General features: G+C 64.8%; 58 protein-coding genes and 1 pseudogene (1 of these 59 only partly in view). 32 read left to right on the top strand and 27 right to left on the bottom strand.

From position 1 onward, the window contains the following. The 3 genes in view from FJ425_RS23790 to FJ425_RS32155 are tightly spaced (each overlapping or abutting the next) and all read right to left on the bottom strand, a layout consistent with a single transcriptional unit that may run on beyond the window. Window positions 1-236, bottom strand: partial view of an error-prone DNA polymerase gene (locus FJ425_RS23790; RefSeq protein WP_140726429.1) — the 5' end (the start) only. It extends 3,097 nt beyond the left edge of the window; only the first 236 of its 3,333 coding nucleotides appear in the window; it begins with the start codon at window positions 234-236; its stop codon lies off the left edge, out of view. Continuing rightward, window positions 233-1,723 (bottom strand): DUF6504 family protein, encoded by a 1,491-nt coding sequence (locus FJ425_RS23785; RefSeq protein WP_140726426.1) that lies wholly within the window; start codon window positions 1,721-1,723, stop codon window positions 233-235. Before FJ425_RS23785 ends, FJ425_RS23790 begins: the two co-directional genes overlap by 4 nt. Next, entirely contained in the window at window positions 1,665-2,735 is a 1,071-nt protein-coding gene (locus FJ425_RS32155; protein WP_140726500.1) for a hypothetical protein, read from the bottom strand. The genes FJ425_RS23785 and FJ425_RS32155 overlap by 59 nt, the downstream gene beginning before the upstream one ends. A 184-nt stretch (window positions 2,736-2,919) precedes the next feature. Here FJ425_RS32155 and FJ425_RS23775 point away from each other — a divergent pair, with 184 nt between their 5' ends. After that, window positions 2,920-3,357 carry a metallopeptidase family protein gene (locus FJ425_RS23775; protein WP_095769832.1) on the top strand — a complete coding sequence of 146 codons (438 nt, stop codon included), beginning with the start codon at window positions 2,920-2,922 and terminating at the stop codon, window positions 3,355-3,357. A 264-nt stretch (window positions 3,358-3,621) separates the two neighbouring features. Here FJ425_RS23775 and FJ425_RS23770 read toward each other — a convergent pair whose 3' ends face one another. Further along, window positions 3,622-3,828 (bottom strand): DUF1737 domain-containing protein, encoded by a 207-nt coding sequence (locus FJ425_RS23770; RefSeq protein WP_140544689.1) that lies wholly within the window; start codon window positions 3,826-3,828, stop codon window positions 3,622-3,624. 29 nt (window positions 3,829-3,857) lie between these two features. Further along, complete coding sequence (locus tag FJ425_RS23765; RefSeq protein WP_140636628.1) at window positions 3,858-4,736, bottom strand: CoA ester lyase; 879 nt, start codon at window positions 4,734-4,736, stop codon at window positions 3,858-3,860. A 687-nt stretch (window positions 4,737-5,423) separates the two neighbouring features. Between FJ425_RS23765 and FJ425_RS23755 the strand changes: the two genes are divergently transcribed. From FJ425_RS23755 to FJ425_RS23745, 3 genes are all read left to right on the top strand, one after another. After that, window positions 5,424-6,122 (top strand): response regulator transcription factor, encoded by a 699-nt coding sequence (locus FJ425_RS23755; protein ID WP_140636630.1) that lies wholly within the window; start codon window positions 5,424-5,426, stop codon window positions 6,120-6,122. Further along, a complete protein-coding gene (locus FJ425_RS23750; RefSeq protein WP_140636632.1) occupies window positions 6,110-7,681 on the top strand; it encodes a HAMP domain-containing sensor histidine kinase in 1,572 nt (523 codons plus the stop codon). Before FJ425_RS23755 ends, FJ425_RS23750 begins: the two co-directional genes overlap by 13 nt. A 75-nt stretch (window positions 7,682-7,756) precedes the next feature. After that, a complete protein-coding gene (locus FJ425_RS23745) occupies window positions 7,757-8,923 on the top strand; it encodes an FAD-binding oxidoreductase (protein ID WP_140636634.1) in 1,167 nt (388 codons plus the stop codon). 157 nt (window positions 8,924-9,080) lie between these two features. Here the strand turns inward: FJ425_RS23745 and FJ425_RS23740 are convergent, their stop codons facing one another. The 4 genes from FJ425_RS23740 to FJ425_RS23725 form a co-directional block, all read right to left on the bottom strand. Continuing rightward, window positions 9,081-9,569: an SRPBCC domain-containing protein gene (locus FJ425_RS23740; protein WP_140636636.1), complete on the bottom strand. Its 489-nt coding sequence runs from the start codon at window positions 9,567-9,569 to the stop codon at window positions 9,081-9,083. Between the two features lie 45 nt (window positions 9,570-9,614). After that, window positions 9,615-10,064 carry an SRPBCC family protein gene (locus tag FJ425_RS23735; protein ID WP_140636638.1) on the bottom strand — a complete coding sequence of 150 codons (450 nt, stop codon included), beginning with the start codon at window positions 10,062-10,064 and terminating at the stop codon, window positions 9,615-9,617. Then, entirely contained in the window at window positions 10,061-10,381 is a 321-nt protein-coding gene (locus tag FJ425_RS23730; protein WP_095770025.1) for a metalloregulator ArsR/SmtB family transcription factor, read from the bottom strand. Before FJ425_RS23730 ends, FJ425_RS23735 begins: the two co-directional genes overlap by 4 nt. Window positions 10,382-10,637: 256 nt before the next feature. Further along, complete coding sequence (locus FJ425_RS23725) at window positions 10,638-11,063, bottom strand: GNAT family N-acetyltransferase (RefSeq protein ID WP_140636639.1); 426 nt, start codon at window positions 11,061-11,063, stop codon at window positions 10,638-10,640. A 155-nt stretch (window positions 11,064-11,218) separates the two neighbouring features. Between FJ425_RS23725 and leuD the strand changes: the two genes are divergently transcribed. The 6 genes from leuD (at window position 11,219) to FJ425_RS23690 (ending at window position 15,832) form a co-directional block, all read left to right on the top strand. Further along, entirely contained in the window at window positions 11,219-11,824 is a 606-nt protein-coding gene (gene leuD, locus FJ425_RS23720; protein ID WP_040987979.1) for a 3-isopropylmalate dehydratase small subunit, read from the top strand. 71 nt (window positions 11,825-11,895) lie between these two features. Next, window positions 11,896-12,822, top strand: coding sequence for a hypothetical protein (locus FJ425_RS23715; protein WP_140636640.1), 927 nt, complete (start codon window positions 11,896-11,898; stop codon window positions 12,820-12,822). A 337-nt stretch (window positions 12,823-13,159) separates the two neighbouring features. After that, window positions 13,160-13,543: a RidA family protein gene (locus FJ425_RS23710; protein WP_140636641.1), complete on the top strand. Its 384-nt coding sequence runs from the start codon at window positions 13,160-13,162 to the stop codon at window positions 13,541-13,543. Window positions 13,544-13,586: 43 nt separating this feature from the next. Next, window positions 13,587-13,937 (top strand): VOC family protein, encoded by a 351-nt coding sequence (locus FJ425_RS23705; protein WP_140544732.1) that lies wholly within the window; start codon window positions 13,587-13,589, stop codon window positions 13,935-13,937. Window positions 13,938-14,237: 300 nt separating this feature from the next. Continuing rightward, the gene (gene leuB, locus FJ425_RS23695) at window positions 14,238-15,341 is read left to right on the top strand and encodes a 3-isopropylmalate dehydrogenase (protein ID WP_140636642.1); all 1,104 of its coding nucleotides are present in this window, start codon (window positions 14,238-14,240) and stop codon (window positions 15,339-15,341) included. 5 nt (window positions 15,342-15,346) lie between these two features. Then, window positions 15,347-15,832, top strand: a complete 486-nt coding sequence (locus FJ425_RS23690) for a GNAT family N-acetyltransferase (RefSeq protein ID WP_140636644.1) — start codon at window positions 15,347-15,349, stop codon at window positions 15,830-15,832. Between the two features lie 647 nt (window positions 15,833-16,479). Here FJ425_RS23690 and FJ425_RS23685 read toward each other — a convergent pair. Beyond that, the gene (locus FJ425_RS23685; protein ID WP_140634959.1) at window positions 16,480-18,366 is read right to left on the bottom strand and encodes a DEAD/DEAH box helicase; all 1,887 of its coding nucleotides are present in this window, start codon (window positions 18,364-18,366) and stop codon (window positions 16,480-16,482) included. A gap of 681 nt (window positions 18,367-19,047) precedes the next feature. On the opposite strand from FJ425_RS23685, the gene FJ425_RS23680 reads away from it, so the two are divergent. Next, window positions 19,048-20,082: an aspartate-semialdehyde dehydrogenase gene (locus FJ425_RS23680; protein WP_095770019.1), complete on the top strand. Its 1,035-nt coding sequence runs from the start codon at window positions 19,048-19,050 to the stop codon at window positions 20,080-20,082. Window positions 20,083-20,396: 314 nt separating this feature from the next. Further along, window positions 20,397-20,645, top strand: a pseudogene (locus tag FJ425_RS32490) (GNAT family N-acetyltransferase); the annotation flags it as partial. Window positions 20,646-20,843: 198 nt separating this feature from the next. On the opposite strand, the gene FJ425_RS23665 reads toward FJ425_RS32490, so the two are convergent. After that, on the bottom strand, window positions 20,844-21,263 hold the full coding sequence (locus tag FJ425_RS23665; protein WP_140634955.1) for an ACT domain-containing protein: 420 nt from the start codon (window positions 21,261-21,263) through the stop codon (window positions 20,844-20,846). 137 nt (window positions 21,264-21,400) lie between these two features. On the opposite strand from FJ425_RS23665, the gene FJ425_RS23660 reads away from it, so the two are divergent. The 3 genes from FJ425_RS23660 to FJ425_RS23650 all read left to right on the top strand — a co-directional run bounded on the left by FJ425_RS23660 (window position 21,401) and on the right by FJ425_RS23650 (window position 22,762). Beyond that, entirely contained in the window at window positions 21,401-21,811 is a 411-nt protein-coding gene (locus FJ425_RS23660) for a DoxX family protein (protein WP_140634953.1), read from the top strand. A gap of 13 nt (window positions 21,812-21,824) precedes the next feature. After that, window positions 21,825-22,352 (top strand): SRPBCC family protein, encoded by a 528-nt coding sequence (locus FJ425_RS23655; RefSeq protein ID WP_140634951.1) that lies wholly within the window; start codon window positions 21,825-21,827, stop codon window positions 22,350-22,352. Window positions 22,353-22,498: 146 nt separating this feature from the next. Then, a complete protein-coding gene (locus FJ425_RS23650; RefSeq protein ID WP_140547045.1) occupies window positions 22,499-22,762 on the top strand; it encodes a YMGG-like glycine zipper-containing protein in 264 nt (87 codons plus the stop codon). Window positions 22,763-22,841: 79 nt separating this feature from the next. On the opposite strand, the gene rpsP is transcribed toward FJ425_RS23650, so the two are convergent. From rpsP to FJ425_RS23625, 5 genes are all read right to left on the bottom strand, one after another. Continuing rightward, window positions 22,842-23,243, bottom strand: a complete 402-nt coding sequence (rpsP, locus tag FJ425_RS23645; protein ID WP_140634949.1) for a 30S ribosomal protein S16 — start codon at window positions 23,241-23,243, stop codon at window positions 22,842-22,844. A gap of 50 nt (window positions 23,244-23,293) precedes the next feature. Beyond that, complete coding sequence (locus FJ425_RS23640; RefSeq protein WP_095770012.1) at window positions 23,294-23,620, bottom strand: chorismate mutase; 327 nt, start codon at window positions 23,618-23,620, stop codon at window positions 23,294-23,296. A gap of 7 nt (window positions 23,621-23,627) precedes the next feature. Further along, window positions 23,628-25,208 carry a signal recognition particle protein gene (gene ffh / locus FJ425_RS23635; protein WP_140634947.1) on the bottom strand — a complete coding sequence of 527 codons (1,581 nt, stop codon included), beginning with the start codon at window positions 25,206-25,208 and terminating at the stop codon, window positions 23,628-23,630. Window positions 25,209-25,549: 341 nt separating this feature from the next. After that, window positions 25,550-26,500 (bottom strand): CPBP family intramembrane glutamic endopeptidase, encoded by a 951-nt coding sequence (locus tag FJ425_RS23630; protein ID WP_140634945.1) that lies wholly within the window; start codon window positions 26,498-26,500, stop codon window positions 25,550-25,552. A gap of 482 nt (window positions 26,501-26,982) precedes the next feature. Next, a complete protein-coding gene (locus FJ425_RS23625; RefSeq protein WP_140546505.1) occupies window positions 26,983-27,588 on the bottom strand; it encodes a DUF1236 domain-containing protein in 606 nt (201 codons plus the stop codon). A gap of 363 nt (window positions 27,589-27,951) precedes the next feature. On the opposite strand from FJ425_RS23625, the gene FJ425_RS23620 reads away from it, so the two are divergent. Both FJ425_RS23620 and FJ425_RS23615 read left to right on the top strand, forming a co-directional pair. Continuing rightward, entirely contained in the window at window positions 27,952-28,755 is an 804-nt protein-coding gene (locus FJ425_RS23620) for a lytic transglycosylase domain-containing protein (RefSeq protein WP_140634943.1), read from the top strand. A 290-nt stretch (window positions 28,756-29,045) separates the two neighbouring features. Beyond that, window positions 29,046-29,330: a GIY-YIG nuclease family protein gene (locus tag FJ425_RS23615; protein WP_140634941.1), complete on the top strand. Its 285-nt coding sequence runs from the start codon at window positions 29,046-29,048 to the stop codon at window positions 29,328-29,330. Between the two features lie 166 nt (window positions 29,331-29,496). On the opposite strand, the gene FJ425_RS23610 is transcribed toward FJ425_RS23615, so the two are convergent. Then, window positions 29,497-30,717, bottom strand: a complete 1,221-nt coding sequence (locus FJ425_RS23610) for an argininosuccinate synthase (protein WP_140726423.1) — start codon at window positions 30,715-30,717, stop codon at window positions 29,497-29,499. 433 nt (window positions 30,718-31,150) lie between these two features. On the opposite strand from FJ425_RS23610, the gene FJ425_RS23605 reads away from it, so the two are divergent. From FJ425_RS23605 to FJ425_RS23595, 3 genes are all read left to right on the top strand, one after another. Beyond that, window positions 31,151-31,792 carry a LysE family translocator gene (locus tag FJ425_RS23605; RefSeq protein ID WP_140634937.1) on the top strand — a complete coding sequence of 214 codons (642 nt, stop codon included), beginning with the start codon at window positions 31,151-31,153 and terminating at the stop codon, window positions 31,790-31,792. Between the two features lie 101 nt (window positions 31,793-31,893). Further along, entirely contained in the window at window positions 31,894-32,250 is a 357-nt protein-coding gene (locus FJ425_RS23600) for a MerR family transcriptional regulator (protein ID WP_140546501.1), read from the top strand. Further along, on the top strand, window positions 32,247-32,846 hold the full coding sequence (locus tag FJ425_RS23595) for a short chain dehydrogenase (RefSeq protein WP_140634935.1): 600 nt from the start codon (window positions 32,247-32,249) through the stop codon (window positions 32,844-32,846). Before FJ425_RS23600 ends, FJ425_RS23595 begins: the two co-directional genes overlap by 4 nt. A gap of 57 nt (window positions 32,847-32,903) precedes the next feature. On the opposite strand, the gene FJ425_RS23590 is transcribed toward FJ425_RS23595, so the two are convergent. Next, window positions 32,904-33,371, bottom strand: coding sequence for a hypothetical protein (locus FJ425_RS23590; RefSeq protein WP_140726420.1), 468 nt, complete (start codon window positions 33,369-33,371; stop codon window positions 32,904-32,906). Next, window positions 33,368-34,600 carry a 23S rRNA (adenine(2503)-C(2))-methyltransferase RlmN gene (rlmN, locus tag FJ425_RS23585; protein ID WP_140726417.1) on the bottom strand — a complete coding sequence of 411 codons (1,233 nt, stop codon included), beginning with the start codon at window positions 34,598-34,600 and terminating at the stop codon, window positions 33,368-33,370. Before rlmN ends, FJ425_RS23590 begins: the two co-directional genes overlap by 4 nt. 246 nt (window positions 34,601-34,846) lie before the next feature. Here rlmN and FJ425_RS23580 point away from each other — a divergent pair, with 246 nt between their 5' ends. After that, window positions 34,847-35,146: a hypothetical protein gene (locus tag FJ425_RS23580; RefSeq protein ID WP_140634929.1), complete on the top strand. Its 300-nt coding sequence runs from the start codon at window positions 34,847-34,849 to the stop codon at window positions 35,144-35,146. A 190-nt stretch (window positions 35,147-35,336) separates the two neighbouring features. Then, a complete protein-coding gene (locus tag FJ425_RS23575) occupies window positions 35,337-36,683 on the top strand; it encodes a chloride channel protein (RefSeq protein WP_140726414.1) in 1,347 nt (448 codons plus the stop codon). A 67-nt stretch (window positions 36,684-36,750) separates the two neighbouring features. Here FJ425_RS23575 and FJ425_RS23570 read toward each other — a convergent pair whose 3' ends face one another. The 3 genes from FJ425_RS23570 to FJ425_RS23560 all read right to left on the bottom strand — a co-directional run bounded on the left by FJ425_RS23570 (window position 36,751) and on the right by FJ425_RS23560 (window position 38,653). After that, entirely contained in the window at window positions 36,751-37,254 is a 504-nt protein-coding gene (locus FJ425_RS23570; RefSeq protein WP_140726411.1) for an invasion associated locus B family protein, read from the bottom strand. A gap of 256 nt (window positions 37,255-37,510) precedes the next feature. Then, the gene (locus FJ425_RS23565; protein ID WP_140726408.1) at window positions 37,511-37,873 is read right to left on the bottom strand and encodes a YkvA family protein; all 363 of its coding nucleotides are present in this window, start codon (window positions 37,871-37,873) and stop codon (window positions 37,511-37,513) included. Window positions 37,874-38,359: 486 nt separating this feature from the next. Continuing rightward, a complete protein-coding gene (locus FJ425_RS23560) occupies window positions 38,360-38,653 on the bottom strand; it encodes a 4a-hydroxytetrahydrobiopterin dehydratase (RefSeq protein WP_095769998.1) in 294 nt (97 codons plus the stop codon). A 302-nt stretch (window positions 38,654-38,955) separates the two neighbouring features. Here FJ425_RS23560 and FJ425_RS23550 point away from each other — a divergent pair, with 302 nt between their 5' ends. Beyond that, the gene (locus FJ425_RS23550; protein ID WP_348643164.1) at window positions 38,956-39,321 is read left to right on the top strand and encodes a low molecular weight phosphotyrosine protein phosphatase; all 366 of its coding nucleotides are present in this window, start codon (window positions 38,956-38,958) and stop codon (window positions 39,319-39,321) included. Here the strand turns inward: FJ425_RS23550 and thpR are convergent. Both thpR and FJ425_RS23540 read right to left on the bottom strand, forming a co-directional pair. Next, window positions 39,228-39,821, bottom strand: a complete 594-nt coding sequence (gene thpR / locus FJ425_RS23545; protein ID WP_140546940.1) for an RNA 2',3'-cyclic phosphodiesterase — start codon at window positions 39,819-39,821, stop codon at window positions 39,228-39,230. The two genes, FJ425_RS23550 and thpR, sit on opposite strands and share 94 nt — an antisense overlap. 119 nt (window positions 39,822-39,940) lie before the next feature. Continuing rightward, on the bottom strand, window positions 39,941-40,585 hold the full coding sequence (locus FJ425_RS23540; protein ID WP_140546941.1) for an arylesterase: 645 nt from the start codon (window positions 40,583-40,585) through the stop codon (window positions 39,941-39,943). An 82-nt stretch (window positions 40,586-40,667) separates the two neighbouring features. Between FJ425_RS23540 and FJ425_RS23535 the strand changes: the two genes are divergently transcribed. The 4 genes from FJ425_RS23535 (at window position 40,668) to FJ425_RS23520 (ending at window position 45,700) form a co-directional block, all read left to right on the top strand. Further along, window positions 40,668-41,363, top strand: a complete 696-nt coding sequence (locus FJ425_RS23535; protein ID WP_140546942.1) for an ABC transporter ATP-binding protein — start codon at window positions 40,668-40,670, stop codon at window positions 41,361-41,363. Window positions 41,364-41,367: 4 nt separating this feature from the next. Continuing rightward, window positions 41,368-43,923 carry an ABC transporter permease gene (locus tag FJ425_RS23530; RefSeq protein WP_140726405.1) on the top strand — a complete coding sequence of 852 codons (2,556 nt, stop codon included), beginning with the start codon at window positions 41,368-41,370 and terminating at the stop codon, window positions 43,921-43,923. 246 nt (window positions 43,924-44,169) lie between these two features. Then, entirely contained in the window at window positions 44,170-44,910 is a 741-nt protein-coding gene (locus FJ425_RS23525; RefSeq protein ID WP_140546944.1) for a Bax inhibitor-1/YccA family protein, read from the top strand. Window positions 44,911-45,127: 217 nt separating this feature from the next. Beyond that, complete coding sequence (locus FJ425_RS23520) at window positions 45,128-45,700, top strand: GNAT family N-acetyltransferase (protein WP_140634968.1); 573 nt, start codon at window positions 45,128-45,130, stop codon at window positions 45,698-45,700. A gap of 118 nt (window positions 45,701-45,818) precedes the next feature. Here FJ425_RS23520 and FJ425_RS23515 read toward each other — a convergent pair whose 3' ends face one another. Next, window positions 45,819-46,205 (bottom strand): DUF2794 domain-containing protein, encoded by a 387-nt coding sequence (locus FJ425_RS23515; protein WP_140546946.1) that lies wholly within the window; start codon window positions 46,203-46,205, stop codon window positions 45,819-45,821. Between the two features lie 557 nt (window positions 46,206-46,762). Then, window positions 46,763-47,557: a thioredoxin family protein gene (locus tag FJ425_RS23510; RefSeq protein WP_140726402.1), complete on the bottom strand. Its 795-nt coding sequence runs from the start codon at window positions 47,555-47,557 to the stop codon at window positions 46,763-46,765. 184 nt (window positions 47,558-47,741) lie between these two features. On the opposite strand from FJ425_RS23510, the gene FJ425_RS23505 reads away from it, so the two are divergent. Beyond that, window positions 47,742-48,407 carry a ceramidase domain-containing protein gene (locus FJ425_RS23505; protein ID WP_140726399.1) on the top strand — a complete coding sequence of 222 codons (666 nt, stop codon included), beginning with the start codon at window positions 47,742-47,744 and terminating at the stop codon, window positions 48,405-48,407. 85 nt (window positions 48,408-48,492) lie between these two features. On the opposite strand, the gene acnA is transcribed toward FJ425_RS23505, so the two are convergent. Next, window positions 48,493-51,183, bottom strand: a complete 2,691-nt coding sequence (gene acnA, locus FJ425_RS23500) for an aconitate hydratase AcnA (RefSeq protein ID WP_140726397.1) — start codon at window positions 51,181-51,183, stop codon at window positions 48,493-48,495. A gap of 283 nt (window positions 51,184-51,466) precedes the next feature. Here acnA and ccmA point away from each other — a divergent pair, with 283 nt between their 5' ends. From ccmA to FJ425_RS23475, 4 genes are all read left to right on the top strand, one after another. Continuing rightward, entirely contained in the window at window positions 51,467-52,075 is a 609-nt protein-coding gene (gene ccmA / locus FJ425_RS23495; RefSeq protein WP_140726394.1) for a heme ABC exporter ATP-binding protein CcmA, read from the top strand. Window positions 52,076-52,268: 193 nt separating this feature from the next. Continuing rightward, the gene (ccmB, locus tag FJ425_RS23485) at window positions 52,269-52,934 is read left to right on the top strand and encodes a heme exporter protein CcmB (RefSeq protein WP_140726388.1); all 666 of its coding nucleotides are present in this window, start codon (window positions 52,269-52,271) and stop codon (window positions 52,932-52,934) included. 117 nt (window positions 52,935-53,051) lie between these two features. Further along, the gene (gene ccmD, locus FJ425_RS23480) at window positions 53,052-53,219 is read left to right on the top strand and encodes a heme exporter protein CcmD (RefSeq protein ID WP_140700683.1); all 168 of its coding nucleotides are present in this window, start codon (window positions 53,052-53,054) and stop codon (window positions 53,217-53,219) included. Beyond that, entirely contained in the window at window positions 53,216-53,794 is a 579-nt protein-coding gene (locus tag FJ425_RS23475) for a DsbE family thiol:disulfide interchange protein (RefSeq protein WP_140726385.1), read from the top strand. The genes ccmD and FJ425_RS23475 overlap by 4 nt, the downstream gene beginning before the upstream one ends. Window positions 53,795-53,901 lie beyond the last annotated feature (107 nt).

Genomic DNA, 53,901 nt, shown 5'->3' with positions numbered 1-53,901 from the left:
GTGCCGTCGCCAAACACCAGGCGGCAGCCCGGATGGTAGGCGAGCTTTTCCACCCTGGCCTGTTGCCAGGCGCGCACGACGCCGGCGACCGTGTTGCGATCGGCAAGGCCGATCGAGGCAAAACCGTAGAACTTCGCCGTCACCACCAGCTCCTCGGGTTTCGAAGCGCCGCGCAGGAAGGAGAAATTCGAGCTTATGCCGAACTCGGCATAGGGGATGACGGTCAGCGCATTCATGCGAACACCCCATGCATGAACCAGCGCGGCGGCGCGGCCTGCGGCGCGCTGCTGTAGAGGCCCTGGCGGTAGAGCCAGTAGCGGCGCCCCTCGCTGTCCTCGATGCGGTAATAGTCGCGGGTCGGCGCCTCTTCCTCGCCGGGCAGCTGGCGCCACCATTCGGCGGCGATGCGCTCCGGCCCTTCGGCGCGGGCGACACGGTAGAGCGCGCGCCGCCAGCGGAAATTCATCGGCGGTCCCTCCGGGATCTCGGTCGCCGGCACCTCGATCGGCTCGGGCGAGCGGAACAGGCGCACCGGCCGCTCCGGCGGGTAAACGGTCATCGGTGGCGCTGTTCGGGGCGGCGCCGTCCGTCCGGCCGCCGGCGCGCGTCCTTGCGGCGCTTCGGCGAAAGGCACGGTTTTGACGGCGCGTTCCGGCAGATGGCTTTCGACGACCACCGGCTTCAGCACGGCGGCTTCGCCGAGACGGGCGCGGACGCGGTCGGCAAAGAGCGCGATGTCGGCGTCGTCGTCGTCGGTCTCGCCGGTGAGGTCGCCCTGAACCAAGTCGAAGGCCGCGACCGACAGCACGGACAGCCGCACGAGGTCGAAGCCGAAGCCGGCGTCGATGCTCTGCTCCAGCGCGGTGAGCCGTTCGTGGAACAGTCTTTGGATCAGCCGTGGCTCGCGCATCGGGCGCGAGGTGCCGACGGCGATGCGGTTGACGGCGCCGTCGACGCGGAAGAGAAGCAGCGCCAGCGTCCTTGCGCCCTCGCCGCGACGTTCGAGATCGGTCTTCAAGGCGATCGCCAGCCGGCTCACGAGCCGCTCGATGTCGTCGGTGAGCACGACCGGCTCGGCAAGATGGCGCTCGACCGAGAGCGGCGCGACGGGGAGGCGCGGCGACACGGCCTCATCGAGGCGGCCGAGCGCCTGGTCGAGGCGCAGAAGCAAGGTAGCGCCGAAGCGGCGGGCGAGCGGTGCGCGGGGGGCTGCCATCACCGCGCCGGCGGTGCGCAGGCCCACACTTTCCAGGCTGGCGCGGGTCTCCGGCGCGATGCGCAGCGCCGACAAGGGCAGCGGCGAAAGCAGCGCCTCTTCCTCGCCGCCGGCCACGATGCGATCGCCATGGAAGCGCGCCGCCGCCCAGGCGGCGCCCGGCGTCGAGGCCAGCCCGGCGCGGACATCGAAGCCCTGCTGGAAGAAGCGGGCGAGGACCTCGTCCTGCATGGCGCGCTCGCCGCCGAACAGATGCGTGCAGCCGGTGACGTCGAGGAACAGACCGTCCTCGCCGTCGATCGCCACCAGCGGCGTGTAGCGGTCGCACCAGTCGGCAAGGCCTTCGAGCAGGCGGCGGTCGGCTTCCGGGTCTGCCTCGACCACATCGATCGAGGGATGCATGGCGCGCGCATCGGCGATGCCCATGCCGCGCTTCAATCTGAGCGCCTCAGCCCGCTCGTCGAGGGCTGCGATGCGCTGGGTGTTGTTGTCGCGATGGCTGATCACCAGCGGCGGCTGAGGCGACGGCAGGCGATGCGAGGGCCGGGAACGCCAGGACCGCCCCAGACGCTGGCGCAGGATCCGCTCCGCGGCCAGATGCGGGAACCACAGCGACAGAATTCTCTGTTCTTTCTGCAAAAGCGTGCTCATTGGGGTTCCACTCCAGTGTGAACTGTCCAGGCAGGGCCGTGCGGCTCTTGCCGATATCGACTTTGAAGGCGGGGCGGCCGATCGAGCCGGCGAGCGGCCCGGCGAGGGTCTCGCGGCTTGCCGCGGGCGCCGCCGAAACGATGAGGCGCACCGGAGCGGCGGTGGGATCGGCCTCGCCGGCCTGGCGCAGCAACAGCAGCGGGCGGCCGGCGCTCCGGGCCCGCGCATGCAGCCGGCGCGTGGCGGTGAGGTCGAGAAGCCGCGGACTGCCGCGGATCTCGAGGATGACCGCGGCAAAGGCCGTCATGCGGGCGGCCTCCTCGGCGATCCACAGCGCGTCGAGCAGCTTCGGCGCCTCGGAAAACAGCAATTGCCCCGGCTCGACGCCGAACAGGGCATGAAGGCCACTGGCATAGGGCATGCCGGCCTCGTGGAAGATTTCCGTCGTGCCGACCCAGAGGATCGGCAGACCCTGCTTTTCTCTGAGGACCAGACTTACGAGCGACAGCGCGAAGCCGGCAACGGCGCCGGCATCGCGGGTCTCCAGACCATGGATTTCGCTGAGCGCCGCCTTGGGCAGGCCGCCGCCGAGCGCGGCGTCGAGGCGATCGATGCCGGTGTGGAGGAAGGCGTCCGCCGAAGCCACGGCAAGGCCGCGCCGGACAATTGTCATGTCCGGCCCGGCGGCATCGTTGGATGTCTGGTTTTGCGCAATTCCGGACGGAAAACTGCTCCGCACTTTTCCTGGAATTGCTCCGGGCGCGCACCCCGAGGGCGCCTGCAGGCGCTCGGGCAGCGTTCCCTCGATCTTCGCGATCTGGCGGCGCAGGGCAAAAACAGTGTCCCGCGCCACGGCGCTCATCGCCATGACGTTCACTTCCAGCAGCAATTGTTCCTGTTATGTTCCTATAGATTCCAGAGGGGCCCGGAAGAGTCAAGCAGAGTCATAAGGAATTTATTCCTTCGTCTTTTACCCTGAAAGCGAACACCCCAGCCGGTCCATTTGCCTCAATCGGCGTGAAAGCCTATATGCCGGGATTAAAGGACATTTCATGGCCCGCATCTACAAGACCCGCACCTGGCATGACCAGCTCTCGCCGTCGATGGACGAGATGGAGCTTCTGGCGCTGGAGGCCTATGCTCATCTGCCGGACGAGTTCCGCAAGCTCACCGGCGAGATCATCATCCAGATCGCCGAGTTCCCGACCGACGAGATCATGGACGATCTGTCGCTGGAGACGCCCTTCGACCTGCTCGGCCTGTTCGAGGGGCGCGGCATCGCCGAGCGCTGGAATCCGCAGACCGGCGAAGGTCCCAACCGCATCACGCTCTACCGCCGCGCCATCCTCGACTACTGGGCCGAGAATGAAGAGACGATGGGCGACATCGTCACCCATGTGCTGATCCATGAGATCGGCCACCATTTCGGCCTGTCGGACGACGACATGGAGCGGATCGAGGAGGCGGCGGAGCAGGCGGCGGCGGGGTGAGAGCCACATCGCCATCCCAGGCACTCGTCATCCTAGGGCGGAGCAAGGAGCGAAGCGACGCGCGTAGACCCTAGGATACATGCCGTGACATGTGAACGTTGCAGCGGTTCAGACGTTGTTTTACCTTACGAGAGCATCCCAGAACGGGTTTTTATTCTCGATCGCAGCACTCTTCGGCAGACGTAACGGCATGGATCCTAGGGTCTGCGCTCCGCTTCGCGTCGCTCCGCCCTAGGATGACGAAGTCGGAGGGGCGCCGCCCTTTTACCAGTCGCTGAGCTTGGTGTCCGGGCCGTAGTCCTGGCCTTCGACATCCTTCACCACGGCCTGGCCGCAGCGCATCGACTTGGTTTTTTTGTCAAAGGCATAGGTCGGCGAGCCGAACAGGTGCCAGCCCTTGTTCAGGGCTGCCGTCACCTTGTGGCAGAAAGTCGAATCGTCCGGACCGGACAGAAAGCGGTAGAGTTTCATTTATCGAGCCTATCTTGAATACCGGTGCATCATGCGCCGATGATCGTGGCCTTCGCCAGAAGTTTCTCGGCTTCCGCCAGATGCAGCCGTTCGACCATGCGGCCGTCCATCGCAATCACGCCCTTGCCGGCATTCTCGGGCCGCGCGAACGCATCCTTGATCGCACGGGCCGCAGCCAGCCTCTCGGGCGACGGCGAAAAGGCGCGGTTCGCCGGCTCGATCTGGGCGGGGTGGATCAGAGACTTGCCGTCAAAGCCCATGGCGGCCCCGTCGGCGCATTCGCCGGCAAAAGCGTCGAGATCGCGAAAATCATTGGCGACGCCGTCGATGACGTCGAGGCCGCCGGCCCGCGCCGCGAGCACCAGCTGCATCAGCCACGGCATCAGATAGCGCCGATCGGGTGTCGCCAGGATGCCGGTCGCCTTCATCAGGTCATTCGTTCCGGTTACGAAACAAGCCAGCCTCGAAGCCGGATCGCGGCCGAGTTCGGCAATGGCGCCGATGTTGAGCAGCGCCCTGGGCGTCTCGACCATCGCCCATAGTTTCACGCTGTCCGGCGCGAAATTGTCGTCGAGCAGGTCGCCGGCCTCGAGGATATCGCGCGGCGTGGCGATCTTGGGCAGAAGAATGCCGTCGGGCTCGGCTTTGGCCACTGCCAGGAGGTCATGGGTGCCCCATTCGCTGGCCAAAGGATTGATGCGCACCACCATCTCGCAGCGTCGTTCGCGCCCGGCGAGAATGCCGGCGACCTTGTCGCGCGCGGCTTTTTTGCCGGCGGGCAGGACGGCATCCTCGAGATCGATGATGACGGCGTCGCAGGCCAAGGAGCCGATCTTGGCGAGCGCCTTGTCGTTCGAGGCGGGAATGTAGAGCACCGAACGGCGCGGGCGGTAGGGTTCTTGAGCCATGGCCGATCTATGCCGGGTGAGTTCAAGCGAAGCAAGTACGCAGGCTATCTGCCGAAATACCTGCGCTGCCCCTCATCGCCCTGCCGGGCACTTCTCCCCGTATAGTGACGGGAGAAGGGGCTGGCCGCAGCCTCGCCGCTCTCCTTGCAACGTTGACGATTGGCGAAATCGGCGGCGGGAGTGTTCCCCTCTCCCCGTCACTATACGGGGAGAGGATGCCGGCAGGCAGGTGAGGAGCAGCGCCAATATCTGGCGATTGCCTCTGCACCAAATCTGCAAATTCTTGCTGAAAAGCTCCGGGATTCCGCCGCGCGCTTTCCGCATGGGCCGGCGAAACCGGCGGCATGCGAACGCCTCATAAATCCCGCTGGTCGCTGCCGCGCCGGCTCCGCAACGAAGGCTGGTGGCTCGTCGAGCCGCAAAGGCCATGCCATGAGGCAGGCATCCTGCTTTTCGCCCCGAGGTCGCTCCGCATGGTGGGAGCGGACGTTCCGAGGACGGCCCGGCGATGACGCTCTTTGCCAGCTTGCCATGGGCTCTGCCCAGGCATGCGCAAATGCCCCGAAGCCTTTGTCGATTCATCTCCTTGTCCCGATGCAGCTCCGGACCGAAAACAATTTCGCACTTTTGCCTGGAATTGCTCTAATCCTGCCGTCATCCAACCTTACGCGCTGGGCCGCTGACTTCATGCCGCACAACATCCTTGTCGCCGACGACGACCCGCATATCCGCGAGATCATCTGCTTCGCGCTGGAAAAGGCCGGCATGAAGACGGCCGCCGTCGCCGACGGCGCAGCGGCGCTGCAAGCGGTCGAGCGCCGCGCGCCCGACCTCATCGTGCTCGATATCGGCATGCCGGAGATGGACGGGCTGGAGGTCTGCCGCAGGCTGCGGCAAAAGTCCGATGTACCGGTGCTGTTTTTGTCCGCGCGCGATGAGGAGATCGACCGGGTGCTCGGGCTGGAGATGGGCGGCGACGATTATGTGACGAAACCGTTCAGCCCGCGCGAGCTGGTCGCCCGCGTCAACGTCATCCTGCGGCGCGCGCGTCCGGCGCCGGTCGAAGAAGAAGCCGACGACCGTCAATTCGTGCATGGCAAGCTCATGCTCGTCCCGTCAAGCCATGAAGCGAGCTTCGAAGGCAAGCCGCTCACCTTGACGGCGATCGAATTCGCGATCCTGAAAGGCTTCCTCGCCCGCCCGCAGCATGTGCTTGGCCGCGAGGCGGTGATGGCCAATGCCTATGCCTCGAACATCCATGTCTCGGAGCGCACGGTCGACAGCCATATCCGCAATGTGCGGGCCAAGCTGGCGGCGGTCGGCTGTCTCGATGCGATAGCCACGGTGCACGGCGTTGGTTTCCGGCTCGGCCGATGCGGTGGTTGAGCAAGGAGAAGTGGCGGCCCAGGCTTGCCACCGTCGTTGTCGTCATCCTCATCCTGGTGATGGCGCTGCCGCTGGTCGGGCTGTTCTTCTTCCGGCTCTATGAGAACCAGCTGATCCGCCAGACCGAGGGCGAGCTGATCGCGCAAGGCGCGGTCGCCGCCGCCGTCTATGCCCGGGAGGTGCGTGCTGCCGGCATTCCCCAGGAAAAACTGGGGTCGCCGATCTCGGCCGATCCGGCAAGGGACAACAACTATCCCTATGATCCGATCGAGCCGCGCCTCGACCTTGCCTCGGACGATGTCATGCCGACGCGCCCGGCGGCGCTTCCCGCCACCGCCGATCCGACCTTCGCGGCAATAGGCGCGCGGCTCGACGGCATCCTCGACGAGACGCAGAAAACGACGCTTGCCGGCTTCCGCCTGCTCGACCCGCGCGGCGTGGTGATCGCCGGCGGCGACGAGGTCGGCCAGTCGCTCGGCAAAATCGAAGAGGTGCGGACCGCGCTTTCAGGCGCCTATGCTAGCGCGCTCAGGCTGCGCATTCCCGACCAGCCGCCGCCGCCGCTCTACTCGGTGAGCCGCGGCACCAGGGTGCGCGTCTTCGTCGCCCTGCCGGTCGAGCTCGACGGCCGGGTCGCGGGCGTGGTCTATCTGTCGCGAACGCCGAACAACATCGTCAAGCACCTCTATGGCGAGCGCGGCAAGGTGACGTTGGCGGCGATCGCCATCCTCGGCGGCACGCTGTTGATCGCGCTGGTGTTCATCCGCACCGTCAGCCGGCCGATCTACGCGCTGATCGAGCGGACGAAGCGCATCGCCGCCGGCGACCGCGAGGCGATCCGGCCGCTCGCCCATCACGGCACGCGCGAGATGGCAGCGCTCTCGGCGGCGTTCCTCGACATGGCGCAAAAACTGCAGGCGCGCTCCGACAGCATCCAGACCTTCGCCACCCATGTCTCGCATGAGCTGAAATCGCCGCTGACGGCGATCCAGGGCGCGGCGGAGCTGCTTCGCGATTCCGGCGGCGCGATGGACGAGGCCGAGCGCAAGCGTTTCTCCAACAACATCGTCACCGACGCCGGGCGGCTCAATCTCCTGGTGCGCCGGCTGCTTGACCTGGCGCGCGCTGAAAATCTGGAACCGAGCGGCGAAAACACGACGCTTCATGCCGCGTTGGCATCCTTGCCGGTCGACACAAGGCTGGAAGCGCGGCTTGACGGCGGCGGCGATATCAGGCTCGGCATCTCGGCCGAGAATCTCGGCATCGTGCTCGCCAATCTCATCGACAATTCGGCACGACATGGCGCCCGACAGGTGGCGATCCATGCTTCAGCCGATAGCGAGCGCGCGTCGGTCCAGATCGGCGACGACGGCGACGGGATCTCGGCCGCCAACCGCGCCAGGATCTTCGAGCCCTTCTTCACCACGAGGCGCGAGACCGGCGGCACCGGCATGGGGCTCGGCATCGTGCTGGCCCTCCTGAAAGCGCATGATGGCACGATCAGGCTGGTTGACTCCGAGCGCGGCACGCGCTTCGAGATCGATTTGCCGGTCGTTTGAATTCGAGCGTGATCCTGTCCGAAGAACCGGTGCCTGCGTCGCAGGATCATGCCCTGGAACTGGAGAGCCGAAAGCGTGCGCTACGATATCGTCATCATCGGCGGAGCCATCGTCGGGTCCTCGGTCGCCTATTATTTGCGCGAGGAGGGCTTTGCCGGGTCCATCGCGCTGATCGAACGCGATCCGCAATTCTCGCATGCGGCGACGACCTTGTCCTGCGCCTCGATCCGCCAGCAATTCTCGATCCCTGAAAACATCCGCCTGTCGCAGTTCACGCTGAAACTGTTCCGGCGGCTGAAGGAAACCTTCGGCGCCGACGCCGATATCGGCTTTCGCGAGGGCGGCTATCTCATCCTCGCCGGCGAGGCCGGGCTGCCGATCCTCAAGGCCAATCACGAGACGCAGGTCGCCGAGGGCGCCGACATCCTGCTGGAGGATGCCGGGCAGCTGACGCAGCGTTTCGCGTGGCTGTCGACCGAAGGTATTTCCGCCGGCGCCTTTGGCCGCAGCGGCGAGGGCTGGTTCGACGCGCATGCGATGCTGACGCTGTTCCGCAAGGCGCTGCGCGACAAGAAGATCGATCTCATCACCGCCTCCGTCACCGCCATCGCGCGTGACGGCAACCGCGTCACCAGCGTAAGCCTCGACAATGGCGAGACGCTGGAAACCGGCATCGTCGTCAACGCGGCCGGGCCGAACGCGGGCAAGGTGGCGGCTTTTGCCGGGCTGGCGCTGCCGGTCGAGCCGCGCAAGCGCAACGTCTTCGTCTTCGAGGCGCGCGACAAATTCGCCGACATGCCGCTGCTGGTCGATCCGTCCGGCATCTATGTGCGGCCCGAAGGCTCGGTCTACATCACCGGCGGCGCCGAGCCGGAGGAAGGCGATCATGCGCCCGATCCGACGGATTTCGAGGTCGAGTGGCCGCTGTTCGAAGAGGTGATCTGGCCGGTCCTAGCCACCCGCATCCCGGTCTTCGAGGCGATCAAGCCGACGCGCGCCTGGGTCGGGCATTACGACTACAACACGCTCGACCAGAACGCGGTGATCGGCCCGCATCCGGAGGTCGAAAACTTCCTGTTCGCCAACGGCTTCTCCGGCCATGGCCTGCAGCAGGCGCCGGCGGCGGGGAAGTCGATCGCCGAGCTCATCGTGCATGGCGGGTATCGGACGGTGGATTGCAGGGCATTCGGGTATGAGCGGGTGGCTGAGGGACGGGCGTTCAGGGAGCTGAATGTGATCTGAGGGCTCCCCCTTCCCCCCTTGTGGGGGAAGGTGTCGCCGAAGGCGACGGATGAGGGGTGTTCCAGGGAAAGCCAACGTCTCACTCCGCTGGAACACCCCTCATCCGTCTCGGCGCTGCGCGCCGATCCACCTTCTCCCACAAGGGGAGAAGGTGGCGCTAAGCCGCCTGCCGTCCGTCACTAAAATATGTTTGCAGCCACCCAAGCACCCGCGCCCATCCCTCGGCATGTTCCGCCGCGGCGTCCGGGAAACCTGCGAAGCCGCCATGGCAGATGATGAGCCGCGTGCCGCCAGCGATCGGCTCCAGCAGATAGGCGAGGGTCGTTTCGCGCCGGCCGAGCGTCGGATGATCCCAGTCGTAGCGCCGCGTCTGCACGATCCGGCGCGGCATCTCGATTTCGAGAAACTCTCCGCCGGCGGGCAGGTGCCTGCCGTCGGCGGTTCGCACCGTGACACGCCAGCTTCCGCCGACGCGCAGATCGGCGTTCCAGCCGGTCATGCGGTAAGTTTCGGGCGAACCCCACCAGCGCTCGACCTCGCTGGTTATCAGCGCGGCGCCAACCTGGTCCGGCGAGGCGGGAAGCTCGGCCGAGGCCATGACCGTGTCCGCATTCGCCATGGCCTGCGGCAAGGATAATTGAAGCATCGAATCCACCTCTGCCGACAATTGTCTCGTATCCGAAACGAACCTTTAGTCTTTCGACGGCGGGCGCTCGAAACCCTTGCCGGTCTCGAGCAGGCTCTTAAGGCTCGCCAGCACCAGCGGCCAGCCCTTGGAGACGTTCTGGATCAGCCTGTGCGGGCCGTCGGCCTCGTGGGTGACGGCGAGCTTCATCAATTCGCCGTCGGGCTCGATGGTGAAAGTGCAGCGCGTGTAGCCGTCCTCCTTCACCTCGGGCATCCATTCGTTGCGCCATTTGATCACCAGACGCCGCGGCGGGTCGATCTCGAGGATCTCGCCGGAATCGGCGATGCGGCCGTCGGGGAAGACCAGCTTCCAGCTCGAGCCGACCTTCCAGTCGCTCTCCTGATGGGAGCTGAGGAAGAACCGCCGGTTGAATTCCGGATCGGTCAGCGCCTGCCAGAGTTTTTCAGGCGTGGTGCGGATGTAGGTAACATAGACAAAACTGTTCTCGCTCACGGCTCTTCCCTTTCAAGGCGTTGCTTCAGGTCGCTGAGAGCGGCAAGCCGCCCCCGCTCGAACTTGCCGATCCAGCGCTCGGCGATCTCGTTGATCGGAACGGGGTTGAGGTAGTGCTCCTTCTCGCGGCCCCGGCGCATGGTGGTGACGAGGTTCGCCTCCTCGAGGATCGCCAGATGCTTGGTCACCGCCTGGCGCGTCATCTCCATGTGCTCGCACAGCGCGTTCAGCGTCTGCCCGTTCCGGGCATGGAGACTGTCCAGCAATTGCCGGCGGGTCGGGTCGGCCAAAGCGCGAAAGACGGCATCCATGCTCATGGCTTTAATATGCAACCATTTGGTTGCCTGTCAAGCGGTGGCAAAAATATTCTGCCGCCTGATGACTGCTCGCCTAAGTTTCTTGCCGGATTGTGCCTTGAGGTGGCTTCGCTTTTTGAGCAGCGCCTTCCCCCACCCCGTCGCTGCTTCGCAGCGCCACCTCTCCCCCCTCCGGAGGGAGAGGAAGGGAGCCAGGGTCGATCTGGCTCGCCGGTTCCAGGCAGAAGTCGGCTCCCGATATCGGTGGCGGTTCAGGTCAGCGCTTGCGGGAGAACCAGAAAGCGTCGGTCATGCGCGTCATGCCGATGCGTTCGTAGAAGCCGACGGCGTCGGGCACCGAGATCAGGCCGATAGCGACCGATGGCCCGAGCTGGCGGCGGGCCTCATCCATCAAGCCCCTGCCGACGCCGAGACGCTGTCCCGTGGCGGATACGGCGAGCTCGGAGATGTAGCAAACCCAGGAAAAATCGGTGATGCCGCGCGCGACGCCGATCAGCGGCTTGCCCTCGATATCGAGCCGCGCTGTCAGCACCAGATTGGCGTTGCCGAGCATTGTCTTCAGGCGCGCTTCGTCATCGACGGGTCGTGTTTCACCAAGGCCGGATTCGACCAGCACACGGCGGAATTCAGCGACGTCGAGAGCGGGCTCGCTGGCGTACAGGATTTCGGTGGGCTCAACCATCCCCGCCAAATTGCCTCAGCCAGCCGCGTTTTGAAAGCCAATGGTCCCGATCTTGTGTTCAATGGCCCGAACCCAACTGCCAATACCTGACTTTCATTTGCCCGGCGCTTTGTGTAAACCGTGCCCCTGCCACCAAGGAAAGACGGGCAAGGATCATGGATAAATTCACCAAGCTCACCGGCGTCGCCGCGCCCATGCCGATCGTCAATGTCGACACCGACATGATCATCCCCAAGGATTATCTCAAGACGATCAAGCGCACCGGGCTCGGCACCGGCCTGTTCGCCGAGATGCGCTACAATGAGGACGGTTCGGAGAACCCGGATTTCGTGCTCAACAAGCCGGCCTACCGCAAGGCGCAGATCCTGGTCGCCGGCGACAATTTCGGCTGCGGCTCGAGCCGCGAGCACGCGCCCTGGGCGCTGCTCGATTTCGGCATACGCTGCGTGATCTCGACCTCGTTCGCCGATATCTTCTACAACAACTGCTTCAAGAACGGCATCCTGCCGATCACGGTCAGCCCGGAAGACCTCGACAAGCTGATGGACGACGCATCGCGCGGCTCCAACGCGACGCTGTCGATCGACCTCGAGGCCAAGGAAATCCGTGGGCCGGATGGCGGCGTGGTCAAATTCGACCTCGACGATTTCAAGCGCCACTGCCTCTTGAATGGCCTGGACGATATCGGGCTGACCATGGAGAAGGCCGGCGCCATCGCGTCCTTCGAGAAGAGGAATGCCGAGCAGCGCCCCTGGGCCTGAGCACCTAAGCTATACCGATAGGCTCCGGCCATGGCAGGCCGGGTTCGTGGCGGCTGAATGGAGGGACAGTCATGACACGCTCGCTTCTGGCTGCTTCGGTGGCAATCCTTCTCGCCACGATCGGCGCCAATGCGCAGACCACCGCGCCGGCCACGCAGCCGGCGCCGGCCGCGTCCGACCAGCCGGCTGCCGATCAAGGCGCGGCCGACCAGGGCAGTGACCAGGCTGCGTCGGATGACGACAAGCAGGCGCCGATCCCGTTCGAGGGCGGCCAGCTCACCATCACGCAGCCGGAGCAGGATGGCGAGAAGGTGCTGTCCTATGACGGCAAGCAGCTGGCCAGCAATTACGACGTCTTTTTCGACAAGATCGTCAAGATCGGCGACGTCAACGTGGCGCTGGTCGATGTCGGCGACGGCGGCAACCAGTGCGGGCCGGCCAAGGTTATCGTCTGGAAGAAGGACGGCGAGATTCAGACCGCCACGGTCGAGCAGGACGAATGCGGCGCGCCGCCGGCCGCAGTTTCCGACAGCGCCATCTATTTCGTGCCTTATCTGCTGCCGGGAGAGACACGGCCGGCGCTGCAATGGTCGCCCACGGAAGGGCTGACGACCTTGGGCAATCTAACTTACACGCCCGAACCCGGCACCGGCTGGAAGGATGTCGACCCGTCGAAATTGGACAACATCATCGACGCATTCCACAACGAGGCGGTCTACAAGGCCGGGCAGGCGTTGCTGGGCAACGACATGCCCGAAATGGCGACCAGCCTTCTGGTCGGCGGCGGCACCGAAAAGACGGCGTCGGGCGCCTTCTACGCCACCGGCTGCGTGCCGCACGACTGCGGCGGCAATGACGGCTTCATGGCGCTCGACCCCGCCAAGCAGAAAGTCTATTTCGCCCGCCGCGGCGACAATGGCGAGCCGCAGGCCTGGCCGCCGCTGAAGGACTGGCCGGACGATATCAAGAAGGCCTATGACGACGCGCAGGGGAATTAGGGTTCGTATCGCAACGACCATCCGCGGCTTCGTCATTCTAGGGCGGAGCGAAGCGAAGCGGAGCGCAGACCCTAGAATCCATGCCGTGACCGTTGCCGTAGGGTGCGAGTGCCCAGAATTCTGCACGGTTGGCGGCGCTTCGGCGTAACGGCATGGATTCCAGGGTCTGCGCGCGTCGCTTCGCTCCTTGCTCCGCCCTGGAATGACGACGGGAGGACGGCTATCGCTAATCTCCAAGGTTGGCGCTTGCTTCGTGACGATGCTTCGCATTCGTTGGCTCACGACCAGCCGCACCCCTTTTGCTAGATGCAGGTCGAAACAATCCGCGAGGCACCCCATGCGCAAGCTCATCTCCACCGGCTCCCCCTTCGAGAAAACCGCCGGCTATTCGCGCGCGGTGGTGCAGGGCGACTGGTGTTTTGTCTCCGGCACGACCGGCTATGACTATGCCACCATGACCATGCCCGACACGGTCGAGGCGCAGACGCGCAATTGCCTTGCCAGCATCGCCAAGGCGCTCGCCGAGGGCGGCTTCGACATGGCCGATGTGGTGCGGGCGCATTACTACGTCACCGACCAGGCCTATGTTGACGTGGTCTTCCCGATCCTCGGCGAGGCGTTCGGCGACATCCGCCCGGCGGCGACGATGATCGTGTGCCAGCTCAACAAGCCGGAGATGAAGATCGAGATCGAGGTGACGGCGCTGAGGCGCACGGCATAGGCTGCCGGCACGGGAAAGCGCGCAAAGCAGGGGTCAGCCTATGGTGAAGGTCGAGCGCATCGTCGCCAACATCGCCACATCCGACATTGCCGCGGCCAAGCGCTTTTACCAGGGCGTGCTCGGCCTCGATCTGCTCATGGATATGGGTTGGATCGCCACCTACGGGTCCGAGGAACGGATGCAGGCGCAGGTGAGCTTCATGGCGCAAGGCGGATCCGGCACGCCCGTGCCGGACCTGTCGATCGAGGTCGACGATGTGGATGCGGCGCTTGCGGGTATGAAGAAGGCAGGCTTCGCCATCGAATACGGCCCGGCCGACGAGCCCTGGGGCGTGCGTCGCTTCTATGTGCGCGATCCGTTCGGCAGGCTGGTGAATATCCTGTCGCATCGGTAGCGTCACGGTTTCTTGCGAGACGCTGGCGGGACAGCGCCCCCCTCTGCCCTGCCGGGCATCTCCCCCTCTAGGGGGGAGATCAGCTGTCATTCCGGCTTTCGCCAATCTTCAACGTTGCAGGAGTGAGCGCGGCGCCGAAGCTGCCAATCTCCCCCCAAGAGGGGGAGATGGCCGGCAGGCCAGAGGGGGGCGCGACGGATCGCGGCGATTGGTGTTTCGCAGCAGTCATCCCCTTGCGCCGCAATCACTTGGCGTTTAGCAAGGCCGCGGTTTCTCCAGATACTATTGGGACGGTTCTCCATGGCTTCGAAAAATCTCTTCCTGCTCGCCGGCGACGGCATCGGGCCTGAGGCCATGGCCGAGGTGAAGAAGCTGATCAAGGCCATGAACGACAGGCTGGGCAGCGGCTTTGCCACCGACGAGGGGCTGGTCGGCGGCTGCGCCTATGACGCGCATGGCGCCGCGATCTCGGATGCCGACATGGCCAAGGCGATGGCAGCGGACGCGGTGCTGTTCGGCGCCGTCGGCGGGCCGAAATGGGATACCGTGCCTTACGAGGTGCGCCCCGAGGCCGGCCTGCTGCGGTTGCGCAAGGACATGGAGCTGTTCGCCAACCTCCGGCCGGCGATCTGCTACCCGGCTCTCGCCGCTTCCTCCTCGCTCAAGCAGGAAGTGGTCGAGGGCCTGGATATCCTTATCGTGCGCGAGCTGACCGGTGGCGTCTATTTCGGCGAGCCGAAGCAGATCATCGATCTCGGCAACGGCCAGAAGCGCGGCATCGACACCCAGGTCTACGACACGTTCGAGATCGAGCGCATTTCGGGCGTCGCCTTCGAGCTGGCGCGCACACGCAAGAACCACGTCACCTCGATGGAAAAGCGCAATGTCATGAAGTCGGGCGTGCTGTGGAACGAGGTCGTCTCGCAGACCCACAAGGCGCGCTATTCCGACGTCAAGCTCGACCATATGCTGGCCGATGCCGGCGGCATGCAGCTGGTGCGCTGGCCAAAACAGTTCGACGTCATCGTCACCGACAATCTGTTCGGCGATATGCTCTCCGACATCGCCGCCATGCTCACCGGCTCGATCGGCATGTTGCCGTCCGCATCGCTCGGCGCGCCGGATGCCAGGACCAAGAAGCGCAAGGCGCTCTACGAGCCGGTGCACGGCTCGGCGCCCGACATCGCCGGCAAAGGCATCGCCAACCCGATCGCCATGATCGCCTCCTTCGCCATGTGCCTGCGCTATTCCTTCGGCATGGTCGCCGAGGCCGACAAGCTCGAAGCGTCGATCGCCGCCGTGCTCGACGACGGCTTGCGCACCAAGGACATTTTCTCGGCCGGCATGAAGGAAGTCGGCACCACCGATATGGGCGACGCCATCATCGCCAAGTTCCTGGGATGAACCGTATGACCGTCGACATTCGCTGGGCGAGGGTCGACGATGCCGAAGCGCTCGCCACCGTGCTTTGCGCGATGGCGGCGCATTACCGGCAAGCGCCGCTCGACCACGCTCGCGCCGCGGCCACGGCGCGGCAATGGCTCGAGGACGAAAGCCCGGCCTATCCGCATTTTGCTTTGGCCTTTGCGGATGGCGAGGTGGCCGGCCTCGCCTCGGTGGCCATCGCGCACCCAGGCATTGATCTCGAACGGCTGATGTTCTTGAAGGATCTGTTCGTGCGCGACAGCGCCCGAGACAAGGGCGTCGGCCGCGCGCTGGTCGGCTTTCTCGCCGGCTATTGCGTCGGCAAAGGCATCGGCCGCATTGATCTGACCACGGAAGACTGGAACGAAGGCGCGCTGCGTTTCTACGACCGACTCGGCGCAGAACGCCACGGCCGGAAGGTTTTTCTCAGGGTGTCGGGCGACGCGCTGAACAGAGTCGCTAAAACCTGACGCCGGCCGGTAGTGGCGCCAACCGGGCGCAGCAATGTAAGGCAAGCCAGCCGCCCGACGTCGCGGGAGCCGGCAGCCACCCCGCCTTCGTCATTCTATGGCGGAGCAAGGAGCGAAGCGACGCAGCGCAGACCATAGAATCCATTCCGTGACCCATGAGCGTCGCAGCGGTGCAGAAAAAGCCTCGTTCTGCACCGCATCTACCCTTCGTGCGAGGTCGCGGAATGGATCCTCGGGTCTGCGCGTCCGCTTCGCTCCCGCTCCGCCCGTGGATGACGAAGTTCGGACGCTTCGGCCAATCTCGAAGGTGGGCGTTTTACCAGGCGCTCGCAGCGAGCCGGCAGCACCACGCCTTCGTCATTCTATGGCGGAGCAAGGAGCGAAGCGACGCAGCGCAGACCATAGAATCCATTCCGTGACCTACGAGCGTCGCAGCGGTTCAGAAAAAGCCCTCGTTCTGCATCGCCTCTACCCTTCGCGCGAGGTCACGGAATGGATTCTCGGGTCTGCGCGTCCGCTTCGCTCCCGCTCCGCCCGTGGATGACGAAGTTTGGAATGCTTCGGCCAATCTCGAATGGTTGCGATTTGCCGCCGAAAGAGAGCGCCGAGCATTCGCCGAGGGCCTGCCTCCGCCTTCCGTCGCGACCCTACGCTGGCCGCTTCTTCTGCTTCTTTCGCTTTGCCGGCTGGTCGGATTTCGGCCCGTCGAACTTTGGCTTGTCGAATTTCGCCTTGCCGGGTTTCTTCGCCCAGGTGTCCAGCGCCCCGGCATGCTGTCGTTCGCCCGGCGCTCGCTTCTCGAATCCGGGCGCGCCCTGGTCGAAAGAACGCTTGCCGCGATGCGGCTTTTTCTCCGGCCTCTGTGGCTGATAGCCGGCGCGCGACAAGTCCGGCGTGCCGTCGATGCGCCTGACCGCGATGTTGCCCTGCAGCTTGCGGTCGGGACCGATCGCGGCGACGAACCGGTCGGCCCAGTCGGCGGCGATCTGCACGAAGGTTTCCTCCGGCTGCATCTTGATTGCGCCGATCTCGCGCTTGGACATGCCGGCGGTGCGGCACAGCATCGGGATCAGCCAGCGCGGCTCGGCATTCTGCCGGCGGCCGACCGACAGCGAGAACCAGACGCTGTCGCCGAAATCGTCGCGGCGGCCCGATGTTTCTTCCCCGCGGCCCGATATTTCTTCCCGGCGCGCGAACTTCTCCTTTGATGGGGCGAAGGGCGCGACATCGATCAGGTCCTCAGGCGCCGAGCGGCTTGCCCGGCAAAGCCGCACGAAAGCGGCGGCCACCAGTTCGGCGCCATGCCGCTCCAGAAGCGCCGTGGCGAAGTCGCGCTCTTCCTCCTTCACCGGCTCGCCGAAGGAAGGATCGGCCAGGATGCGCTCGTCGTCGCGCCGCAGCACCTCGTCGGCCGAGGGCGGGCTCGCCCAGGCCGCGGTCAGGCCGGCATTGGCGAGCAGCCGCTCGGTGCGCCGGCGCGCATTGCCCGGCACGATCAGCGCGCTGACGCCCTTGCGGCCCGCGCGCCCGGTGCGGCCGCTGCGATGCAGCAGCGTCTCCGGATTGCTCGGCAGGTCGGCGTGGATGACGAGATCGAGATTGGGCAGGTCGATGCCGCGCGCGGCGACGTCGGTGGCGATGCAGACTTTGGCACGGCCGTCGCGCATCGCCTGCAGGGCGTGGCTGCGCTCGTTCTGGCTGAGCTCGCCGGACAGCGCCACCACCGCAAAATTGCGGTTGTTGAAACGCGCTGTGAGATGGTTGACCGCGGCGCGGGTGTTGCAGAACACCATCGCGTTGCCCGCCTCGTAGAAGCGCAGCACGTTGATGATGGCGTTCTCGCGATCGGCGGGCGCGACGGAAAGCGCCCGGTACTCGATGTCGAGATGCTGCTTTTCCCCGCCGCCGGCCGAGATGCGCACGGCGTCGCGCTGGTAACTCTTCGCCAGCGTGGCGATGGAGCGCGGCACGGTGGCGGAGAACATCAGCGTGCGGCGCCCGGCGGGCGCTGCGTCGAGGATGAATTCGAGGTCCTCGCGGAAGCCGAGGTCGAGCATCTCGTCGGCCTCGTCCAGCACGACCGCCTTCAGCGCCGACATGTCGAGCGCGCCGCGCGTGATGTGGTCGCGCAGCCGGCCGGGCGTGCCGACGACGATATGGGCGCCGCGCTCCAGCGCGCGCCGCTCGGTGCGCATGTCCATGCCGCCGACGCAGGAGGCGATCTCAGCGCCAGTCAGCTCGTAGAGCCATTCCAGCTCGCGCCGCACCTGCAGCGCCAGCTCGCGCGTCGGCGCCACGACCAGGCCGAGCGGCGCGGCGGCCTCGGCAAACCGCTCAGCGTCGCCAAGCAGGGTCGGCGCCACGGCAAGGCCGAAGGCGACGGTCTTGCCGGAGCCGGTCTGCGCCGACACCAGCGCGTCGGCCTCGCCGAGCTCCGGCCCAAGCACCGCCTTCTGCACCGGCGTCAGCGCGACATAGCCGCGTTTTTCCAGCGCTTGCGCCAGCGCAGGAACAATCGTTTCGAAACTGGACATTTTCTTCTTTCGGAATTCGGGGTTCTGCGCTCGTCATGGAGCACAAGGCCGGCACTGCGCCAGCCAACGGTATTTGGGCCGTTCGTACTTCCTGCAGCCGCCATTGTACAGAGCAGGCGGCACCGCCTCTCCCTTCTCCCCTTGTGGGAGAAGGTGGCCGCGAAGCGGCCGGATGAGGGGTGCTCCAGGGAAAGCCAACGTCTCACTCCGCTGGAATACCCCTCATCCGTCTCGGCGCTGCGCGCCGATCCACCACCCGGCCCTTCGCAGGCTCAGGGCGTTCGAAGCTCGAAAAGCCAAGCAATTGGCTTTTCGTCCGCTAACGCGGACCGCTTCTCACCCCACAAGGGGAGAAGGAGAAGCGCTGCGCCGATTGACTCTTCTGCCAAACCGCGTAAAAGCCCGCTTCGAACGGGATCATCCTCGATGCGCGGCCTTTCGATGGCTCTTCTTGCATTCGATACCCCCAGCCACGATGTGAACCATTGGGCCGGGCGTTCAGACGCGTCCGTCCGTTCCAGCAAAACCCCATTCTTGGCCAAGAAAACCGGCAAAACCAGCACCAAAACGGTGTGATTCCCTTGGCCTAACCACCCTCTCCCGGGTCCGGCCCGGGGGACGGAACCCGCATGAGGCCGGCGGGTTTCTCCAACAACCAAGCGGAGAGGGACAGGAGATCTTATGAGTTTCAAGGTTGCGGTAGTCGGCGCCACGGGCAATGTGGGCCGCGAGATGCTCAACATTCTGGACGAGCGCGGCTTCCCGGTGAGCGAAGTGGTGGCGTTGGCGTCGCGGCGCAGCCAGGGCACCGAAGTGTCCTTCGGCGACCGCACGCTGAAGGTCAAGGCGCTCGACCAGTATGATTTTTCCGACACCGACATCTGCGTCATGTCGGCGGGCGGCAATGTGTCGAAGGAATGGTCGCCCAAAATCGGCAAGCAGGGCTGCGTCGTCATCGATAACTCGTCGGCCTTCCGCTACGATCAGGACGTGCCGCTGATCGTGCCGGAAGTGAACCCGGACGCGATCTCGCTGTTCACGCGCAAGAACATCATCGCCAACCCGAACTGCTCGACCGCGCAACTGGTCGTGGCGCTGAAGCCGCTGCATGACGTCGCCACCATCAAGCGCGTCGTCGTCGCCACCTACCAATCGGTGTCGGGCGCCGGCAAGGAAGGCATGGACGAGCTGTTTACCCAGACCCGCGCGGTGTTCGTCGCCGACCAGGTCGACGTCAAGAAGTTCACCAAGCGCATCGCCTTCAACGTCATCCCGCATATCGATGTCTTCCTCGACGACGGTTTTACCAAGGAAGAGTGGAAGATGGTGGCCGAGACCAAGAAGATGCTCGACCCCAAGATCAAGCTGACGGCGACCTGCGTGCGCGTGCCGGTGTTCATCGGCCATTCGGAAGCCGTCAACATCGAGTTCGAGAAGCCGATCACGGCGGATGAGGCGCGCGAGATCCTGCGCGAGGCGCCTGGATGCCAGGTGCTCGATAAGCGCGAGAACGGCGGCTATATCACGCCGCTCGAATCGGCCGGCGAGGACGCCACCTTCATCTCGCGCATCCGCGAGGATTCGACCGTCGACAACGGCCTGTCGATGTGGGTCGTTTCCGACAATCTGCGCAAGGGCGCGGCGCTCAACGCCGTGCAGATCGCCGAGCTCCTGGTCGAGCGCGGCCTGATCCAGCCGAAGAAGAAGGCGGCCTGACGGCGGTTTGTTTTCGCTCACGGGCCGCACCGCCGCTGCCGCGGCTGGCCCTGCGCGGGCGCGCCGGACGGCCGGCGGCCCGCAGTGGCGGGCTCGGCCTTCGGCCGTGGCGCTTCCCCCTTCTCCCCTTGTGGGAGAAGGTGGATCGGCGCGAAGCGCAGAGACGGATGAGGGGTGTTCCAGCGGAGTGAGACGCTGGCGACCTCTACCGTCGCACTCAATGCCGGCTTAAGTCCGTGTCAAGCTGGAACACCTCTCATCCGTCGCCTTCGGCGACACCTTCTCCCACAAGGGGAGAAGGGGAAACCGCCCTCATGATCGGTCCAGAGCCCTCAGATATCCTCCTGCGCCCGGCCATCGCTTCCGACGCCCCCGCCATCGCGACCATGATGCGCGCGTCGCTCGATGCCTTCGACTGGATGCCGTTGCTGCACACACCGGAGGAGGACCTGTTCTTCATCCGCGACATCGTCCTGCCCAAGCAGCAGGTGACGGTCGCCGAGGCCGACGGCCGCATCGTCGGCTTCATCGCTGTCAATGAGAGTTGGGTCGAACAGCTCTATCTCGATCCGGCCTGGACAGGACAAGGCATCGGCAGCCGGCTGCTTGCCCAAGCCACCGCCGGCATGCTCTGGTCAAGCTCCATTGCTTCCAGGCCAATGCCGGCGCGCGCCGCTTCTACGAACGCCACGGTTTTCGCGCCGAAGCCTTCGGCGACGGCTCGACCAATGAGGAAGGGCTGCCGGATATTCTTTATGTCCTCAGGCGTTGAGTTCAGGCGCATTTTCGGCCGCCAGGCCGCGCAACATAGCCAGCGCCTCCTCCGCCCGCTCCGCCGGCACGAACAGATGGTCGTGATAGAAGGCCGAGACGGGATTGACCCCCATGCCGGCTGCGGCCAGCCGCTTGGTGATGGCGGCGAGGAAGCCGACGGCTTCCAGCGAGGAGTGGATGTCGAGCGTGATCATCCGGTTGCGGAACGTGCCGGCAAGGCCGGCAGCCTTGGCTTCATCTTCGGTCACGATCAGGGTCAGGCCTTCGCGCTCGCGGAACTGCATGACGGGATCGAGCCCATGCGGCACCGGTGTGTTAGGCGCCAGCGTCGTGAAGACATAGACGTCGGCAAGCAGTCGCGGCGTCATCGACGCCAACAGCCTGCGCAGGTCGGTCTCACCGGTCATCTTGTCTCCTCCGTTCCATTCACTGAACCACGCTTTTGAAAAAAACGCACCCGACCCGTAGGATCGCCGCGTGGTTCTCCGTCCTTGGTTCGAAGCTGGCAGAGAGCCAGCCCTTGAACCATCAGGAGGGAACATCCGTGAGCATTTCCGAAGCCGCGCCTGTCTCGAACGGCGCCTTGTGGACCGGGCGCGTGCTTAGCGCCGCCGTCGTCCTGTTCATGATTTTCGACGGTGTCATCAAGCTGCCGCCGCTGGATGTCGTCAGCCAGACGATGACCGAACTCGGTTGGCCGGCCGACGCCAATGTCGCGCGCCTGATCGGGATTATCGGGCTGATCTCGACCGCGCTCTATGCGTTGCCGCGCACATCAGTGCTCGGCGCCATCCTGCTCACCGCCTATATGGGCGGCGCGATTTCAACCCATGTGCGGATCGGCAATCCGCTCTTCTCGCACACCTTGTTCGGCGTCTATATCGGCATCATCCTGTGGGGCGGGCTCTACCTGCGCGACCAGAGGGTGCGCGCGCTGATCCCGGTCTCGCGATAGAGGAGCAAAAGAGATGTTTGCCACCATCCTCATTATCTTGGTCGTCATCATCGCCGCGATGCTGATCTATGCCGCGACCCGGCCGAACGATTTCGTCGTCACGCGTTCGGCCAGCATCAAGGCGCCGGCCGAGACGATCTTCCCGCTGATCAACGATTTCCGGCGCTGGCCCGAATGGTCGCCCTACGAAAAGCTCGACCCCGGCATGAGGCGCACGCTGTCCGGCGCCGAAAGCGGCAAGGGCGCGGCCTATGCCTGGGAAGGCAACTCCAAGGCCGGCAAGGGCCGCATGGAGATCACGAATTCGGTGCCGTCGTCGCTGGTGTCGCTCAAGCTCGACTTCGAAAAGCCGTTCAGGGCCAACAACAGTGTCGACTTCACGCTTTCGCCGTCCGGCGAGGGCACGACCGTCACCTGGGCGATGCGCGGGGCAAGGCCCTTCATCGCCAAGCTGATGGGCCTGTTCATGAATTTCGACACGCTGGTCGGCAAGGATTTCGAGGCCGGGCTCGGCAATCTGAAGCGCCTCACGGAGCGCTGAAAACCACGAAGTTTCAACAAGTTGGCGTTCAGTGCTGTAAATCCGGCTGGGCGTAGCCGGCCAATCTTCATCATTGTCGGGATCAATTTAGCTGTTTGTGAGTTTAGGGCATGGCGGCGAGGACGGCGCTTGAGAGAGGAATAGCGATGAAGAAAGCAATTACCATCCTGGTGCTGACCATGGCCTTGGGCGCCTGCTCGCAAACGGAAAAGGGTGCTGCGATCGGCGGGTTGGGCGGTGCGGCTGTAGGCGCTGCTGTGGCCAACAACCCGACCCAAGGGGCCATTGTCGGCGGCGCTGTCGGCGCGGTGGCCGGCGCGCTGATCGGCCATGCCAGCGAAAGCGGCCAGTGCCGCTATCGCGACCGCTACGGCCGCGTCTACGTAGCGCGCTGCCCGTCCGGCTATTGAAGCATCGGATCGGACAAATCGAACAAAGAAAAACGGCGGGCCGATGCCCGCCGTTTTCATAAGCGACGAAGAACCGTGATTACTCGGCGCTGGCCGCTTCAACCTCGGCCGGCGCGGCGCTCGCCGCGGCAGCCGCAGCTGCGGCGTCTTCCTGGGCCTTCTTCAACAGGGTAGCGCGTTCCTGCGCCTTCTTGCCGGGCAGCGCCTTGTTCGGGTTCGAGCGGGCCTCGCGCTTGGCAATGCCGGCCTCGTCGAGGAAGCGCAGCACGCGGTCGGTCGGCTGGGCGCCATGCGACAGCCAGTGCTTGACGCGGCCGGCGTCGACCTTGACGCGCTCGCCGTCCTTCGGCAGCAGCGGGTTCCACGAGCCGAGCGACTCGATGAAACGGCCGTCGCGCGGCGAACGGGCGTCGGCGACGACGACGTGGTAGTAAGGACGCTTCTTCGAGCCCGCACGGGCCAGTCTGATCTTCAGTGCCATTTCTTTGTCTCCTAAAAGCTCTGATTTCGTTGATGAGTTTTCGGCTGGTTTCAGCCGGTTTTCGTCACGCCGTTGGCAGCGGCGATCTGTTCGTGGTGCCGGATCACTTCGCGGACGACGAAGTTGAGGAATTTCTCTGCGAAATCCGGGTCGAGATGCGCATCCTTCGCCAGCTGGCGAAGGCGGGCGATCTGCTGCTGCTCGCGCGCGGGGTCGGCGGGCGGCAGGCCATGCTCGGCCTTCAGAACGCCGACCGCCTTGGTGCAGCGGAAGCGTTCGGCCAGCATATGGATGAGGGCGGCGTCGATATTGTCGATCGAAGCGCGGTAGCCGGCCAGGATGGCGCGTGCATCGGCCATGTCTTTCTCCTCGTTCATCGCCCCTTCACTTCTTCTTGCCCAAACCGGGCAGCCCGCCGCCGCCCAGGCCCGGCAGACCCGGAAGCTTCATGCCGCCAGGCAGGCCCGGCAGTCCGCCGCCACCGGGAAGCCCGCCAGGCAGGCCCTTGCCGAGGCCGGCGGCCTGCGCCTGCTTCTGCAGGGCCTCGAGCTGCTTGGGATCCATCTTGGAAAGATCGGGCATGCCACCGCCGGGCATCATGCCGCCCAGCCCCATTTTCGAGGCGAGGCCGCCCATCATGCCGCGCATGAGGCCGCCGCCTTTGCCCTTGCCGCCCATCGCCTTCATCATGTCGGCCATGCCGCGATGCATCTTCAAGAGCTTGTTGATCTCGGCCGCGTCGGTGCCGGAGCCGGCGGCGATGCGCTTCTTGCGCGAGTGCTTGAGGATATCGGGATTGGCGCGCTCGGCCTTGGTCATCGAGGAGATGATGGCGAGCTGGCGGCCGAACATCTTGTCGTCGAGGCCGGCGGCGGCCAACTGGTCCTTCATCTTGCCCATGCCGGGCATCATGCCCATGATGCCGCCCATGCCGCCCATCTTCGACATCTGCTGAAGCTGCTGAGCGAGATCGTTCAGGTCGAACTTGCCCGACTGCATCTTCTTCGCCATCGCCGCCGCCTGCTCGGCGTCGATGGTCTCGGCAGCCTTCTCGACGAGCGAGACGATGTCGCCCATGCCGAGGATTCGGTCGGCGATGCGCTTGGGGTGGAATTCCTCCAGCCCGTCCATCTTTTCGCCGGTGCCGATGAGCTTGATCGGCTTGCCGGTGACGGCGCGCATCGACAGCGCAGCGCCGCCGCGGCCGTCGCCGTCCATGCGGGTCAGCACCAGGCCGGTGATGCCGACGCGTTCGTCGAAGCTTTTCGCCAGATTGACGGCGTCCTGACCGGTGAGCGAGTCGGCGACGAGCAGGATCTCGTGCGGGCTCGACACCTTCTTGATGTCGGCCATCTCGACCATCAGCGGCTCGTCGATATGGGTGCGGCCGGCGGTGTCGAGGATGACGACGTCATGGCCGCCGAGCCTGGCGGCCTGCACGGCGCGCTTGGCGATATCGACCGGGCTCTGGCCGGCGATGATCGGCAGCGTCGCGACCTTGGTCTGCTCGCCGAGCTGGCGCAGCTGCTCCTGCGCGGCGGGCCGCCGCGTGTCGAGCGAGGCCATCAGGACCTTCTTGTTCTGCCGCTCGGTCAGCCGCTTGGCGATCTTGGCCGAGGTCGTCGTCTTGCCGGAACCCTGCAGGCCGACCATCATGACGACGACGGGCGCCGGCGCGTTGAGGTCGACGGCCACGCCCTCGGCGCCGAGCATCTCGACCAGCTCGTCATGGACGATCTTGACGACCATCTGTCCGGGCTTGATCGACTTCAGCACCGCGGCGCCGACCGCCTTCTCGCGCACCTTGTCGGTGAAGGAGCGAACCACTTCCAGCGCGACGTCGGCCTCGAGCAGCGCGCGGCGCACCTCGCGCAAAGCCGCCGAGACATCCGCCTCGGACAGCGCGCCGCGACCAGTCAGGCCGTTCAGGATGGAGCCAAGACGCTCCTGGAGGGATTCAAACATCTGCGGTCCTTGATCTCGGTGGGGTTCGACCGAGAGGTAGTGCGTTCGCGCCGGGTCGCCAAGCAAAAGCGCAAAGCCAAAAAGCACCCGGGGGCGCATCGCGCTGCCGGGTGTTGGCCTCCAGGATCTCTTTACAGCAGCCGCCTCAAAGAGGCTTCGGCGTCCTGGTCGGCTTTCGCGAAAGAAAACTCGTCGCGGAATTCAGCGGCTCTAGACAGGAAATCGGCCGCGGAGTCAAGGCCAACGCATGTCGCGCAAGAGTGCGCAGCGGTTTTGCGGCGACGACATGCGTCAAGAAACTATGCTGGAATCCCGGCCAAAACGCCGCGATTGACGGCAGCTCAGCCCAGGCTCTGCTTGTTCGTGCCGACCCGCAGCGGCGAGCGCCGGTGCAAAAGCAGCAGCATCGTCAAAAGCGTGCTGACGACGCCGATCGCAGCGATGAGAACGGCGTCCAGATGGGTCCAGCCGGGACCTTCGAGGGGCTTGGCATTGAGCAGCGCGAAGGAATTGTAGGCCTCCTGGTGCGAGATCAGCAGGAAGCCGGTCAGGTTGTTGCCGAGATGGGCGCCGAAGCCGGCGCCGAGATTGCCGGTGACATAGACCAGGAGCGTCAGCAGCAGGGCGAATGTGCCGATCGAGATGAAGACACTGGCATTGATGGCCAGCGTCGAGGCCGTGTTCCAGTGCAGCGACGTGAACAGCAGGCCCGGCAGCGCCGCCCAGACCAGCGGGCTCCTGAAACGATGAGCGAGGGCGCGAAGCAGATAGCCGCGAAACAGCATTTCCTCCGACGAGGTCTGCAGGAAGGCGAGCAGCGCGATCGGCGCCAGGAAGAGCAGCCAGGACGAGAGGGCGATCGGTCCGCGCGCGATCTCCGGCTGCAGCCAATAGAGCAGCACCTCGGAAAACAGCGAGGTGATCAGCACCGCGACCAGGCCCTTGAGAAAATCGCCGCCCGCGATGCGGCGGCCGACGCCAAAGAGAGCCGACAGCGGCTCGCCATGCACCAAGCGCATCGCCACCCACAGGCCGATCCAGATGCCGGCAAAGGAGGTCAGCGCGCTGAGGATGCCGACGGGCGATGCCAGGAAGTCCTGCATATACTGCCCGGTCGAGGGGCCGGGCAGGCGCCAGACGAGGTAGACATAGGTGCCGGCAAACAGCACGACGGCCGTCGCCGCCATCCAGAAGGCAATGACGATTGCCGTGCCGAAGAACAGCCGCAGCAAAGTGGTCTTTTCGTTCGGCGAGCGGCGATAGCGCTCGAAGGCGGCATTTTCGATCGTCACGCGGCTCCTCTGCCGAAGGCTTAGGCTGTATTGTGTAGGAGGTCGGTGGTTAGCGCGCGATTACCTTGCTTTGAGCCGGGCCTGACTGGATCGCGTTGAGGGCACGAAACTCGAATTCGTACCACGGAACACTAACGCGCGATCACGACGGTGGGAGATTGGCTGGAACGCTATCTCGTCATCCACGGGCGGAGCAAGGAGCGAAGCGACGCAGCGCAGACCCGAGGATCCATTTCGTTACTTCCGAGCGTTGCCACAGTGCAGAATTCTGCTCCGCTGCGCTCTTCGGCCAAGGTAACGGCATGGATCCTCGGGTCTCCGCGTCCGCTTCGCTCCCGCTCCGCCCGTGGATGACGAAGTTCGGACGGTTCGGCCAATCCCCAACGTGTGCGGCTATGCGGGATTGCACCGACGCAACCGTGAGCGCCCAGCACGCAAGCAAACGGCCGCCATCCCGGCGGCCGTTTGTCTCTTGGCCACAATCAGCGCATCACATAGACGATGCGCCGCGTGCCGGGGTCGACCAGCGCCGGCTGGTTGTTCACATAGACATAACGATACCGGTAATCGGGAATCTCGCGCAGCTCGACCGTGTCGGGCAGCGTGGCTCCGGTCACCACCTCGCCCTCGAGATAGACCGGATCGACCCGGTGCGTGGTGACATAGGTGCCGACCTCGGCCGGCGGTCTGCCGATCGACTCGATGGTGTCGTCGCCGGGAACGATGGCGCCGGTGTAGCTGTCCGTGGTGTAGATGTTATCGGTCGGCGGCGACACGACGGCGATGCCGGCATTGGCCGGCCGGCGTGTCAGCACGACCCGGCTGCCGCCGAAATCGCCCGTCACATAGTCGGAATAGACCCAGCCATTGCCGCCCGCTTCGGCGATCGTGCACCATTTGCTGTTCTCGATGCAGCCGGTGAGCGTTGCCGACTGGCCGGCGGCCAGCACGCCAATCACGGGATATTGCGGGCCGGGGCCGGCGCGCACATTGAGATCGGCCACCGCCGAGACGGCAGTGTCGGCCAAGGCCGCGCCCGACATGGCGAACAGCGCGCCGGCAAGCGCCGGAAACAGTACGCGTTTCATGGTTTCACTCCGTTTTTCCACTCTCCCTCGCGGTCGGAAACGAAACCAAGGCTTAATGCGTTCCGGCTAAAGCGCCTTTCCGCCGCTCACGATTTGTTCCACGATTTCTCGGGGTTCCGGTCAAAACGGCGTGAGCGGGCGCAAGGCGCTTTAGCCGCGGCAAGTCCCGTCGGACCGGCGGCAACAACCACGATATCGACGTCTTCATGAGGCAAGTCCGCCACACCTGATGGCCGATCGCGGGCAAATTGCCCTTCTTTCGCCAGTGTCGGGTGTCACGTCCCCAGCGAGGGCGGTGACAACCGGGCGTTTCGCTGGCAAATTCGCCACCGGGACGTGATTCAAGGCAACCAGGAGAAGGACATGGCATTTTTTGCCAAAAGAAGGATTTTCGCGGGCGCCGCGGCGGTGGTGGCGATGCTTGGGCTGGCGACAGGCGCTGAAGCCGCGGCCAGCTGTGGCAAGAATGGCGCCGGCTTCGACGCCTGGAAGCAGGATTTTGCCGCCGAGGCCAGAGCCGAAGGCGTCGGCCAAAGGGGGCTTTCGGCGCTGGAGGGGGCGACCTACGCGACAAGGACGATTTCGGCCGATCGCGCCATCCACAAGGCTTTCAGCGGCTCGGTGGAGGCTTTCATGAAACGCCGCGGGGCGTCCGCGATCATCTCGAGAGGCCGCGCGCTGAAGAAGGCCAACGCGGCGATGTTCGCGAATATCGAGCGGACCTATGGCGTGCCGCCGGGCGTGCTGCTCGCCATCTGGGGCATGGAAACCGGCTTCGGCGCCTCGATGGGCAACCAGAACACGGTGTCGGCCATTCTGACGCTCGCCTATGACTGCCGCCGCCCGGACTATTTTACCCCGCATGCCATCGCGGCGCTGAAGCTCGTCGATCGCGGCGCGCTGAGCGCCTCCTCGGTCGGCGCCATGCATGGCGAGATCGGCCACACCCAGTTCCTGCCCGGAAATGTGCTGAAATATGGCGTCGGCAGCGGAAACCTGCGCGACCGCAACACGGCGCTGGCTTCCACCGCCAATTATCTCAAGGCGCATGGCTGGCATGCCGGCGCGAGCTATGAGGCCAATATGGGCGCGATCGCGGGCTGGAACTCGGCAAGCGTCTACCAGCAGGCCATCGCCCAAATAGCCGAGGCGATTGACGCGAACTGATCGAGATCGTCATTCCACGGAAAAGCTCGGCCACGCGCCGGGCTTTTTTGGCTTGGAGATTGGCGAAAACCGGGAAGTGGGAATCACTTCCCTCGGGGCCCTGGCGGAGATGTCGCCGCAGGCGACAGAGGGGTTCTTGCGCGTGAAGTGGCGACCTAACCTTCGTCATTCTAGGGCGGAGCAAGGAGCGAAGCGACGCGCGAAGACCCTAGAATCCATGCCGTGACATTGGCCGTAGACTGCTGCCGTCCAGAATAGCCGTTGGCGACAGCACCAGCTAAGATCGCAACATGACAGGCTATGTCTACATGACAGCAAGCCAGAAAGGCGGCACGATCTATATCGGTGTCACCAACGACCTCGCGCGTCGGATCCCGAGCACAAGACCGGCCAGGCTCGGCTTCGCCAGCCGTTACGGCGTGCAGCGTCTCGTCTGGTACAAGGAATTTTTCGACATCGCTGATGCCATCCAGCGTGAGACGCCATTGAAACGTTGGCCACGCCGATGGAAGGTTGAACTGATCGAGAAGAGCAATCCGGAGTGGTTCGAGCTCTTTCGCGGAATTGGCTGGTGAGCGTTCTGCACCGTGGCGGCGCTCAGGCGTCACGGCATGGATTCTAGGGTCTGCGCGCGTCGCTTCGCTCCTTGCTCCGCCCTAGAATGACGAAGAATCGGTGGGCGGGACAGCACCCCCTCTGCCCTGCCGGGCATCTCCCCCGCAAGGGGGGAGATCAGCAGCGTCAGCGACGGTTCCTTGCCGCCAGCGTCCTCAGCCTCAATCCATTCAGTCGGATAAACCCTTCGGCATCCTTCTGGTCGTAGGCGCCGCGGTCATCCTCGAAGGTGACCAGCGCATCGGAATAGAGCGTCTTCTTCGACTTGCGGCCGGTGACGATGACATTGCCCTTGTAGAGCTTCAGCCGCACCGTGCCTTCGACGTCGTCCTGGCTCTTGTCGATCATCGCCTGCAGCATCACGCGCTCGGGCGAGAACCAGAAGCCGTTATAGATGAGCTCGGCATAGCGCGGCATGAGCTCGTCCTTGAGGTGGGCAGCACCCCGGTCGAGCGTGATCGATTCGATCGCCCGGTGGGCGGCGATCAGGATGGTGCCGCCGGGCGTCTCGTAGACGCCGCGCGACTTCATGCCGACAAAACGGTTCTCGACCAGGTCGAGGCGGCCGATGCCGTTGTCGCGGCCAAGGTCGTTGAGCGCCGCCAGCATGGTGGCCGGCGACAGCTTCTTGCCGTTGAGCGCGACCGGATCGCCCTTGAGGAACTCGATCTCGATCTCGGTGACGACATCGGGCGCGTCCATCGGCGAGACGGTGCGCTGATGCACGAATTCCGGCGGCTCGCTCCACGGATCCTCCAGCACCTTGCCTTCGGAGGAGGAGTGCAGGAGGTTGGCGTCGACCGAGAAGGGCGCGTCGCCGCGCTTGTCCTTCGGCACCGGGATCTGGTGCTGCTCGGCGAAGTTGAGAAGGTCGGTGCGCGACTTGAACGACCAGTCGCGCCACGGCGCGATGACCTTGATGTCGGGGTTGAGCGCGTAAGCCGAAAGCTCGAAGCGGACCTGGTCGTTGCCCTTGCCGGTGGCGCCATGGGCAATGGCGTCGGCGCCGGTCTCCCTGGCGATCTCGACCAGATGCTTGGAGATCAGCGGCCGGGCGATCGAGGTGCCGAGCAGATAGGTGCCTTCATAGACGGTGTTGGCGCGGAACATCGGGAAGACGAAGTCGGCGACGAATTCCTCGCGCACGTCGACGATGCGGATGTCGTTGATGCCCATCATCTCGGCCTTGCGGCGCGCCGGCTCGAGCTCACCACCCTGGCCGAGATCGGCGGTGAAGGTGACGACTTCGGCGCCGAGCTCGGTCTGCAGCCATTTCAGGATGATCGAGGTGTCGAGGCCGCCGGAATAGGCGAGCACGACTTTCTTGACGTTCTTGGTTTTGGACATTTTTGGCGGTTCCGCGGGAAAATAACTTCGCGGGCGAGGTATCACGGCCTTTCCGGGCGGCGCAAGAGACGAACGGCCGCGTGCTATGGCTCAGAGGCTGCAGTTAGAAATCTTTGGACGTTTGCGCCGCCCCTCATCTGGCTGCCGCCATCTTCTCCCCGTGAACGGGGAGAAGGGGGCTGTCATCGTCGCTTTCGCCAATCTCCAACGTTGCAGGGATGCGCCAAGGTTGCGGCCGGCCTCTTTCTTCCCGTAAACGGGGAGAAATGCCCGGCACGGCAATGAGGGGCGGCGCCGACATCAACGATTGCCTGAAGAAAGCGTCCTGGAGGCTGGTTGTTGCCAATGCTGGACCAGAGGCTGCGCCGACCAGTCGCTGGCATCGGCAAGGCAGCTGCGTTATAGAAACCAGTCTTCCCGCAGGGGCTTCCCCATGTCCTTCATTCCCGACACTTCGACGCTGATCCAGTTCGCCATTGCCACGGTGATCCTGGCGATCACGCCGGGGCCGGACATGACGCTGTTCGTGTCGCGCACGCTGAGCCAGGGCCGCGCCACCGGCTTTGCCTCCATGGTCGGCGCGCTCTGCGGCACACTGATCCACACCACCCTGGTGGTCGTCGGCATCTCGGCGCTGATCGTCGCTTCGCCGATGGCCTTCTTCATCTTGAAGATTTTTGGCGCCGGCTATCTGGTGTTCCTGGCTTTTCAGGCGATCGCCAAGGGCTCGGCTTTTTCGCCGGTGAAGAAAACCGGACCGCAGGTCTCGTTGTTCCGCAGCTGGGCGGCCGGGCTCGGGGTCAACCTGCTCAACCCCAAGATCATCCTGTTCTTCATGACCTTTCTGCCGCAATTCGTCTCCGCGCACGATCCGAATGCGTCCGGAAAGTTGTTCTTCCTCGGCGTGATGTTCATCGTGCTGTCGATCCCGGTGACGGCGCCGATGGTGCTGGCGGCGGAGAAGTTCTCGGCGGCGATGAAGGCAAGCCCGCGGGTGACGCGTGTGGTCGACTACCTGTTCGGCGGCGTGTTCTCGGCCTTCGCGCTCAAGATCCTGACCGCGCAGGCGAAGTAGGCTTCCATCGCCCCTCCGGCGCTGTTTCAGAGAAAAGTCCTTGACCTGGAGTTACTCCAGGACGGTAGCCTGGTCTGCACAGTGTAAACCAAGGGCAAGGCATGCGGATTTCAGAGGCTGCGTCCACCAGCGGACTCAGTATCGATACCATCCGATACTATGAAAAGGCGGGGCTGCTTCCGCCGGTCGAACGCGGAAGAGATGGCAAGCGTCGCTTTTCGGCGGTGGACGTCGATTGGCTCGTCCTGCTGTCGTCCCTGCGCGACACCGGCATGCGGATGGAAACGATGCGGTACTTTGCGTGCCTCTACCAAAGGGGCAACGAAACGATCCCAGAGCGAAGGCGAATTCTTCTGGGCCACTCCGAACAGCTCGACAAGCAACGCGTGGTCCTGGACCGTTGTGCCGAAATCCTTGCGCACAAGCTGAAGCGGTATGACGAGATCGCGGCGTCGTGAGGATTGTCGTTGTCGGTGCCGAGGGCGACATCGGCAAAGCCGTGTGCGCCGAGCTGGAAAGTCGCCACGAGATCATCAGGGCAGGGCGCTCCAGCGGCGATATCCGGGTCGACATGGCGAACCGCGCATCGGTCGATGCCATGTATGCAAGTTGCGGCAAAGTGGATGCCGTCGTTTCGACAGCAGGCGACGTTCATTTCAGCCCGTTGCACGATTATACGGAAGAGAGTTTCATGCTCGGCCTCAGGAACAAGGTGCTGGGGCAGGTCAATCTGGTCCTGGCGGGACTTGATATCGTCAACGAGGCGGGATCCTTCACCTTGACGAGCGGCGTGCTGGACCGCGATCCAATCCGAACGGGGGCGGCGGCTGCGACGGCGAATGGCGCTCTTGGCGGCTTCGTCGTCGGCGCGGCAATCGAAATGCCGCGTGGTCTGCGCATCAACGTGGTGAGCCCGGGGCTTCTGGACGTTTCCGCGCCGCGCTATGGAGAATGGTTTCCCGGCCACGAACCCGTTTCTTCGAAACGGGTCGGTCTTGCCTACGCGAAGAGCGTCGAGGGAGCCATCACCGGAAAGGTGATCGTTATCGGATAGGCTGCTCCGGCATGCGCCAGTGAGTGTTCCGGCGGGCTGGCCGGCACGTTCCCACGCTTAAGCCAGCGGATCAAGCAACGGCTCGCGCCGCCAGCTTCCGGCCCAGCGGCCGGCGGAGATCCAGTAGAAGATGCCACCGACCATGCCGGCGCCGATCACGGCGAATCTGGCGTTGGTTTCGGTGACGTCGAAATTGGCGTCGCCCACATTAGGCACGAAGCCGAGGAAAACGACGGCGATGACGGCGCCGCCGAGCGCGTAGAACAGCCAGTCGCGCCGGCCGAGCACCTCGGCGATCAAAATGACGACCGCCGCCGGCATGAAGGCGAAATAGGCGACGAACAGCGCCACGAAAGGCACCGAGAAATAGAGCGACGCGGTGGCCGTCGGCTGCGGATCGGCCGGGGTGTAGCCCAGATGCGCCAGGACCAGGATGTTGAGGAAGGCGCTCGCCGCCAGCGAGCCGACGACATAGCCGATCAGGATGACGGCGAAGCGAATGATGTAGGCGACGAGGCGCCTCACGCCTCGCCGTGCCCTGCGATCATCATGGCTTCGAGCGCCAGCCGGTCGACCTTGCGCATGCGCTCGGATTCCGACTTCAGCTGGCCGCAGGCGGCGAGGATGTCGCGGCCGCGCGGGGTGCGGATCGGCGAAGCATAGCCGGCATTGTTTATGTAGTCGGCAAACTTCTCGATCGTCTCCCAGTCCGAGCACTGGTAGTTGGTGCCGGGCCAGGGATTGAACGGGATCAGGTTGATCTTGGCAGGAATGCCCTTCAAGAGCTTCACCAGCGCCTTGGCGTCGTCGAGGGAATCGTTGACATCCTTCAGCATCACATATTCGAAGGTGATGCGCTTGGCGTTGGAGAGGCCGGGATAGGCCTTGCAGGCGGCGATCAGCTCCTTCAACGGGAACTTCTTGTTGATCGGCACCAGCAGGTCACGCAGATCGTCATTGGTGGCGTGCAGCGAGATCGCCAACATCACGCCGATCTCCTCGCCGGTGCGGAAGATTTCCGGCACCACGCCGGAGGTAGACAGCGTGATCCGCCGCTTCGACAGCGAAAGCCCGTCGCCATCGGAGGCGATCAGCAGCGCCTTCTTCACCGCCTCGAAATTGTAGAGCGGCTCGCCCATGCCCATCATGACGATGTTGGACACCTTGCGGCCCTCGGCCGGCACGATGGCGCCGTCCGGCGTGTCGCGGTCGGGGAAATCGCCGAGGCGGTCGCGCGCGGTGAGCAATTGCGCCAGGATCTCCTCGGCGGTGAGGTTGCGCACCAGCTTCTGCGTGCCGGTGTGGCAGAAGGAGCAGGTCAGCGTGCAGCCGACCTGCGAGGAGATGCAGAGCGTGCCGCGGCCTTCCTCGGGAATGTAGACCGTCTCGATCTCGACCGGACGGCCGGCGCCGCGCGGCGGAAAGCGGAACAGCCATTTGCGCGTGCCGTCGGCAGAGATCTGCTCCTCGACGATCTCGGGCCGGGCGACGGTGAAATGCTTGTCGAGCGCGGCGCGCAGGTCCTTGGAGATGTTGAACATATGCGCGAAGTCGGAAACGCCGCGCACATACATCCAGTGCCAGAGCTGCTGGGCGCGCATTTTTGCCTGGCGCTCGGGCACGATGCCGGCGTCGACAAGCGCCTCGCCGAGCTCGGCGCGGGTCAGGCCGATCAGCGACGGCTTCTCGGCCGGTGCTGCGCGGCGCAAGGCATCACGGGCGCCTTCGGCGGTAAGATCAAGCGAAACGGTCATGGTGGCGCCAATATAAGCGATTTGCGGCCGATTTCAGCATCGGCCGCCAGGAAGCGCGGCGCATAGCACAGCTCGGCGCCGGAGTCATGCGCCCCGCTTTCCTTCTCCCGCTAGCGGGAGAAGGAGGGGCCGCGACTGGCGATGGCCCTCAAAAACCGATCACATCTTCGTGTTGGCGTAATCAATCGAAACGCGTGCGCGAACCTGAAAGGGGCGACCATGCCCCTCTACAATGGGAGTTGTTCAATGCACTCGATCAAGTTCGCGCTCATTGCCGGCCTCGCCGGTCTTTGCGCCTCGCAAGCCTTTGCCGAGGACACGATGGGCGCCATGACGATGATGAAGGGAGGGCAGGTCACCGCGATCATGCCGGACGGCCACATGGGCACCATGATGCCGGACGCCAAGATGAGCGCCGACATGATGAAGATGGCCAAACCGATCAAGCATTGCATGATGATGATCACCGACGCCAAGGGCAAGGCCTACATGGTCGACACGTCGACCAAGAAGGCCCAGGCCGAATGTGAAAAAATGGCGATGTGACCTCGCCGATCCCGCGTGCCGACGTCCCCGCCGGCCGGTCGCCGGCGGGGCTATCCGTCATCCGGCAAGCCTTGTGCCGCGACCCATGAGCACCGTTCCTTGACCTGCATGGCATAGCCCCGGCCCTGCCCGCGCGGGGTTGATCGGCCGGGCGAGTATGCTAGGGCGGGTGACCATCAAGAGGACGGTCATGGCCGGCATATCGCGAAAATCCCGCATGCTGCGGCGTTCCCACGCCATGTGGATGTCGCGGCGCGTCTGGCAGCCGCGCCTCGTCTTCTGGGCCGGCGCCATCTCGATCGGCCTGATCAGCGTCCTGTTCGCTCTGCTCGCCGACCGGGCGCAAGCCCTGTTCCATGTCATGACGGGCAATGACGGCGGCTGGCGCTTCTACCTGCCGCTCGTCGTGACGCCGCTCGGTTTCGTCTTTTGCGCCTGGCTTGCGCATTCCTTCTTTCCGGGATCGCAAGGCAGCGGCATTCCGCAGGCGATCGCGGCGCGGCATCTGCGCGACGAGGACGATCGCAGCCATATCCTGTCGCTCAGGCTGGTGGTGGGCAAGATCGCGCTGACCATCGTCGGCCTCGCCTGCGGCGCCTCGATCGGGCGCGAGGGCCCGACAGTGCAGGTCGGCGCTTCGCTGATGCTGCAGGCGGCGCGCTGGGGCGGCATGGCGCAGGCGCGCGGCCTGATCCTGGCAGGCTCCGCCGCCGGCATCGCCGCCGCCTTCAATACGCCGCTTGCCGGCATCGTCTTCGCCATCGAGGAAATGGGCCGGGCCTACGAGGCGCGCACCAACGGGCTGGTGCTGACGGCGGTGATCCTGGCCGGCCTCGCCTCGCTCGGGCTGCTCGGCAACTACACCTATTTCGGCGTCGCCAGGGACACGGTCGCCTTCGCCACGGACTGGCCGCTGGTGCTCGCCTGCGGCATCATCGGCGGCGGTGTCGGCGCGCTGTTCTCGCTCTTGGCGCTGAAAGTCATGCGCCGCATCCGGCGCTGGAATGCGCTGCAGCCGCTGCCGCGCGCGCTGGTCGTGGCGGCTGTCTGCGGCCTGGCCGTCGCCGCGATCGGCATCGCCTCCGGGGGATCGACCTTCGGCACGGGCTACACGCAGGCGCGCGGCGCGATCGAAGGCACGCCGCTGCCGGCCTTCTTCTTCGTCGAGAAATTCGCCGCCGGCCTGCTGTCGATGGTATCGGGCATTCCCGGCGGCCTCTTCGCACCGTCGCTGGCGGTCGGAGCCGGCCTTGGCAGCACGCTCGGCCTGGTCTTCGGCACGGCCACGGGAACCGCGGCGCTGCTCGGCATGGCCGGCTATTTCGCCGGCGTCGTGCAGGCGCCGATGACGGCCTTCGTCATCATCCTGGAAATGACCGGCAACCACGACAATGTGATCGCGCTGATGTGCGCGTCGATGCTCGGCTACGGCACGGCGAGGCTGATCTCCAACGAACCGCTCTACCACGCGCTGTCGCGCGTCTTCATCGCCGAGGCGATCCGGCGGCGACGGGCGGAGATTCCGGCACAGGGCTGAGCGCCATCCCAAACAACAGGCCGGGCATGATGTCCGGCCTTGCGTCAGGTTCGAACGCGGTTCCCGCTTATTTGCACTTGGCGATCGAGGCCAGCGCGGCCGAGATGCCCTTCAGCGAGAAGACGTAGGAAGTGGGGTTGCCGCGGCCGGACTTGGCCTGCACCTTCATGTCGGAGCCCGTCTTCATGGCGGCAATAAGCACCGGCTCTTCCGCGGCGTTCTCGACCCAGGCCGACTTGCCGCGGGTGAACATCGAGAAGCTCTTCTTGTCGATGGTGACCGTGGCCTTCGAGCCTTCCTGGAAGTTGTAGCCGGCGATGAATTGAGGCTCGTAGGAGACCTGCTGTCCGGGCCGCTGGCTGACGAAGAAGAACATGTCGCCATGGTCGAGCGACGGGGGCTGCTTGTCGGTGGGCACGGTCAGCACATAGCAGACCTTGCCGGCGGCCGACTGATAGCTGTAGGTGCCCCAGGCGTTGTGCTGGCCGATCTTGGTTGCCTGCTGCGCCAACGCCGGCATCGCCGAGGCCGCCAGGACCAGGCTGGAAACTATAGCAATCAATCCGCGCATCGTTCTTCCCGTATTCCAAATGGTGCGGAGGCGGGCCGCGTGGCGTCCTGCCGTCGCTTCATTTTGATTTAATCAGGGTTACCAAACGGTGAATTGTCCTCGAAGAAAAGGAACCCACCCCAGGAAACCGCCACCATCCGCGCCGCCACTGTGGATTGATGCCGGCGCGACGTCCCGGCGCGGAGTTGGATGCCACGAAAACGGCAAGAGTTTGTCTTTTCGCCCGCGCCGATTGCGGGCCTGAAGCGAGCCGGGATCAGCTCTTGTCCGCCAGCGCCTTTTTGGCCGCCTGCCTGTGCGCAGGCGTGATGTGGGCGCTGACGGCCGTGATCGCCGCCGTCAGCACGGCAAGGTCGTCGGTGAAGCCGAGGCCGAAGATGAAGTCGGGGATGAAATCCACCGGCAGGACGAAATAGCCCAGCGCGGCGAGCAGGATACCCTTGGCGCGCAGCGGCGTGTCCCTGTCCATGGCGCAATAATAGGCGGCGACAACCTCGTCCATGAACGGAATCTGCCGCGCCGCCTTCTTGGCGGTGCGCCAGAATTTTTCGCGCACCTCGCCCTCGCCGGCGAGCTTGTCGCCGAAGCCGAAGAAGTCGAAACCGGTACCTTGCGCCATCAGTCGCTCCCTGGCCGCGCGTCCTCGCACGCCGGCCTGCGGCGACAGATGTGGTGAAAGCGGGGGGCTGCTGCAAGAGTTTGGGGGTGTGTCGAACTAAAAATCGAATTTGCAACAATAACCAACATGGCAATCGCCTCAGTGTTGATGGTTGGCCAAGGCACTCCTCCGATCGTTATCCACGGGCGGAGCAAGGAGCGAAGCGACGCGCGCAGACCCGAGGATCCATTCCGTGACATATGAGCGCTCACGGTGCGGAATCCTGCCCCGCTGCGCTCTTCGGCCAAGGTCACGGAATGGATCCTCGGGTCTGCGCTCCGCTTCGCGTCGCTCCGCCCGTGGATGACGAAGTTAGCTTCGGCCAATCGCGAATGTTCGCCGCTTTCTGCACCGCCGCGACGCTCGTAGGTCACGGAATGGATTCCAGGGTCTGCGCGCGTCGCTTCGCTCCTTGCTCCGCCCTGGAATGACCAAGTCCGCTCGCCCTCAGCCGAAATAGACGTTCATCCGCTTGGCGAGCTCGATGTCCAGCGCCGTGACGCCGCCTGCGTCATGCGTGTTCAGCGTCACGTCGACGGTCTTGTAGACATTCGACCAGTCCGGGTGATGGTCCATCTTTTCGGCCGCCAGCGCCACGCGCGTCATGAAGGCAAAGGCCTCGGAGAAATTCTTGAAGACGAAGCTGCGCTTGATGGAGGCGCCGTCGGCGGCGAGCGACCAGCCGTCAAGTTCCGCAAGCGCGGCGACGATCGCTTCCTTGTTGAGTTTTTCCCTGTTCATGTCCGGTCCCTGTGCTATTCGCAGATGATCCAACCATAGCGCCGGATCGATGAGCGCAAAGCCCATAAAATCCATTCTGTTCGTCTGCCTTGGCAACATCTGCCGCTCGCCATTAGAGCGCCGCGCGTCCTCCGGACGCGCAAAGGACGCTCTAACACTTTGAATCGGCGCATCGTGCTTTTCCGAAAATCGATTCCGATTTTCGCGCCGATGCGCTGGCCGAGGGCGTGTTCCGCGCCGTCCTGACCGAGCAAGGCAAGACCAGGGTCTGGTGATCGATTCGGCCGGGACGGGCGGCTGGCATGCCGGCCAGGAGCCGGACCGGCGCTCGATCGCGGTGGCGGCAAGGGCACGGCGTCGACACTTCAGGGCAGCGGGCGCGCAAGGTGCTGCAGGAGGATTTTTCGCGTTTCGACCTGATCCTCGGCATGGACCGGGCGAATGTGCGCGACCTCAAGACGCTGGCCTCGCAGGCCGCGCGCTACCGCACCCATCTTTATCTGGATTCTGCCGCGGGAAAGGCCGTGGACGTTCCCGATCCCTATTGCGATGGCGCCGAGGCCTTCGCCTCGGTCTACCGCATGATCCGCGAGGCGTCGGATGCGCTGGCGAAGCGGCTCGGGGCCAGCGCTTCGCCGACCAGCGGCCAGGCTTCCTCGACGATGTAGGGGCCGCCACCGACCGAATCGCGCGACGACATCAGGACGAAGCGGCCGACGCGGAAGGGCAATGCCGCGAAATTGCCGCGCGCCGAAAGATATTGCGCGACATCGAGCGGGCTCCCATTGCGCAGGCGCGCCAGCGTCACATGCGGCGAAAACTTGCGTGGGTCGGCCGGCAGGCCGAGCCGCTGGCAGATGCGGTCGATCTCGCCCTGCAGCGCCGTCAGGTCGGGCGAGGCCGACACGCCGGCCCACACCGCATGCGGCTTCTTGCCGCCGAAGGCGCCGACGCCGGCGAGCGTGAGCTGGAAAGAGGGGCGGTCGACGCGGTCGAGGGCGTTGGCGATCTCATCGGCGACATGGCCCTCGACATCGCCGATGAAGCGCAGCGTCAGGTGGTAGTTTTCGACGTCGATCCAGCGCGCTCCGGGCAGCCCGCCCCGGAGCAGGGACAAAGAGAGAGCAGCATCACGCGGAATTTCGAGGGCGGTGAAAAGACGTGGCATGTGAAGCCTCCTGTCCTCGAATCGAAACTCTCGTTCCTAGCGAATCATCGATATTGGCGCGGGGCAAGCGGTTTGTTATCCACAAAGTTTTCCCCAGCGGAAAGCGTGGCATTACGGACTCATGATGGCCCCCCATTGTCGGCGATCGCCTTTTCCACCACAGGCAGGATGCGCTCGACCATGACGTCGACACCCCGCGGATTGGGGTGCAGGCCGTCTCCCAGCTGCAGGTCGGGGTGGCCGGCGACGCCGTCGAGGAAGAACGGATAGAGCGGAACGCCGTATCTTTCGGCCAGCCTCGGATAGATGGCGTCGAAGACCTTCTGGTAGTCGGCGCCGAGATTGGGCGCGGCGCGCATGCCGGCGAGAAGCGCCGGGATGTTGCGCTGCTTCAGCTTGCCCAGCATCGCGTCGAGGTTCTTTTCGGCGATCTCGGGCGAGACGCCGCGCAGCATGTCGTTGGCGCCGAGCTCGAGGATCACCAGCCTTGTGCCGTCCGGCACCGACCAGTCGAGCCGCGCCAGCCCGCCGCTCGAGGTGTCGCCCGACACGCCGGCATTGGCGACGGCGACGTCGAGGCCCTTTGCCTTCAGGGCCGCCTGCAGCCTGTCGGTGAAACCCTGGCCGGGTCCAAGGCTGTAGCCAGCCATCAGGCTGTCGCCGAAGCCGACTATGGTGAAGGTTGCGGCGCGCGCCGGCGAGATGGCGGCGCAAAGGCCGAGGAAAAGGATGAGGGCTGCGGCAAAACGGTGTTTGAAAGCCATGCGGCGAGCCCCATATGACCGGAACAATCCAAGGGAGGAGACAGCGGCCGTCTCCTTTTTTCACATATAGGGCGCTTTCATTGTGACAGAAGCCGTCATCGCGCTGAGGGACATATCGCTGAGGCTCGGCGAGGGCGCGTCATCCGTCCATGTGCTGCAGGGCGTGAGCCTCGACGTGGCGGCCGGCGAAGCGACCGGCATTGTCGGTCCGTCGGGCTCGGGAAAGTCCACCCTGCTGATGGTCCTTGCCGGCCTGGAAAGGGTCGATTCGGGCACAGTCCGGATCGCCGGCGAGCTGATCAATGACAAAAGCGAGGATCAGATTGCTTCGTTTCGGGGGCGAAACATCGGTATCGTCTTCCAGTCCTTCCATCTCATCCCCAATATGACGGCGCTGGAAAATGTCGCCGTGCCGCTCGAGCTTGCCGGCCATTCCGATCCGTTCGGCGTGGCCGCGCGCGAGCTCGCGGCCGTCGGCCTGAGCGACCGCGTGACGCACTATCCGGGCGAGCTTTCCGGCGGCGAGCAGCAGCGCGTGGCGATTGCACGGGCGCTGGCACCGTCGCCGCGCATTCTTATCGCCGACGAACCGACCGGCAATCTCGACCAGGTGACGGGAAAGCAGATCGCCGATCTCCTGTTCGCCAAGGCGGCGGAGCGCGGCATGACGCTGGTGCTGGTGACGCATGATCCCGCGCTGGCCGGGCGTTGCGCGCGCCAGGTGTCGATGCGTTCGGGGCGGATCGAGGATGCGCCGTTGCTCAAAGTGACGGCATAGAGGCATGGCGGCCTCCCGGCTTCGAACCCTGAAGCTCGCCATCCGCTTCTCGCTGCGCGAGATGCGCGGCGGCCTGTCCGGCTTCATGATCTTCCTGGCCTGCATCGCGCTGGGCGTCGCGGCGATCGGCGGCGTCAATTCGGTGGCGCAGGCGATCTCGGCCGGCGTCGCCAATCAGGGCCAGACGCTGCTCGGCGGCGATTTGCGCTTCCAGGTCAACCAGCGCAGCGCTTCGGATGCGGAGCTCGGCTTCATCAAGGGCCTCGGCGCGGTCTCGTTCAATTCCGGCATGCGCTCGATGGCACGGCTGGAGGACGGCTCGGACCAGGCGCTGGTCGAGGCGAAGGCCGTGGACGACGCCTACCCGCTCTTCGGCGCCCTGGAAACCGATCCGGCGCTGCCGAAGGAGCAGTTGTTCGGCGAAAGATCCGGCGTGTTCGGCGCCGCCGCGCCCGACCTGTTGTTCGACCGGCTCAACCTCCACATCGGCGACAGGCTGAAGCTCGGCGGCGCCGTTTTCGAACTGCGGGCGAGGCTGGTCAGCGAGCCCGATGCGGTCTCGGACGGTTTCGGCTTCGCGCCGCGGCTGATGATTTCGCGCCAGGGCCTTGCGGCATCCGGCCTTGTGCAGCTCGGCAGCCTGGTCGAGAACGCATATAAGGTGCGGCTGCCCGAGGGGACGTCCGAGGCGCGGATCAAGGATATCCAGGCTCAAGCCGCGAAGGATTTCCCGCAGGCCGGCTGGTCGATCCGCACACGCAGCAACGCCGCCCCCGCGCTCTCCGCCAATATCGAGCGCTTCTCGCAGTTCCTGACGCTCGTCGGGCTGACGGCGCTGGTGGTCGGCGGCGTCGGCGTGGCCAACGCCGTGCGCGCCTATCTCGACGGCAAACGCGGCGTCATCGCCACCTTCAAGAGCCTCGGCGCCTCGGGCGGCTTCGTCTTCACCGTCTATCTGGTGCAGATCCTGTTGATCGCGGGCCTCGGCATCGTGCTCGGTCTTATCGTCGGCGCCGCGATGCCGTTCGTGGCGAGCGCGCTGCTGCAGTCGGTCATCCCCGTGCCGGCGCAAGGCGGCTTCTATCCCGGCGCGCTTGCTCTTGCCGCGCTATTCGGCCTGCTGGTGACGCTGGCTTTCGCGCTCTTGCCGCTCGGCCGCGCCCGCGACGTGCCGGCAACCGCGTTGTTCCGCGAAATGGGCTTTGAAAGCCGGGGCCTGCCGCGCCTGCCCTATACGGGCGCGGCGCTCGCGATCGTGCTGGCGCTGGCGGCGTTGGCGATCCTTTCAGCCAACGACTACCGCATCGCCTCGATCTTCGTCGGCGCCACGGTCTTCGCCTTCCTGGTGCTGCGGCTGGTGGCGACGCTGGTGCAATGGGCCGCTAGGAAAAGTCCACGCGTGCGTTTCGTGTCGCTGCGGCTGGCGCTCGGCAACATCCACCGTCCCGGCGCGCTGACGCCCTCGGTGGTGCTGTCGCTCGGCCTCGGGCTGACGCTTCTCGTCACCTTGGCGCTGATCGATGGGAATCTCAGGCGGCAGATCTCCGGCAGCCTGCCCGAGCGGGCGCCGAACTTCTTCTTCGTCGACATCCAGAGCAGCGATGTCGATGCCTTCGCCAACCTTGTCGGCAAGGAGTCGCCGCGGGGAACGCTGGTCAAGGTGCCGATGCTGCGCGGCCGCATCATGGCGCTCAACGGCGTCGATGTCGACAAGGTGAAGATCCCGGCCGACGGCGCCTGGGTGCTGCGCGGCGACCGCGGCCTGACCTATGACGCGAGAAAGCCGGACAACGCGACGCTGACCGAAGGAGCGTGGTGGCCGCAGGATTATTCCGGCGAGCCGCTGGTGTCGTTTTCGGCCGAGGAGGGCAAGGCGATCGGGCTGAAGCTCGGCGACACCGTCACCGTCAACGTGCTCGGCCGCAATGTCGCGGCGAAGATCGCCAATTTCCGCCAGGTCGAGTGGGAGACGATGGGGATCAATTTCGTCATGGTGTTCTCGCCCAACACCTTTGCCGGGGCGCCGCATGGCTGGCTGGCGACACTGACCGACAAACAAGCCACCACGGCTGACGACGCAAGGCTGCTCAACGCCGTCACCCGCGCCTTTCCCGCGGTGACGACGGTGCGCGTCAAGGACGCGCTCGACATCGTCAACCGGCTGGTCGCGCAATTGGGCACGGCGATCCGCGCCGCGGCCGGCGTGGCGCTGATCGCCTCGGTGCTGGTGCTCTCCGGCGCTTTGGCCGCCGGCAACCGGGCGCGCATCCACGACGCGGTGGTGCTGAAGACGCTCGGCGCGACGCGCAGGACGCTGATTGCGGCCTTCTCCCTGGAATATATGCTGATCGGCCTTGCGACCGCGCTGTTCGCGCTCGTCGCCGGCGGCATCGCCGCCTGGTTCGTGGTCGCGCATATCATGACGCTGCCGTCGCATTTCATGCCGGAAGTGGCGGTGGCGACGATCCTGGTTTCGCTGGCGGTCACCGTCGGCATCGGCCTTGCCGGCACCTGGCGGGTGCTCGGCCACAAGGCAGCGCCGGTGCTGCGCAACCTCTGACGGAGGGGCCGAGAGCCGCCCGCCCGGTTAAATCTTTGTAAGCCCGGTTAAACTTTTGTAAGAATGCCGCCCGAAAGACCCGAAAAGCGGCCTTTTGCCATCTCACGAAGCGTTGCGCCTCGTTACCGTCTTGTTCTTGACGTCGAGAACGCTCATATTTTGCGCAGGCATGCTGGAGCCCCGCCAGCGGCGCCTGGTCTCAAAAGACCTGTCACCGGACGGGGCAGAAGCAACAGAGGATTTCCAATGGCTGATCCCATTCGCAACTACCAGACGTCCGCCGCCCCCGGCGCGCGCGTCGATATTGATCAGGGCCTGCGCGCCTACATGATCAAAGTCTACAACCTCATGGGGCTTGGCCTTTTGATCACCGGCCTTGCCGCCTGGGGCGCCTTCCAGCTCGCCATCACCGGCGACGGCCAGCTGACCGCTTTCGGCCAGCTGATCTATGCAAGCGCGTTCCGCTGGGTCGTCATCCTGGCGCCGCTCGCCGCCGTGATGTTCCTGTCGTTCCGCATCCAGTCGATGAGCGTGGGCGCGGCGCAGGCCACGTTCTGGGTCTATGCCGGCCTTGTCGGCCTGTCGCTGTCGACGATCTTCCTCGTCTACACCGGCACCAGCATTACCCAGACCTTCTTCGCCACGGCCGCGGCCTTTGGCGGCCTGTCGCTCTACGGCTACACGACCAGGCGCGACCTGTCGGCGTTCGGCTCGTTCCTGATCATGGGCGTGATCGGCCTGCTGATCGCGATGCTGATCAACATCTTCCTGCAGTCGTCGGCGCTCGCTTTCGCTATCTCGGCGATCGGCGTGTTGGTGTTCGCGGGCCTGACCGCCTACGACACGCAGAAGATCAAGGAGATGTATTTCGAGGGTGACGTCGCTGACGTCGCCGGCCGCAAGGCGATCATGGGCGCGCTGCGCCTCTATCTCGACTTCATCAACCTGTTCATGTTCCTGCTGCAGTTCATGGGCGACCGCCGCTAGAGCAGTTCGCCGTTTCACGGAAACGGCGAACCACTCTATCTTCTTGTTTAACGCAATTCCGGACGGAAAACCGCGCACACTTTTCCTGGAATTGCTCTGAGGGCGGTTACCCTGGTTTCAGTGGACCATAGATTTGCGAAGGGCGGCCCAACGGCCGCCCTTTCTTTTCGCGCAGTCCTCTGCTGTTATCGAGGCAGCAAAGAGAACTGCACAAATTATGAGCACCATTGTCATCAGACCTGCCATCGCGGCCGACCTCGACCGAATCACCGAAATCTATGCCGATGCGGTCACGCACGGTACGGCAAGCTACGAGCTGGAGCCGCCGAGCCGCGCTGAAATGGGCAACCGATTCGACAACCTGGCGGCGGGCGGCTTTCCTTATCTGGTGGTGGAGAAGGACGGCATCGTGCTTGGCTATGCCTATGCCGGGCCGTTCCGGCCGCGCCCCGCCTACCGATTCGTCATCGAGGATTCGGTCTATGTCGCGCCGGAGGCCAAGGGGCAGGGCGTGGGCTTGCTGCTGATGCGTGCGCTGATCGAGGCGGCGCGCGCGGCGGGCTTCCGCCAGATCATCGCGGTCATCGGCGACGGCCACGCGGACAGTGCCTCGGTGCGGCTGCACGAGAAGCTCGGCTTCCGCCATTCCGGGCGCCTGGAAGGATCCGGCTACAAGCATGGACGCTGGCTGGACACGGTGTTCATGCAGCTTTCGCTGAATGGCGGCGCGGAATTGCCGCCCGATCCGGATTCGCTGCCGGAGCGAAGGTTTCGGGGGATGGGGAATTGAGGAATTGGAGAACTGGGGAATTGGAGAATTGGAAAGGCATTCAGGGCCGATTTAGCCGCCTTCTTCCTTTTCTCCAGTTCCTCAATTCTTCAGTTCTCCAGTTCCTCTTCTTTCCGGATCACGCCTCGACAACCTTAAGCTTGGCATCGAAGACACCAAGCACGCGGCCGAGTTCCTGGCCGCGCTTGAGGATGCGGCCGCCGGCGGCGATGACGGCGAAAGCGCCTTGCCGGCGCGCCAGCCTGGGGTCCTTGACGATCTGGAACAGCGGCACTTCGCTGGCCCGGCGGAAGACGGAAAAGACAGCGCGATCAGTGAGATGGTCGATCGCGTAGTCGCGCCATTCATTGGCCGCAACCATGCGTCCGTAAAGCCTCAGGATCTGGTCGAGCTCGCGCCGGTCGAATCGCACCGGCTGGTCGAGGCGTGCGTTGCGCGCCTCGTGCAACGGGATCAATATTCCGGATGCTTCCCCATCCTCCGTCCCGCCGCTGTGATCGGTCATGCCTCGATCCTTCGATTGAATCATGCGCCGGCCAAGGTTCGCGCTTTCATAAGGGAATTGCAAGGGCGCGATGGAATTGCAGGCCGGCCGAACACGCGCAGGGTCGCGCGTTTTCCCAAACGTCCAGTCACGTTTGCGAAACACATGTTGGAATTGGTGATGCTCCGCCACATTCTCGCCACAAATAATCCGCGCTCATGCCCCAATGTCCGACGAATTTACGGTCGTTGCCTGAGACGGTTCGGTCCGGCACCGGCTCGTAAACCCCAAGCCCCCCGCCCACGGGTCAGCGTCGGATCGAACCAACCTCGGTTTTTCCTTGGAAAAATCAGGTGCGACGATCCCAAAACCTGAATGACCGGCGTCAGAAGCAAGCTGACGCCGGTTTTTTATTGCTCGGCAGAACTCTCCCTTCTCCCCTTGTGGGAGAAGGTGGCCGCGAAGCGGCCGGATGAGGGGTGCTCCAGGGAACGCCAACGTCTCACTCTGCTGGAACACCCCTCATCCGTCTCGGCGCTGCGCGCCGATCCACCTTCTCCCACAAGGGGAGAAGGGGTTTATGGCTTGCGGATGAAGGCGGCGCCGAGGATCGGTCCCGGCATGCCGTCCTTGCCGACCGACTGCAGCAGCACCGCGCAGCCGCCCTTCTTGGCGATCTCGGTCATCGGCAGTTCGTAGCGCTGCGCCTTGCCGTGCCACATGCCGGCGGTCTGGATGTCGGAAACGGCGTTCCAGTAGGTCAGGCTGCGGCCGCTGTTCTCGCCCTGGCCGATCTTCACCATCTGCGGCGGATCGAAATAGACGATCACCACATGGGCGTCGGTCGGGCCGTTGCCGGCATCGCCCGCGTCGATCATGACGCGGTCGCTGGTGCGGCTCACCTTGATGCCGACCCGCATGCCCTCGCCGGTCCGGTCCATCCGGGCCAAGGCGCCGTCGACATCCTTGCGGCTGGCACCGTTGACGTGGCTGCGCCCATTGATGACCGCTTGCGGCGTGTAGACCGAGCGGCTGCCGAAGGCGCGCATATAGTCATATTGGCGCTCGGTGTTCTCCTTGGTGCTCAGCGTGTCCTGCCAGCCGAGATAGTCCCAGTAATTGACGTGGTAGGCGAGCGCGATGATGTCGTCCTTGCCGGCGAGCTCGGCGAAGAGCTCGTCGGCCGGCGGACAGGAACTGCAGCCTTGGCTGGTGAACAATTCGACCACGCCCAGGGGCTTGTCGATTTCGGCGTTGTCGGTCCGCGGCTTATCCATCACGGCCTTTCCGGGCTCGGCTGCAAGGGCCACGCCGCCCAACGCCATGAGGGCCAGCGCCAGTGCCGCAAGCCGCAATCGTCCTTGAATTGCCATGACTTTCCAATTCCCGCCGGTGACGCCGACCTTGTTCTGATTGCTAAAATGTGTGGCAGAAGCGCCAGTCAACGGGAAGTCACGTTGCGGTGAAATTTTTGCTGTTGCAGCCGCAGGCAAGCGCGCAATAGGAGGGGCGGTTGCATTTCAAGGCGCGGTTCGATTCGGGGGCAGCATCCTCACCATGTGGCAAACTCTCCTGACGCCTGTCGATCTCTATTGCGAACGGACGGGGCCTGGACTTTGGGCGGAGCCGGCCAATGCTTTGACCAACCTGGCGTTCATTGCCGCGGGACTGTGGGGCGTCTGGCAGGTGCAGCGCTACAAGACCGGTACCTTCGCCGAAGTGCTGGCCTGGTGGGTGGTGGCGATCGGCATCGGCTCGACCCTGTTCCATACCTTCGCCAGCAAAGGCACGATCTGGGCCGATATCCTGCCGATCGCCGGCTTCACGCTGGCCTACACGCTGTTCAACCTGCGGCGCTTTCTCGGCATGGAGTGGGGCAAGGCGATCCTCGTCTTCGTCGCCTTCTATGTCGTCGCCGGCCTGATTGCCTTTGCCGTGCCGGACTGGCTGCGCCAGGCTTCGAACGGCACGACGAACTACCTGCCGCCTTTCCTGGCGCTCGCCTTCTTCGGGGCGTGGGTGGCGGCCACCGGCAACCGGGCCGGCTGGTACAATCTGACCGGATCGGCGATCTTCGTCGTCTCGGCGATCTGCCGCATGATCGATCCGCTGGTCTGTCCCAGCTTCCCGCTCGGCACGCATTTCCTCTGGCACGTCTTCAACGGGCTGATGCTGGCCGTGCTGCTGGCGGCGACGGCGCGGTTTGGGAAAGGTAGGGAGTAGGGGAGTAGGGGAGTAGGGGAAGCAGATCGAGCGGGCAACCTGCCCTACTCCCCTATTCCCTTACTCCCCTACTCCCTTGCAGCTGTTAAGCAGCGAGATCGCGCAGCACGTATTGCAAGATGCCGCCGTTCTTGAAGTAGTCGAGCTCGTCCAGCGTATCGATGCGGCAGACGATCGGCACGTTCTTCACCGTGCCGTCGCCGAAGGTCACCTTGGCGACCATCTTCTGGCGCGGCTTGATCGTGTCCAGGCCGTCGATCTCGACCAGCTCGTCGCCCTTCAAATTGAGGGAGGCCCATGAGGTGCCGTCCTCGAAGACGAACGGGATGACGCCCATGCCGACCAGGTTGGAGCGGTGGATGCGCTCGAAGGACTGGGCGATGACCGCGCGGACACCAAGGAGATTCGTTCCCTTGGCCGCCCAGTCGCGCGAGGAGCCGTTGCCGTATTCGACGCCGGCGAAGATCACCAGCGGCACGCCTTCCTGCTTGTATTCCATGGCGGCATCGTAGATCGACATCTCCTCCTTCGAAGGATAGTGGATCGTGTAGCCGCCTTCGCGGCCGTTCTCGCCCAGCATGTGGTTGCGGATGCGGATGTTGGCGAAGGTGCCGCGCATCATCACCTCATGATTGCCGCGCCGCGTGCCGTACTGGTTGAAGTCGGCGACGCCGACACCATGCTCGGTGAGATACTTGCCGGCCGGCGAAGCGGCCTTGATCGAACCGGCCGGCGAGATGTGGTCGGTGGTGATCTTGTCGCCGAAGAGACCGAGCACGCGCGCGCCCTTGATGTCGCCGATCTTGCCGAAGGCGCGGCCCATGCCGGCGAAATAGGGCGGGTTCTGCACATAGGTCGAGTGGTCGTCCCAGGCGTAAGTCTGGCCTTCCGGCACCTTGACCTTCTGCCAATAGGCGTCGCCGTTGAAGACGTCGGCATATTTGCGGGCGAACAGCTCGCGGGTGACGTTCTTCTCGATGAACTCCTGGATCTCCGCCGATGTCGGCCAGATGTCCTTGAGATAGACCGGCTTGCCGTCGCTGCCTTCGCCGAGCGGCTCGGTCGTCAGATCCCTGGTCACCGTGCCGGCCAGCGCATGCGCGACTACCAGCGGCGGCGAGGCGAGGTAGTTCGCCTGCACGTCCGGCGAGACGCGGCCTTCGAAGTTGCGGTTGCCGGAAAGCACGGCTGCGGCGATCAGGCCCTTGTCGTTGATGGTCTTCGAGATCGGCGCCGGCAGCGGGCCGGAATTGCCGATGCAGGTGGTGCAGCCGAAGCCGACCAGGTTGAAACCGATCCGGTCGAGCTCCTTCTGCAGGCCGGACTTTTCGAGATATTCGGCCACCACCTGGCTGCCCGGTGCGAGCGAGGTTTTCACCCACGGCTTCTGCTTGAGGCCGCGCCGGTTGGCGTTGCGGGCCAAGAGGCCGGCGCCGATCAGCACGCTCGGGTTAGAGGTGTTGGTGCAGGACGTGATGGCGGCGATGACGACGTCGCCATGGCCGAGATCGTGATCGGTGCCCTCGACGGCGTAGCGCTTCGAGACCTCGGCGGCCTTCTTGTATTCGGTCTCCATCGCTTTGGCGAAGCCGGCGGGGATGTCCTGCAGGGCGACGCGGCCTTCCGGGCGCTTCGGGCCGGCCATCGACGGCACCACTTCGCCGAGGTCGAGTTCGAGCAGATCGGTGAAGACGGGGTCGGCCGAGCTGGCGTCACGCCACATGCCTTGCGCTTTCGAATAGGCCTCGACCAGCGCGATGCGGTTCTCCTCGCGGCCGGACATGGTCAGGTAGCGGATGGTTTCGGAGTCCACCGGGAAGAAGCCGCAGGTGGCGCCATATTCCGGCGCCATGTTGCCGATGGTGGCGCGGTCGGCCAGCGTCATGTTGGAGAGGCCGGGGCCGAAGAACTCGACGAATTTGCCGACGACGCCCTTCTTGCGCAGCATCTGGGTGACGGTGAGCACGAGATCGGTGGCGGTGACGCCTTCCTTGAGCCTGCCGGTGAGGCGGAAGCCGATGACCTCGGGCAAAAGCATGGAGACCGGCTGGCCGAGCATCGCGGCCTCGGCCTCGATGCCGCCGACGCCCCAGCCCAAAACGCCGAGGCCGTTGATCATGGTGGTGTGCGAATCGGTGCCGACGCAGGTGTCGGGATAGGCGACGGTCTCGCCGTCCTCGGCGTTGGTCCACACCACCTGTCCCAGATATTCGAGATTGACCTGGTGGCAGATGCCGGTGCCGGGCGGCACGACGCGGAAGTTGCGGAAGGCCTGCTGGCCCCATTTCAGGAACTTGTAGCGCTCCTCATTGCGCTCATATTCCAACTCGACATTGCGGGCGAAGGCCATCGGCGTGCCGAACTCGTCGACGATGACGGAGTGGTCGATGACGAGATCGACCGGCACCAGCGGATTGATCTTTTCCGGGTCGCCGCCGAGCGCCTTGATGCCGTCGCGCATGGCGGCGAGGTCGACGACGGCCGGGACGCCGGTGAAATCCTGCATCAGCACGCGGGCCGGGCGATAAGCGATCTCGACGCCGGCGGTGCCCTTGTCGGTCAGCCAGGCGGCGACCGCCTGGATCGATTCCCTGGTGACCGAGCGGCCATCCTCGTTGCGCAGCAGGTTCTCCAGCAGCACCTTCATCGAATAGGGCAGCCGGGCGATGCCGGTGAGGCCGTTCTTCTCGGCCTCAACGAGGTCGAAATAAACATAGTCCGCGCCACCTGCGGTCAGGGTGCGGCGGCAATTGAAACTGTCGAGGGATTTCGTCACGGCGATCCGTCCTTGTCTGTTCAGCCTGAAAGGGAACGGACGCCGTTGGCATGCAATCACGCGCAAAGGTGCGGGTACGGCCATTTCCGCTGTCCGCTCCCAAGCAACCCGAGCCGTTCAAGGCGGCGCGTGCGCTGGTTCGGCGCTAATTCTGATCCCGCGCCGACCGCTGGCACGGATGAACCGCATATAGAGAATTTCCCGGAATAGTTCTAGACAGGCGAAAGACGAATTTGCGTGAGGCGGCGAGCGCCGCGCTACGGTGCTTTCGGGACGGGCAAGAATGCGGCTGATCGCCGAAAATCTGGGCGGCGAGCGCGGCGGCGAGACGGTTTTCTCCAACGTCGGCTTCACGCTCGACAAGGGCGAGGCGCTCATCGTCACCGGGCCGAACGGCGCGGGCAAATCGACGCTGCTGAGAATCGTCGCCGGGCTGCTGCCGGCCGCCGGAGGCAAGGTGCTTGTCAAGGGCGGCGGCGAGGCTTTCCCGACGGTCGCCTCGGCTTCGCATTATCTCGGCCATCTCAACGCAATGAAGACGGCGCTCAGCGTCGAGGAGAATCTCGGCTTCTGGCGCGCCTTCCAGGGCGAGCCGGGGCTGGACGTCGAAGAGGCGCTGGAGACGGTGGCGCTCGGCGGTCTCGGGCATCTGCCCTTCGGCTATCTGTCGACGGGGCAGAGGCGACGCGCGTCGATCGCCAAGCTCCTGGTCAGCCGCCGGCCGGTCTGGCTGCTCGACGAGCCGACGGCGGGGTTGGACAAGGCCTCGGAGGAGCAGTTCGCGGGGCTGATGCGGGGACATCTGGCGGATGGAGGGATCGTGGTGGCGGCGACGCATCTGCCGTTGGGGCTAGAGGGGGCGCGCGAGCTGCAAATGAGGGTAGCCGGTTGACGTTAGCGCTAAGCCCCCCTCTCTGGCCTGCCGGCCATCTCCCCCTCAAGGGGGGAGATCAGCAGCTCAGGCGCCCCATTTGCCTTGCTACTCTGGAGATTGGCGAAAGCCGAGGCGACATCCAATCTCCCCCCTTGAGGGGGAGATGGCCGGCAGGCCAGAGAGGGGGGCCTGGGCGCAGGCATCCCAAATCATGCTAGCCCTCTTCCTCCGCGACATCCGCCTCTCGATCCGTGCCGGCGGCGGGGCGCTGATCGGCGTGATTTTTTTCCTCGCCGTCATCGTCACCATCCCGTTCGGCGTCGGTCCCGATCTCAACCTCCTGTCGCGCATCGGCCCGGCCATCCTTTGGATCGCTGCGCTGCTCGCCTGCCTGCTCGGGCTCGACCGGCTGTTCCAGGCCGACCGCGAGGACGGCTCGCTCGATCTCCTGGTGCTGAACGGCGACCGCCACATGCTGGCGCTGACGGTGCTGACGAAATGCCTCGCGCACTGGACGGGCAGCGTGCTGCCGCTGGTGGTCGCGGCGCCCCTGCTCGGCCTGTTCATGAATATGGAGCCGCTCGGCATCGGCGCCACGGCGCTCACATTGCTCGTCGGCACGCCGGCCATCACGTTTATCGGCGCGGCGGGTGCCGCGGTGGCGGTGGCGCTGCCGCGCGGCGGGTTGCTTATCTCGGTGCTGGTGCTGCCGCTCACCATCCCGGTTCTGATCTTCGGCGTTTCGGCAAGCTATGGCGCGGTGGCCGATCCGGCGCCGTTCCTGCAGCCTTTCCTCATTCTTGCCGCGCTGACGCTGTTTCTTGCGGTGCTCGGTCCACTGGCGGCGGCGCTGGCGTTGCGGCACGGAACGGATTGAGGCGACGAGGACGTTCCCTCACTGCGGCACCGCGGCAAATTGCGGAACTGCCAATACGAGATTAAGGGAAGGCATGATCGGAACGGTTGACATGGCCACGAGCAGGGAGCGGTCGCTATGAGCGCGCACGCCCTGTTCGTCACCGCTGCCTATGCCATCACCGCCGTCGTGCTGGCCGGACTGATCGGCTGGATCCTGCTCGACCAGCGGGCGCGCAGGCGTGAGCTTGCAGCGCTGGAAGCGGCCGGGGTGCGGCGGCGTTCCGACAAGGCCGTCAAGCCATGAGCCTCGAAAGCGAAGCTCCGGCACCGCGCCGCCGCCTGTTCGTGCTTCTGCCGCTCTTGGTGTTCCTGGGGCTGGCGGGGCTGTTCCTGTCGCAACTTCTGTCGGGCCGCGACGTTTCGGAAATCCCCTCGGCGCTGATCGGCCTGCCGGCGCCGCCGACCAGCCTGCCGCCGCTCGAAGGGACGAGCCTGCCGGGGCTCGAGTCGAAAGACTTTGCCGGCAAGGTGACGCTGGTCAACGTGTTCGCGTCCTGGTGCGCGCCGTGCCGCGAGGAGCATCCGGTGCTGCTCGGCCTGTCGCAGGACAAGCGCTTCACGCTTGCCGCGCTGAACTACAAGGACCAGCCGGAAAACGCCCGCCGCTTCCTTGGCGAGCTCGGCAATCCCTATCAGGCGATCGGCGCCGATCCGGCCGGGCGCGCGGCGATCGACTGGGGCGTCTATGGCGTGCCGGAGACCTTCGTCATCGGCAAGGACGGCAAGATTGCCTACAAGCATGTCGGGCCACTGACGCCCGACTCGGTGAGGGCGTTGCTGTTGCCGCAGATCGAGAAAGCACTGGCGGCGCCTGGTTAGCGGCGGAGCTGGGTCAAGGCCCCGCTTATGTCGTCATGTATGGACGGCCCCTTTTGGGCAAGAGGCAAAATGGCGGCGGCGGCGTAAGTCTGGAGCGGTCATGTATT

It is taken from the genome of Mesorhizobium sp. B2-7-2, assembly GCF_006440775.1.
GTDB lineage: Bacteria > Pseudomonadota > Alphaproteobacteria > Rhizobiales > Rhizobiaceae > Mesorhizobium.
The sequence above is the reverse complement of the archived record's forward strand: the minus strand, read 5'-3'. Positions and strand labels throughout refer to the sequence as shown.

What these genes read in the sequence shown, in the direction of transcription:
- FJ425_RS32155 (WP_140726500.1), bottom strand. Translation starts at nt 2,735, where the DNA reads ATGGCGATGAGCGCCGTGGCGCGGGACACTGTTTTTGCCCTGCGCCGC.
- FJ425_RS23775 (WP_095769832.1), top strand. Translation starts at nt 2,920, where the DNA reads ATGGCCCGCATCTACAAGACCCGCACCTGGCATGACCAGCTCTCGCCG.
- FJ425_RS23770 (WP_140544689.1), bottom strand. Translation starts at nt 3,828, where the DNA reads ATGAAACTCTACCGCTTTCTGTCCGGTCCGGACGATTCGACTTTCTGC.
- FJ425_RS23765 (WP_140636628.1), bottom strand. Translation starts at nt 4,736, where the DNA reads ATGGCTCAAGAACCCTACCGCCCGCGCCGTTCGGTGCTCTACATTCCC.
- FJ425_RS23755 (WP_140636630.1), top strand. Translation starts at nt 5,424, where the DNA reads ATGCCGCACAACATCCTTGTCGCCGACGACGACCCGCATATCCGCGAG.
- FJ425_RS23750 (WP_140636632.1), top strand. Translation starts at nt 6,110, where the DNA reads ATGCGGTGGTTGAGCAAGGAGAAGTGGCGGCCCAGGCTTGCCACCGTC.
- FJ425_RS23740 (WP_140636636.1), bottom strand. Translation starts at nt 9,569, where the DNA reads ATGCTTCAATTATCCTTGCCGCAGGCCATGGCGAATGCGGACACGGTC.
- FJ425_RS23730 (WP_095770025.1), bottom strand. Translation starts at nt 10,381, where the DNA reads ATGAGCATGGATGCCGTCTTTCGCGCTTTGGCCGACCCGACCCGCCGG.
- FJ425_RS23725 (WP_140636639.1), bottom strand. Translation starts at nt 11,063, where the DNA reads ATGGTTGAGCCCACCGAAATCCTGTACGCCAGCGAGCCCGCTCTCGAC.
- leuD (WP_040987979.1), top strand. Translation starts at nt 11,219, where the DNA reads ATGGATAAATTCACCAAGCTCACCGGCGTCGCCGCGCCCATGCCGATC.
- FJ425_RS23715 (WP_140636640.1), top strand. Translation starts at nt 11,896, where the DNA reads ATGACACGCTCGCTTCTGGCTGCTTCGGTGGCAATCCTTCTCGCCACG.
- FJ425_RS23710 (WP_140636641.1), top strand. Translation starts at nt 13,160, where the DNA reads ATGCGCAAGCTCATCTCCACCGGCTCCCCCTTCGAGAAAACCGCCGGC.
- leuB (WP_140636642.1), top strand. Translation starts at nt 14,238, where the DNA reads ATGGCTTCGAAAAATCTCTTCCTGCTCGCCGGCGACGGCATCGGGCCT.
- FJ425_RS23690 (WP_140636644.1), top strand. Translation starts at nt 15,347, where the DNA reads ATGACCGTCGACATTCGCTGGGCGAGGGTCGACGATGCCGAAGCGCTC.
- FJ425_RS23685 (WP_140634959.1), bottom strand. Translation starts at nt 18,366, where the DNA reads ATGTCCAGTTTCGAAACGATTGTTCCTGCGCTGGCGCAAGCGCTGGAA.
- FJ425_RS23680 (WP_095770019.1), top strand. Translation starts at nt 19,048, where the DNA reads ATGAGTTTCAAGGTTGCGGTAGTCGGCGCCACGGGCAATGTGGGCCGC.
- FJ425_RS23665 (WP_140634955.1), bottom strand. Translation starts at nt 21,263, where the DNA reads ATGACCGGTGAGACCGACCTGCGCAGGCTGTTGGCGTCGATGACGCCG.
- FJ425_RS23655 (WP_140634951.1), top strand. Translation starts at nt 21,825, where the DNA reads ATGTTTGCCACCATCCTCATTATCTTGGTCGTCATCATCGCCGCGATG.
- FJ425_RS23650 (WP_140547045.1), top strand. Translation starts at nt 22,499, where the DNA reads ATGAAGAAAGCAATTACCATCCTGGTGCTGACCATGGCCTTGGGCGCC.
- rpsP (WP_140634949.1), bottom strand. Translation starts at nt 23,243, where the DNA reads ATGGCACTGAAGATCAGACTGGCCCGTGCGGGCTCGAAGAAGCGTCCT.
- FJ425_RS23640 (WP_095770012.1), bottom strand. Translation starts at nt 23,620, where the DNA reads ATGAACGAGGAGAAAGACATGGCCGATGCACGCGCCATCCTGGCCGGC.
- ffh (WP_140634947.1), bottom strand. Translation starts at nt 25,208, where the DNA reads ATGTTTGAATCCCTCCAGGAGCGTCTTGGCTCCATCCTGAACGGCCTG.
- FJ425_RS23625 (WP_140546505.1), bottom strand. Translation starts at nt 27,588, where the DNA reads ATGAAACGCGTACTGTTTCCGGCGCTTGCCGGCGCGCTGTTCGCCATG.
- FJ425_RS23620 (WP_140634943.1), top strand. Translation starts at nt 27,952, where the DNA reads ATGGCATTTTTTGCCAAAAGAAGGATTTTCGCGGGCGCCGCGGCGGTG.
- FJ425_RS23615 (WP_140634941.1), top strand. Translation starts at nt 29,046, where the DNA reads ATGACAGGCTATGTCTACATGACAGCAAGCCAGAAAGGCGGCACGATC.
- FJ425_RS23610 (WP_140726423.1), bottom strand. Translation starts at nt 30,717, where the DNA reads ATGTCCAAAACCAAGAACGTCAAGAAAGTCGTGCTCGCCTATTCCGGC.
- FJ425_RS23605 (WP_140634937.1), top strand. Translation starts at nt 31,151, where the DNA reads ATGTCCTTCATTCCCGACACTTCGACGCTGATCCAGTTCGCCATTGCC.
- FJ425_RS23600 (WP_140546501.1), top strand. Translation starts at nt 31,894, where the DNA reads ATGCGGATTTCAGAGGCTGCGTCCACCAGCGGACTCAGTATCGATACC.
- rlmN (WP_140726417.1), bottom strand. Translation starts at nt 34,600, where the DNA reads ATGACCGTTTCGCTTGATCTTACCGCCGAAGGCGCCCGTGATGCCTTG.
- FJ425_RS23580 (WP_140634929.1), top strand. Translation starts at nt 34,847, where the DNA reads ATGCACTCGATCAAGTTCGCGCTCATTGCCGGCCTCGCCGGTCTTTGC.
- FJ425_RS23575 (WP_140726414.1), top strand. Translation starts at nt 35,337, where the DNA reads ATGGCCGGCATATCGCGAAAATCCCGCATGCTGCGGCGTTCCCACGCC.
- FJ425_RS23570 (WP_140726411.1), bottom strand. Translation starts at nt 37,254, where the DNA reads ATGCGCGGATTGATTGCTATAGTTTCCAGCCTGGTCCTGGCGGCCTCG.
- FJ425_RS23565 (WP_140726408.1), bottom strand. Translation starts at nt 37,873, where the DNA reads ATGGCGCAAGGTACCGGTTTCGACTTCTTCGGCTTCGGCGACAAGCTC.
- FJ425_RS23560 (WP_095769998.1), bottom strand. Translation starts at nt 38,653, where the DNA reads ATGAACAGGGAAAAACTCAACAAGGAAGCGATCGTCGCCGCGCTTGCG.
- FJ425_RS23550 (WP_348643164.1), top strand. Translation starts at nt 38,956, where the DNA reads ATGCCGGCCAGGAGCCGGACCGGCGCTCGATCGCGGTGGCGGCAAGGG.
- thpR (WP_140546940.1), bottom strand. Translation starts at nt 39,821, where the DNA reads ATGCCACGTCTTTTCACCGCCCTCGAAATTCCGCGTGATGCTGCTCTC.
- FJ425_RS23540 (WP_140546941.1), bottom strand. Translation starts at nt 40,585, where the DNA reads ATGGCTTTCAAACACCGTTTTGCCGCAGCCCTCATCCTTTTCCTCGGC.
- FJ425_RS23530 (WP_140726405.1), top strand. Translation starts at nt 41,368, where the DNA reads ATGGCGGCCTCCCGGCTTCGAACCCTGAAGCTCGCCATCCGCTTCTCG.
- FJ425_RS23525 (WP_140546944.1), top strand. Translation starts at nt 44,170, where the DNA reads ATGGCTGATCCCATTCGCAACTACCAGACGTCCGCCGCCCCCGGCGCG.
- FJ425_RS23520 (WP_140634968.1), top strand. Translation starts at nt 45,128, where the DNA reads ATGAGCACCATTGTCATCAGACCTGCCATCGCGGCCGACCTCGACCGA.
- FJ425_RS23515 (WP_140546946.1), bottom strand. Translation starts at nt 46,205, where the DNA reads ATGACCGATCACAGCGGCGGGACGGAGGATGGGGAAGCATCCGGAATA.
- FJ425_RS23510 (WP_140726402.1), bottom strand. Translation starts at nt 47,557, where the DNA reads ATGGCAATTCAAGGACGATTGCGGCTTGCGGCACTGGCGCTGGCCCTC.
- FJ425_RS23505 (WP_140726399.1), top strand. Translation starts at nt 47,742, where the DNA reads ATGTGGCAAACTCTCCTGACGCCTGTCGATCTCTATTGCGAACGGACG.
- ccmA (WP_140726394.1), top strand. Translation starts at nt 51,467, where the DNA reads ATGCGGCTGATCGCCGAAAATCTGGGCGGCGAGCGCGGCGGCGAGACG.
- ccmB (WP_140726388.1), top strand. Translation starts at nt 52,269, where the DNA reads ATGCTAGCCCTCTTCCTCCGCGACATCCGCCTCTCGATCCGTGCCGGC.
- ccmD (WP_140700683.1), top strand. Translation starts at nt 53,052, where the DNA reads ATGAGCGCGCACGCCCTGTTCGTCACCGCTGCCTATGCCATCACCGCC.
- FJ425_RS23475 (WP_140726385.1), top strand. Translation starts at nt 53,216, where the DNA reads ATGAGCCTCGAAAGCGAAGCTCCGGCACCGCGCCGCCGCCTGTTCGTG.